The sequence below is a fragment of the Aeromonas sp. WP2-W18-CRE-05 genome (genome assembly GCF_014168615.1).
Classification (GTDB): domain Bacteria; phylum Pseudomonadota; class Gammaproteobacteria; order Enterobacterales; family Aeromonadaceae; genus Aeromonas; species Aeromonas caviae.
The window spans coordinates 617,501-675,171 of sequence record NZ_AP021917.1 but is presented as its reverse complement, the minus strand read 5'-3'; the positions used below and the strand labels follow the sequence as shown (position 1 = coordinate 675,171).

Below are 57,671 nucleotides of genomic sequence, written 5' to 3'. Positions count from 1 at the left end.
GCAGGGGGCTGGTGAGGGAGCCGGCCCGGGTGGTGGCACCGATCAGGGTGAAGGGAGGGAGATCGAGCTTGATGGAGCGGGCCGCCGGCCCCTCCCCTATCATGATGTCGAGCTGATAATCCTCCATGGCCGGGTAGAGCACCTCCTCCACCACCGGGCTGAGACGGTGGATCTCGTCGATGAAGAGCACATCGTTCGGTTCCAGGTTGGTGAGGAGCGCCGCCAGATCGCCGGCCTTCTCCAGCACGGGGCCCGAGGTGGTCTTGATGTTGACCCCCATCTCGTTGGCGACGATGTTGGCCAGCGTGGTCTTGCCAAGGCCGGGAGGCCCGAAGATCAGCAGATGATCGAGGGCCTCCCCGCGCTGGCGGGCGGCCTCGATGAAGATCTCCATCTGATCGCAGACATGATCCTGTCCGGTGTAATCGGCCAGCTTTCTGGGCCGGATGGCCCGATCGATGATCTCGTCCTCACGGGCGGCACCGGCCGAGATGAGGCGATCCGCTTCAATCATTGTCTACCTCACACCAGGCTGCGCAGGGATTCACGAATGATCTCCTCTACCGACATGCCGTCGGCGGCCACCTTGCTGACGATCTGGCTGGCCTGCTGCGGCTTGTAGCCGAGGGCCACCAGTGCACTGGCCGCCTCCTCGCTCGCATCCGGGGCACGCAGCGGGCTCTCTTTCGCGGGCAGGGTGATTTCGGCCGGGGAGAAGAGATCGTGGCTGACCCAGCCCTTGAGGCGGTCTTTCATCTCCACCACCAGGCGCTCGGCGGTCTTCTTGCCCACGCCGGGCAACTTGACCAGGGAGCTTATCTCCTCGCGCTCGACGCTCATCACAAACTGGGTGGCCGTCATGCCGGAGAGAATGGCCAGTGCCAGCTTGGGGCCGACCCCGTTGGTCTTGATCAGCTCGCGAAACAGCGCCCGCTCCTGCTTGTGGTTGAAGCCGTAGAGCAGCTGGGCATCTTCACGCACCACGAAGTGGGTGTGAATGACGGCCTCTTTCCCGAGTTCGGGCAGATCATAGAAGCAGCTCATGGGCATATGAACCTCATATCCCACCCCTCCGACTTCCAGCAACACCTCGGGGGGTTGCTTCTCGATGATGACGCCTCTCAAGCGACCGATCATGTTCTTTTCCTCGCCACGCAGACTCTCGCAAATTGGGTCATAGCATAAAGAATAACTGGATAAGTATCCAGCATAGGTCCATGCAGATCATGGGATGACCCGCTCTTCATACCCGGCCATTTCCCTCGTTCAGAACACTGTCTGTCACTTTATTTTCCATCGGGGATGGCACATCTTCATCATTGATTGAACACTGAAATGGTCTTGTTCGGCACCAGGGAAGGCTTGAGTCATGAAAATCGTCACCACATCCAACCTCGGACTCACCATTCTACTCGGCTGCACCCTGGGCATGGGGGCGATCGGCTGGTATGGCAGCCAGCGGCTGGCTGATCTGCTCTCCTACGTCCTGGGTGCCGCCTGGCAGACGGCAGATGGTGCCATGGAGGGCTCCATCGAACTCGGCAACCAGTCGCTCTATATCCAGAAAATGCTCTCGGGGATCCCCCTCGACGCACCGGAACTGCAACGGGCAAAAGAAGCGGCCAGCGACGCCTTGCGCCGGGTGGAGCAAGGCGGGCTCATCGATGGGGCGGCCATTACCACACTGAAGCAGCATGAGCAGACCTATCAGCAAGAGCAGGCACAGCTGCTGACTCTCTATCGCACCTTCACGAGCGCCGATGAGGCGCTGCGTGCCAGTTCTGAACGCATGTCACGCCTCTCGACCAGGCTGGAGGTGATCGGTGACGAGGCCGTCGAGAGCCTCACCCGCTCACCGGATCAGGCCATCAGCTGGAACGGCGGCCTTGCGACCCGCTGGCAGGCGGCCGATGGCGGCATGGAGGCCAACATCGGATTCTTGCGCCAGCTCTATGCGCTGGAGAAGATGCAGAGCGAAGGCCCTACTCCTGCCATCCAGGCCGAGCTGGCACAAGCCACCCGCTTCTATCAGGACGCGGTTGACGGCATGCTGGCAACCGGCCAGTTCGATGTGCCCGGTGACGGGGAGTTTGCAGGCCAAATGCTCTCCACCCAGTATCGTGCCCTGCAAGCCGACAATACCCGCCTGATCCGTGAATGGACAACAGCCCTGAGCGCTTATCAGAACCAGCTGGCCCGTTACGAACACAGTGCCGACCAGCTCAGGCTGGCGCTGGTCGAGGTCGAGGCCCAGGGGGACGCCACCGTCGAGGATCAGGTTCACCAGCTCAACGCCATCATCGACTACACCAAGGGACTCATCCTGGGGGGCTTGCTGCTCAGCCTGCTGATCGTCACCGGCTGCGGCTTCTGGCTGGTTCGCACCATTGTTCGCCCGCTACTCCAGGTCGACAAGCGCATGCAGGACATCGCCGCCGGGGAAGGAGATCTCAATGCCCGCATCAACCTCTCACGCGACGACGAGATTGGCTCCCTGGCCGGCAGCGTGGATCGCTTCATCGAGAAGCTGCAGAAGATGATCAGCGCCACCATGGACAACAACCAGCACATCAACCAGCACGTGCACACCTCGGTCAACCGGGTCCAGGCCATCAGCCAGAGCAGCCGCCAGACCGCTGCGCATGCCCAGGCGCTGCACCACGACAGCGAGCAGATGGTGCAGGTGGCCACCACCATCTCGGACAACTGCAACCTGGCGGCACACAACGCCAACGAGGTACGCCAGCTCACCACGCAAAGCAGCCAGTATGTCTCCTCCGCCACCGCCGGCATGCAGCGGGTGGTCATGGAGGTGGGTGAATGTGCCACCGCCATCAATGCCCTCAAGGAGCAGGCAGGGCAGATTGGCCAGATCATCTCCACCATCAGCAATATCTCGGAGCAGACCAACCTGCTGGCACTCAATGCCGCCATCGAAGCCGCCCGGGCGGGCGAGATGGGGCGCGGTTTTGCCGTGGTGGCCGACGAGGTGCGCACCCTGGCCAATCGCACCGCCACCTCCAGCGCCGAGATAACGGACGTGATCAACAGCATCCAGCAGCAGACAGAGCAGGCCTATCTGATGATGCAACGCAACCTGAAAACCGTGGAATCGGGTATGGCGGACTCCGACAACACCAAACAGATCCTGTTCAAGGTAGAAGAGGCCATCGATCAACTCGCCGACATGGTGCAACAGGTAGCAGAGGCGACCAGCCAGCTCTCCCACACCCTGGGACACACCACGGGCAAGGTTTCGGATATCAGCCTGCAGGCCCAGACGGGCGAACAGGAAGCCCAGGAGTGCCTGCAACTGGCCTCCTCCCTCCATCAGGCCAGCCAGCAGCAACAGCAGTTGCTGTCGCAATTTCGGGTCTAGTGCGGGCGGGGCAAGGCCCCCGCCCTACCCCCAGCGCCGCTGAATTTAGCCCTTGGGCCGGGGGACTTCGCCTGTTAAAATTCCGCACTTGAAATTTTCCAGGGCCAAGCCGCCCGAACTAGCGAAGGTCTACCGCGATGCGTACCAGCCAATATCTGCTTTCCACTCTCAAGGAAACCCCCTCCGACGCTGAAGTTGTCAGCCACCAGCTGATGCTGCGCGCCGGGATGATCCGCAAACTCGCTTCCGGCATGTACGCCTGGCTGCCGACCGGCCTGCGGGTCCTGAAGAAGATTGAAAACATCGTCCGCGAAGAGATGAACAATGCGGGTGCCGTCGAAGTGTCCATGCCGGTGGTACAGCCCGCCGAGCTGTGGCAGGAGTCCGGCCGTTGGGATGACTACGGCCCCGAGCTGTGCCGCCTGACCGACCGTCACAACCGCCCCTTCGTGCTGGGTCCGACCCACGAAGAGGTGATCACCGCGCTGGTCCGTTACGAAGTGAACAGCTACAAGCAACTGCCGCTGAATCTGTACCAGATCCAGACCAAGTTCCGCGACGAAGTGCGCCCCCGTTTCGGCGTGATGCGTGGCCGCGAATTCCTGATGAAGGATGCCTACTCCTTCCACATCGACAAGGCCTCCCTGGTCGATACCTATGAGAAGATGCACGCGGCCTACTGCACCGCCTTCACTCGCATGGGTCTGAACTTCCGCCCGGTGCAGGCCGATACCGGCTCCATCGGGGGCACCGGCTCCCACGAATTCCAGGTGCTGGCCGAGAGCGGTGAAGACTTGATCGCCTTCTCCGATACATCCGATTACGCCGCCAACATCGAGATGGCCGAAGCCCTGGCACCGGCTGGCGAGCGCGCTGCCGCAACCAAAGCCCTGACCAAGGTGGCCACCCCGGCTGTCCACACCATCGATGAAGTGGCCGCTTTCCTGAACGTGGCGCCGACCGCCATCGCCAAGACCCTGCTGGTACTGGCCGAGGAAGACGAGCACGGCAAACAGGCCGTCATCGCCCTGGTACTGCGTGGCGACCACGAGCTGAACGAAATCAAGGCTGAGAAGCTTTCTGGCGTGGCTAACCCGCTGACCTTCGCCAACGACGATCAGATCAAGGCTGCCGCCGGTTGCGACGCAGGCTCCATCGGCCCGGTCGGCTTTGCCGGTCGCATCATCGTCGATCGCAGCGCCGCCCATCTGAGCGATTTTGTTTGCGGCGCCAACGAGACCGGTTTCCACCTGACCGGTGCCAACTGGGATCGCGACATCACCTCTTTTGAGGTTGCCGACCTGCGCAACGTGGTAGAAGGCGACCCCAGCCCGTGCGGCCAGGGCAAGCTGCTGCTCAAGCGCGGTATCGAAGTGGGCCACATCTTCCAGTTGGGCACCAAGTACTCCGAAGCGATGAAGGCGAGCGTGCTGAACGAAGGCGGCAAGTCCGTCACCATGGAGATGGGTTGCTACGGTATCGGGGTTTCCCGCCTGGTGGCTGCCGCCATCGAGCAGAACAACGACCAGTACGGCATCATCTGGCCGGATGCCATCGCCCCGTTCGAAGTGGCCATCGTGCCGATGAACATGCACAAGTCCGAGCGCGTGGCCGAGCAGGCACAGCAGTTCTACGCCGAGCTGAAAGCCGCCGGTGTGGACGTGCTGTTCGACGACCGCAAGGAGCGCCCGGGTGTGATGTTCGCCGACATGGAGCTGATCGGTGTGCCCCACGCCATCGTCATCGGTGACCGTGGTCTCGACAACGGCGTGGTGGAGTACAAGTGCCGCCGCTCCGGCGAGAAGCAGGAAGTGGCCATCGGCGAGATCGTTGCCATGCTCAAGGCCAAGCTGGGTCGCTGATAACGCCGACACCGCCTTTCGCTTTTCATAGGAAAGCCCCGAGTGCCACGGCACTCGGGGCTTTTTATATGGCTCTCAGCCATGATGCACAAAAATGCGTCTCCAGCGTGAACCAATGAGATAACTGCATTGCCCTGTACACGGCACGGCTGATTTCCTAGACTGGCGCTCTTTACCCAGCTTGCCCGAGAAGTTATGTCCATCGCCTCAGCCAATACCGTTGTCGTGCTCGACTTCGAGACCACAGGGCTTTCACCCGGACAAGGGGATAGAGCCATCGAGATCGGTGCCGTCAGAATCAAGGATGGCCATATCAGTGAGCGTTTCTCGGCATTGATGAATCCGGGCTTCAACGTGAGCAGCTTCATCGAGCAATATACCGGGATCAGCAATGCCATGCTGAAACAGGCTCCCCCCTGTAACGAGGTGATGGCGGATTTCGTCGACTTTATCGGTGATGACAATCTGGTCGCCCACAACGCCTCCTTCGACAAGCGCTTTCTGGATGCGGAAATAGAGCGATTGCCGGCGCAATACCGCGGCCAGTTCGCCTGTTCCCTGCTGCTATCGAGGCGCCTGTTTCCCGATGCCCCGGATCACAAGCTGGGTACCCTGGTGCAATACCGGAGCCTGCCCAATGACGGGGTATTTCACCGTGCCCTGGCGGATGCCGAGGTGACGGCCCACCTCTGGCTTGCCTTGTTGGAAGAGCTGGCGTGTCGACATGGCATTATCGACCCGGACTTTGAATTGCTGCTGACCCTTGGCAAGAAGCCAAAACAGGTGATTCCATCCTTCCTGCGGGAATATGCGACTCGGAAATAATATGTGCCGACATGCATCATCAATCATCCATGCCATGTCGGCACTGAATTTACCCGCCTTCACATCCATGATGGCCCGGCGTAAAGAGAGGCAGGCAAGCAGATAATTTAGCACTGCACATCAATGAAAAAGCGCGCCAAATGGCGCGCCTTTTGTTTCTGCTCTTCTGGGCGGCAAGGGCCGGAGCCCACTATCTCAACTATTGCGACCGATAAAGAGATCGGTCACATGGCAGCTGCTTCTCGCGGCCAGCGCATCCAGCATGTAGGCTGCCGCGTCTTCCGGCGTCATGAAGCCGCTCGGGTCCACATGATCCGAATTCTCCCAGAACTCGCTGCGGATCCCGCTCGGATAGAGGTTCACCAGTCGCAGGGGAGCACTCTTCAGCTCGGCCCGCAAGGATTCGAGAAAGCCGCGCATGCCCCATTTGGAGGCGCAATAGAGGCTCTCGTTTGCCTTGCCGGTCTGGGCGGCAGAGGAGAGCACATTCGCCAGCACCCCGCCCTTGTCGCCGATGAGGCGTACCGTCTGCTGGGCCACCAGTATGGTGGAGATGAGATTGCTCTCCACCACCCGGCGGATCTGCTCGGCGGTGTAGACACCCACCGGGCCGAACTCGCCGACACCGGCACAATGGATCACCATGTCGGGCAGGCCGCCCCACTCCACCGCAGCGGCAAAGGCGACATCCACCTCTTCGTGGTGTGCGAGATCGGCGGCAATGCCGATCACCGCCTTGCCGAGCAGCTCTTCCTGCTCCTGCAGTTTCTGGTAACGGCGACCCATCATGGAAACCTGATGGCCGCGTTCAACCAGCCCTATGGTCAGGGCGCGGCCCAGTCCGGACCCCGCGCCAGTCACTATGATGTGGCCCATGTGTGCTCCTCAGGGAGATCAGAAGGTGAATTCACCACCGATGAACCAGCCGTCGATGGTCTGATCGACGCGATCGAAGTCCATCTCGGCCTCACGCCAGCCAGCGCGGATCTTGAGCGGCACAGAAGAGAACTTGTAGGAGCCGCCCAGACGGTAGTCGTAGTTGTCGGCATCCTGCACCCGCATATCGCCAAACGCGGCGAAGCCGGTCCCCGGGATGCGTACTTCACCCCCGGTGTAGGCCATCAGCACATCCTTGTCATAGGAGTAGTGCTGGGTGTTGAAATCACCGTCGTAGCGACGACCGGTCAGACCCAGATCGATCTGGAACAGGTCGTTGTTGAACAGGCGATAGTAGAGGCTCAGGTCGTAAGCCAGCAGATCGTTGTTGAAGCTGCCGCCGCTGCTGCTGAAGTCGGACATTTCAAACTTGGCGTTGGGCAGCAGCAGGATGCCGTGCTCCAGCTGCAGGTAGCCGCTCCAGTTGTAGTTCTCGTCGTAGCTGCCATCGGCACCCACGCTGCTGACCTGGCCACTTCCCTGGGCATTCCACAGATCGGCACCCGCCGCAAAACGCCAGTCATTGGCGGCCATGGCCCCATGGCTGAGCAGAGCCATCACAGTGCCGGCAATCAGGGTCTTCTTCATCACTTCGCTCCATTTTGGACTGGAAAGGCCATCATTTTACCCGCTGGGCAAGGAATACCTAGAGTAAAAAGCTGAACAAGCGTCCATAAATGTCAGTGCTTCATCCCTTTCATGGGTTCGACCGGCTTCACGGGCAGGCTCAGTGACAGCGTCTGCCCATCGTCCAGGGTCAGGGTCAGCGGGAAGGGCGTGCCCTGGGCCAGGGTATGGATGTCGAACAACATGATGTGCAGGCTGCCGGGCTTGAGCACGGCCTCCCCCTTGGCCGGGATCTCGATGCTCTCCACCTGGCGCATCTTCATGACGCCGTTCTCGTGCAAATGGGTGTGCAGCTCGACACGGCCCGCCTCAGGAGACGCTCCCGCCACCAGTTTCACCGGTTTGTCCCCATCGTTCCTGAGCACCATGAACGCCGCCGTGTTCGGCGAGCCAGGGGGCAGCAGACGCACATAACCATCGACTGCGTCGACCTTGGCCAGGGCCGGGGCGGCCAGAAGCAGTGCCATGGTGGAATAAAACGCACGTTTAAACATGGTTGAAATCCTTTTATGATGTTGTTAAACGAGACAAAGCTTACCCCTGTGGCAAGCTTTTGACAGCCCCCGACAACAAGGATTCAGACATGGCCCTCACAATTCTGGCCGAACAGCAGGACGGCTTGCTCACCCTGACCTTCAATCGACCGGAAAAGCGCAATGCCCTCAACACGGAAACATATCTGGCGCTGACCGATGCACTGCGCCAGGCCGCCCGGGACGAAGAGGTCCATGTGCTGCTGTTGCAGGGCCAGGCGGAGTGCTTCACCGCCGGCAACGATCTGGCCGACTTTGTTGGCAAGCTCGCCCTTGAGGCGGACGATCCCATCCTGCAATTTCTGCACACCCTGGCCGACTTCCCCAAACCGGTGATCGCCGCCGTGGGCGGCCCGGCAGTCGGTATAGGCACTACCCTGCTGCTGCACTGCGACCTGGTCTATCTGGGTGACAACGCCCGGCTGCAGCTGCCTTTCGTCGAGCTGGGACTGGTGCCGGAGTTTGCCGCCAGCCTGCTGCTGCCACGCGCCGTCGGTCACCTCAAGGCGGCGGAGCTGTTGCTGCTGGCAGAGGCCATCGATGGAGAAGAGGCGCTGCGTCTCGGGCTCGCCAACCGGGTGCTGGCCCCGGCGGACCTTCTCCCCTTCGCTCGGGAACAAGGGCTGAAACTGGCGGCCAAGCCGCCGATGGCGCTCCAGAAGAGCAAGGCGCTGCTCAAGCAGGAGCTCAAACAGGCGGTGCATTTCGTCATCGACCTGGAAGCGCGCGCCTTCGCCCAGGCCCTCCAAGGGGAAGAGGCGCAAAGCCGCATCGCCAGCAAGCTGCAAAAACGGCGCTGAACTCAGTTGAGACGGAACCGGCCTATCAACTCGCAGCCCTGCACCCTGTCCTGCACCTGGATAAGCCGGGCGATCTCCGGATTGGGGTGGCGCTTCAAGAAGGAGAGCAGGGCGGCGCGGCAGCAGCCCAGCTCGCTGATGAGGGATTCGCACGCCCGGTTGGGGCACTGGGGCACCAGGGCGGTGACCAGCTCGGAGGCGAGCTTGAGGTAGCGCAGTTCATAGGCTGGCTCTTCCATGGCACGCCAGAAGTCGGCCATGCGGTGACAGGTGGCGACCCGCATGCTGGCCAGTTCGTCCAGATCCCCGGAGGCCAGCTCATACACTTCCCCCAGGGCCTGCTGATAGAGGCAGATCGCCGTGCCCAGAGCCCCCATGCCAAGGGCGTTCTCCGCTTCCAGCATGTAACGTTGCCAGTTCTGATGTTCCATGTTCCTCTCCTTTGCCGACACGAGTGGAGTTTGTATCATGGCCAATCGAGAACAAATATCAACCAGACCCTTTGTGCAGGATCCCTCAACCCGCCGTTCTGGGCTGATTGACGCGACACTGCTTGCCGGGGTAACCAGGCAGATCCGACGCCTTGCTGCTGCACGCCAGCCGTTTGGCTTCGGCGAGGCGATCCGCGAGGTTGACCTCATCGATCGGCTGCCAGGCCATCTGCTGGCCGAGCCAGCTGGCCCAGGCAAACTCGACGAAGTAGACCTGATCCTTCTTGCTGAAGTAGCCCGCATCCTGCAGCAGCCCCGCCAGGGTGCGGTAGGGATAATCCGGCAACTCACCGATATGGCCGGGCAACTGCTCGGGAGTCAGGGGTTGACCCCGTTCATCCTTGAGCCAGGCCCAGTGGTTGTTCTGCATCTGGCTCCAGAAGTTGGCCCTGTCCTGCAACCGTGCAATCACCTTGACCCTGACCTGCTTCACCCCCTGCTGCCACAGCGCCTTGGTCAGGTGGTGCCTGTCCACCAGCCAGTAACCCCCATCCGGCGCGATGACGATGGGGATCTCTTTCTTTTTCATCAGCTTGTCGAGCTGCTTCTCGCTCTTGTCCGCCAGCTCCCGGGCTGTGGTATCCACCTGCAACTGACCGACGCCGCCCTGGGTGGGGTGCAGCGCCTCTATGTTCACTTCGCACCAGCTTCCCACCGAGCTGCTCTTCTCGCACGGGGACAACGCCCAGGCGCCCTGGCTCAGCACGCAGGCCAACAAGATCCATGCTCTCATCACTTTCTCCTTTTCCTGGCGCTCACGGCGCCCCCTCGTTGACAGCCGCATCGGATATCATGGGACTCATGCTGGCGGTCTGACCAGCAAAGGGGATATCATGATTTCCCATCTGCCGGCGATGCATTCTCGCCGAGTTTTCTCCCCGCTTCACACATTTTGAAGGATTCACCATGAAAGGATGGAGCCCCCTGCTGGCCCTGCTGGGCTGTGCCTGCGTCCAGGCCGCCGATGTGCCGCCCGGTACCCCACTCGCCGCTGAACAGGCCGTCGTCCGTCATCTCAAGGATGAACCGGCGAGCCTGAGCCCCCTCAATCTGGTGGGACTGCCGGAGCTGCAGGTCCTCAGAGACCTTTACGAGGGGCTGCTGACCCAGGGGCCGGACGGCAAGGTGCTGCCCGGGGTGGCATCCCGCTGGGACAACGAGGGGAACCAGACATTCACCTTCCACCTGAGGCCGGATGCCCGCTGGTCCAACGGCGACCCCGTGCGCGCCGCCGACTTCGTCTATGGCTGGCGCAAGCTGGTTGACCCCAGGGAAGCCGCCACTTTCGCCTGGTTCGCCCAGCTCGCTCGCTTCGACAAGGTGGACGACATAGTGGCAGGCAAGCTGGCCCCCGATGCGCTCGGGGTGGAGGCCGTCGATGACCATACCCTGAAGGTGACCCTCTCCCAGCCGGTGCCCTATTTCCTGAGCCTGCTGACCCATCCCAGCCTGTCGCCCCTGCACCGGGCTAGCATGGAACAATATGGCAACCAGTGGACCCAGCCCGGCAAGCTGGTGGGCAACGGCGCCTTCGTGCTGAGTCACCGGGTGGTGAACGAGAAACTGGAGCTGACGCCCAATCCCTACTACTGGGATCGCGCCCACACGGTGCTGACCCGCGTCACCTTCGTGCCCATCAACCAGGAGAGCGCGGCCACCCACCGCTATCTGGCCGGGGATCTGCACATCACCGAATCCTTCCCCAAGGAGCAGTACCAGAGCCTGATGGCCCAGATCCCGGGGGAAGTCTATACCCCGGAACAGCTTGGCACCTACTACTACGCCTTCAACACCCAGCGCCCGCCCCTCAATGATGTGCGGGTGCGCCAGGCGCTCTCCTACACCATCGACAGGGGCCTGATTGCCGACAAGGTGCTGGGCACCGGAGAGAAACCGGCCTACCACTTCACCCCGGACGTGACCGCCGGCTTCGACCCCAAGCCCAATCTGCTCTCCACCAGCAGTCAGCAGGCGCTGGACGAGCGTGCCAGAGCCCTGCTGAAAGAAGCGGGCTACGGCCCAAGCAATCCTCTCAAGCTGACCCTGCTCTACAACACGGCGGAAATTCACAAGAAGATGGCGCTGGCCATCGCCAACCTGTGGAAACAGAAGCTGGGGGCCCGGGTCGAGCTCACCAACCAGGAGTGGAAAACCTATCTCGACAGCCGTCAAAGCGGCCAGTTCGAGGTGATCCGCTCCTCCTGGGTCGCCGATTACAACGACCCCTCTGCCTTCCTCGGGCTCTGGGGATCGGGCCACAGCGGCAACATGGCCCGGTTCGCCAACCCGGCTTACGACAAGCTGCTGGCGCAGGCGGCCAACAGTCAGGATCCCGCAGAGCGGGCCCGCCTGTTTGATGAGGCCGAGGCCATCTTGCAGAAGGAGGCCCCCATCGCCCCCATCTACCAGTACACCAATGCCCGGCTCATCAAGCCCTGGCTCAAGGGGTATCCCATCAACAACCCGGAAGACGTGGCCTACAGCCGTCAGCTCTACCTCGTCAAACACTGAGTCCGGGGAGGGGTCGGGACATCTGACCCCTCCTGACACTGTTCCTGTTCAAGTTCCCGGCATAAAATGCCGCCTCTTTTCATTCATCAACCCCGTGATCCGATCCTGCCATGCGTGCTCTGCTCCTGATTGCCCTGTTTGTTGCCCTTCCCGCCAAGGCCGCCGATGAAACCGAATGCCGCCAGGCCTTCCTCGAATGGATGTTGAGCCAGCAGAAGCAGTTCAGCGACCGCAAGGCCAGCAAGATGGAGCGACGCAATGCCGAACGAGCCATCGATCAGGCCCGGGATGCCTTCGCCAAGCAGGAGAGTTTCTGCCAGGCCATGGCCTGGGTCGCCAGCGCAGAAGACAATGACCCCCGCTTCAAGCCGAGGACGGGGGAGATCCACGACTTCACTCCCCGCGGCTGAGCCGCCATCTACGACTTTTTTCAGCCTTTCCCGTGTTGATTTATTGACCCAAGCCAAGGTGGTGTAACAGTCCGCATCTACAATGACGCCGTAACAATCACAAAAATAAAAAATAGCTTTATCAGTTACTTGGCTCATTCAGGATGCGCACATGACCACAACCCGGCACGAAGGGGAGATCCGTTTCCCCGATCACATCTCACTGATCTCGACCACGGATCCCGCCAGTCACATCACTTATGCCAACCAGCACTTTTGCGATGTGGCGGGCTACAGCGCGACCGAAATGGAAGGGGAGCCCCACAATCTGGTCCGCCACCCCGACATGCCCAAGGCTGCGTTCGCCGACATGTGGCGTCGCCTGCAACAAGGCAAGAGCTGGATGGGGCTGGTAAAGAACCGCGCCAAGAGTGGTCAGTTCTACTGGGTCAACGCCTACGTCACGCCGATTCTCAACGATCAGCAGCAGATCATCGAATACCAGTCTGTCCGCACCCGTCCCCAGGATCACGACATCGCCTGGGCAGAGCAGCTCTATGCCCGGATCCGTGACGGCAAGGCACTGCCCTGGCTGGCCCGGCTGACCCTGGAGCCGGGGCAGCTGTGTCTGCTGCTCTCTGGCACCGCCCTGCTCGGCATGGGGGCCAGTCTGGTCACCGGCCAGCCGGGGTGGGGAGTCATCACTCTGCTCTGCTTGCTGGCCCAGATGGGACATGGCTGGCATCTGCAACGGCGGCTGGCCAGGCTGCTGGCCATGGCGGGCGAGGAGCAGGGCAGCGCCCTTTGCCAGGTACTCTATGCCAGGCGTCAGGACAGCCTGGCCGCCCTTGAACTGCTGCTGCGCATGAAGAAGGCGGAGCTGCGCGCCGTGGTGGGTCGCAGCGCGGACACCAACCAGCAGATCCTGCAGGCGGCGGAGGATGACAGGGGGCATATCCAGACCATAGACACTCACCTGCAACAGCAGCGGGCCCAGAGCGAGCAACTGGCGGCGGCCATCACCCAGATGAGCCAGTCCATCCGCGATGTGGCTGACAATGCCCACCAGGCCAATGCGCTGGTGGGCGAGGTCCAGCAGGTGTCCGCCAGTGGCCAGCAGGCGCTGGCCACCACCCGGGATTCGGTCGACAGGCTTCATCAGGAGCTGGACGCCAGCCAGGGCGTGCTGGCGCGCCTGACCCAGGACAGCCAGAAGATCAACGGCATTCTGGAGGTGATCGGGCAGATTGCGGATCAGACCAACCTGCTCTCCCTCAATGCGGCCATCGAGGCGGCACGGGCCGGTGAACAGGGGCGCGGCTTTGCGGTGGTGGCCGACGAGATACGGGCCCTGGCCCAGAAAACCCGCAGCTCCACCGGCGAGATAAGCGACATGATAGGGGCGCTGCAACAGAGTACCCGGCAACTGTCCGATGGAATGGAGCAGGGGGCCCAGACATCAGTGCTCTGCCAGCAGCACATGGGGGCCACCGCCGAGGTGCTCGACCAGATCAACCGGATGCTGGCCCGGGTGACCCACACCAGCGACGAGATAGCCCAGGCGGTGAGCCAGCAGGCGGATGTCACCAGCACCCTGGATCAGGGGATCCACCAGATCCACCAACTGGCGAGCCACACCGCGGACAACAGCCGTCAGGCCCTCGATGGCATCACCCTGCTGGTGGAGCGGCTGCAAAACCTCTCCCGCCTGATCAACCAGTTCCACGACTGACCCCCTTGCCGTGTAGTTTGGCGCGCCCCCGGGCGCGCTGCCGATCTCTCCTCTCCTTCACGACGACAGGCTCCCGCCGGGGGCAAGAAGTCCGTCTCAGGATTTGCCCTTGAACTGCTTGATGCTGCGCTTGCCCTGGGTGCGACGGTTCGCCTGCTTGTCTCTTGGCGCCCGTTTGCTCTCCCCGCTGGCGGGTTTGTCGGTCACCGGGAAACCTGCCAGCGCCGCCAGGGGCAGGGGCCGACCGGTCAGGGCCCGGATCCCCTCGAGCGCCTCCCCATCCCCGTGGCAGGTAAGGGAGATGGCCAGACCGCTCTGTCCGGCACGGGCGGTACGACCGATACGATGCACGTAGACGGGCGCATGGTCCGGCAGATCCAGATTGATCACCACGGGCAATGCCTCCACGTGGATGCCGCGCGCCATCAGGTCCGTGGCCACCAGCACCCGCACCCTGCCCTCCTTGAAATCCGCCAGTGCCTGCTCCCGCACGGCCTGATCCTTGTTTCCATGCAGGGCTGCCACCGTCATGCCAGTTCTGGCGAGTTTCTTGGCCACCCCGTCCGCGTCGTCCCTGGCACTGATGAAGACCAGCACCTGGGGCCACTCTCCAGCCTCCAGCAGGGCGATCAGCGCAGGCACCTTGCTGCTCCTGTTGACCAGATAGAGCCGCTCCTCGATGTCGCTCACCAGGCTGTTGAGCGGCTCGGCCTCGATGCGCACCGGATCCTGCAGCAGGCCCGAGGCCAGGCTCTCCAGTTCGACCGGCAAGGTGGCGGAGAAGAGCATCTGCTGCCGCGCCTCCGGCATTGCCTTCATCAGCCACAGGATATCGGGCCAGAACCCCATCTCCAGCAGGCGATCCGCTTCATCCAGCACCAGCATGCGCAGGGCACCCAGCCCCAGCGTCTGCTGGGCCAGCAAGTCCCGCAACCGTCCGGGGGTCGCCACCAGCAGTTGGGGGCCGAGAGCCAGTTCCTGCTCCTGCCACTCCTGGGCCACCCCGCCACACAGGGTCAGAAGGCGCACCCCCAACCCGTCGGCAATCTCCTGCAGGGCGGCGCTCACCTGGCTTGCCAGCTCCCGGGTGGGGACCAGTACCAATCCCTGTACCCGGTCACTGGCTGCGTCCAGCCTTTGCAGCAGCGGCAGGCCGAATGCCAGGGTCTTGCCACTGCCGGTCCTGGCCAGGGCAAGCAGATCCCGTCCTGACAAGGCAGCAGGAATGGCTAGCTGCTGAATGGGGGTCGGTTTTTCCAGCGCTGCGGGCAGCAGGGGCAACAGGGCGGGGGCAAGGGCGAGTTCGTCAAACGTCATGGGGATCGCAGATACAGGCTGAACGAGGATGTGGAGGCGAAGTCTAGCCAGACCCACCCCATAAGTAAAAGGTTCGGGAGCGCAATAAAAACGGCCTGCCCCGTGTGAACGGGGCAGGCCGTCAGGCAATCAGCCTGTGACGCGACTTACAGAACGGCCAGGGCGGCGGCGTAGTTCGGCTCGTCGGCGACTTCGGCCACCAGCTCGCTGTGCAGCACCTTGTCGTGCTCATCCAGTACCACGATGGCACGGGCAGCCAGACCCACCAGCGGGCCGGAGGAGAAGGCCACGCCGTAGTCCTGCAGGAAGGAGACACCCCGCAGGGTGGAGAGGTTCACCACCTTGTCCAGACCCTCGGCGCCGCAGAAACGGGCCTGGGCGAACGGCAGGTCGGCAGAGATGCACAGCACGACGGTGTTGTTCAGGGCGCTTGCCTGCTCGTTGAACTTGCGCACGGAAGTGGCGCAGGTCGGGGTGTCGACGCTCGGGAAGATGTTCAGGATCTTGCGCTTGCCGGCGAAGGTTGCCAGGGTCGCATCGGACAGATCGCCAGCAACCAGGGAGAAGGGCTTGGCCTGCTCACCGGCAACGGGGAAGTGGCCGGAGACGGAGACGGGGTTGCCTTGCAGGGTGACGGTATTGCTCATGTTAGGTCCTTGATGATTGATGTGGGATCCAGGGTCCCCAGTATAGGCCCGCCACGGGATGACAAACACCCGCTAATGAAAGGGATTTGGCATCCCTTTGCGTCCCCCCTGCTCCAGGGGCAGATCAGCGGTCACTGTCATGGCCCCGGACAAGGAGGAGAAGAGTGCTTGACCTTGGACTTTACACCAAGGTTTACACTCGGCTCAGTCATCCAGGATCCCGCAGGGGCGGGATCCCTCAAGAGGAACGCATCATGAGCAAATCCTGCTGCAGCCATCAACACGCCGCCGCCCCCATCAAGGCCGTCAGCAAGGCCGCCACCCCACAGGCCGGGCACAGCCACACCAGCCACTGCTGCGACAACGGGGCACAGGCCAGTGGTGTCGCCAACCCGACCCGCCACGATCATCAGGGGCAAAGTGGCGCAGACGGCCCGGGGGATGAAGAGCCCCCCAGAGGCGCTTGCGCCACCGACACAGCCCACGACCACGACCACGATCATCATGAGCAGGGGCACGCCCACACGGCCGCCGCGACCGAGCCGCCGCTGACGACCCCCGAGCAGAACAGCCGCCGCCACAGCTGGCAGGTGCTGGGCATGGATTGTCCCAGCTGTGCACGCAAGATAGAGACCGCCGTCAGCCGGGTGGAGGGCGTACAACAGGCTCGGGTGCTGTTTGCCACCGAGAAGCTGGTGGTGGATCTGGCCCCCGGCCTCTCCCCCGACCCCGTTACCGCCGCCGTGCTGGCCGCCGGCTTCCAGCTCAAAGGAGGCGCTCAGAACACGGCTCGCAGCGAACCGGGCCGCAGCCCGCTGATGCAGAGGGTCAGCAACCTGCTCACCAAGTATTGGCAGCCCCTGTCGCTCGCCGGCTTGATGGGGATGGCGGCCCTGCTGCCGAACCAGCTCGGTCAGCCGCTCTTTACCCTGGCCACCCTCTGGGGGCTGTGGCCCATCTCCCGCAAGGCGTGGGCACTGACCAGAAGCGGCTCCCCCTTCGCCATCGAGACCCTGATGACGGTCGCCGCCGTGGGGGCCCTGTTCCTCGGTGAAACCGCCGAAGCGGCCATGGTGCTGCTGCTGTTCATGCTGGGGGAACATCTGGAGGCCTACGCCGCCGGCCGCGCCCGCGCCGGGGTCACCGCCCTGATGGCGCTGGTGCCCGACAAGGCGCTGCGCATCCGCACCACTGCCGAGGGCGAGGTGCGCGAAGAGGTCGCTGCCGACCAGCTGCGCCCCGGCGACATCATCGAAATCGCCCCGGGCGCCCGCTTGGCCGCCGATGCCCGCCTGCTCGACCCCCTCGGCGCCTTTGACGAGAGCGCCCTGACCGGCGAATCCATCCCGGTGGAGCGCCGTCAGGGTGACAAGGTGCCCGCCGGCAGCCTGGCGGCGGATCGGGTGCTGCGCCTCGAGGTGGTGTCCGAGCCCGGCAACAACGCCATCGACCGCATTCTGCATCTCATCGAAGAGGCCGAGACCCAGCGCGCGCCCATCGAGCGCTTCATCGACCGCTTCAGCCGCTGGTATACCCCGGCCATGATGCTGGTTGCCCTGCTGGTGGTGCTGGTACCGCCGCTCGCCTTCGGCCAGAGCTGGGACGAGTGGGTCTATCGCGGGCTGGCGCTGCTGCTGATCGGCTGCCCCTGCGCCCTGGTCATCTCCACCCCGGCGGCGGTCACCTCGGCACTGGCGGCAGCCACCCGGCAGGGTGGCCTCATCAAGGGGGGCGCCGCGCTGGAGCGCCTCGCCCACATCGATATCCTGGCCTTTGACAAGACCGGCACCCTGACCCTGGGCAAGCCGCAGCTGACTGAACTGGTGAGCCTCAATGGCCAGCCTGAGGCCGACCTGCTGGCGCTGGCGGCAGCCATCGAGCAGGGCTCCCACCACCCGCTGGCCCGCGCCGTGGTGACCGCGGCCAGTGAGCGGGGCCTCAGCCTCGCCGCCGCCCAGGAGCTGCGCGCCCTGCCCGGCATGGGCGTGGAAGGTCGCATCGACGGCACCCTCTGGCAGTTGCTGGCACCGAGCCGGGTCGCCACCCTGGATGCGGCGATGCAGACCCGGGTCGCCACCCTGGAGCAGCAAGGCAAGACAGTGGTGATGCTCGGTCAACCTGACGCCGCCCCGGCCGCCCTGCTGGCCCTGCGCGACCAGATCCGGCCGGAAGCGGCTGCGGCGCTGCAAGAGCTCAACCAGCTCGGTCTCAAGAGCATCATGCTGACCGGTGACAACCCCCGCGCCGCCGAGGCCATCGCCGGTGAGCTCGGCATGGGCTGGCGCGCCGGCCTGCTGCCGGAGGGCAAGGTCGATGAAATCGCCAAGCTCGGCCTCAGCCAGAAAGTCGCGATGATTGGCGATGGCATCAACGACGCGCCGGCCATGAAGCGGGCCAGCATCGGCATCGCCATGGGAGGCGGTACCGACGTGGCGCTGGAAACCGCCGATGCGGCGCTGACCCACAACCAGCTCGGCGGGGTCGCCGCCATGATCCGGCTCTCCCGTGCGGCACTGGCCAACATCCACCAGAACATAGCGCTGGCGCTGGGGCTCAAGGCCATCTTCCTGGTCACCAGCCTGCTCGGCATCACCGGCCTGTGGATTGCGGTGCTGGCCGACACCGGCGCCACCGCCCTGGTCACCGCCAACGCCCTGCGCCTGCTGCGAAAACGCTAGGCCGGCCGTTAACGGTACAACCAACAGCCGCCCCAACGGGGCGGTTTTTTTATTGCCTCGCCCACGAGCAAAGAAAAAGCGCGGCTGCCGGTCGGCAGTCGCGCTTTGCTTACTCTCTCGGTGTTATCCCGCCCTTGGCGAGGCGGAATTCAACCCGGGGCTGCCGAGCCAGCCCCGGGCTCGATGGGAAAGACTTACTTGGCGCTGCACTCCTGGATGATGACGCTGCCCACCTCGCCGGAAGTCTGGGTCGGGTCAACCTTCACCAGGAAGCTCCACAGACCCTGTTCCAGCGTGATGCTGTTGTTGCCCATGCCACCATCGCCGTGCTGGAGCGGGTAAACCTGCTCGGGCTCCAGTGCGATCAGGGTGCCACCGGCATCCTTCACGAAGAACTGCTTGCTCCAGTTGCCATCGTCGTTGGCAAACTTGAAGTCAAAGCTGCCCGCGTAGTTGAAGGCGGCCTGATAGATGGCGAGGTTACCTTCCATCCCCTTGTAGCTCAGCTGGTAGGCCGGCTGGGCGTTCCAGTCGCTCAGACTGCCGCGCACATAGAGCGGGAAGCCGAGCGGATTGCCCGCGACGGTATCCAGCACCTTGCAGCTCTGCGCCGGTTCGGTGTAGCTGACACTCAGGGTGGGCTTGTCCTTGTTCATGGCGGTGAAGACAAACTTGTAGGTGCCAGCCTTCTCCACGTTGAACGGCAGATCCCCGCCATTGGCACAGAGCGTATTGACCTGGCCGGTCGCAAGCTGGTCGGTATCGCTGCACTTGCCGTAATTGACGGGGCCGCTCCACTCGTTGCCAGCGATCTTCACCTGGGTCGACCCCAGCTGATCCGCCGTCACCTCGGTGGTGAACTCATAGATGAAGTTGCCACTGAAGTTCATCTTGTTGACCGGATCCCACTGATTCAGGAAACCGCGCACGAACACCTCGGTGTCACCGAAGGGAGGCAAGGTGCTCAGATCCGTCTTCTTGCTCACCGGCAGCCCCGCGCCCTGGGCACCGCTCTGCGGCTTGACGAACACCGCCGCCGACCAGGCGCCAAGGGTCAGCTGACCGCTGTCATTGGCCGCACCGCTGGCGATGCTGTCGGAGTCACGGTGGGCACCGCTCAGGACCATGCCGGTCAGATCGATGGGCTGATCCTTGCCGTCACGGAAATCGCCGATGCTCTGGGGCTGATTGGTGGCGTTGATCATCACCACCAGGCCGTCGATGGCCGGATCCAGATCCGCACCGGCGCCCACCCCGTCATCCACGCTCATCACGATGAGACCCGGGATCTGCTCAGGGCCGGTGTTGCGGAAGTCGACCCGCTTGATCACCTCGGCGCCGCTGCCAAGACGCAGCAGACGAGAGGATTGACGCAGTTCGGAGAGCTCCTGGTAGAAGTTCACCATCTGATGCATCTCGGCCGAACCCGGCTTGGCGTGCTGGCCGAGCACCTGCTCGATCAGCTCGTAGTTGGCCTCGTCCTTGTCCTTGCGCGGCAGCCCTTTGTCAAAATTATTGTCACTTAAGCCGTAGTCGACCCGGTTGTACCAGTCACCGGAGTCATAGCTGTCCCGCTCCATGGACTTGGAACGCAGCAGCTCGACACCCGCGTGGGTGAAGGGAATGCCCTGACCCAGCATGGCGGTCGCCAGAGAGACCCCCTGCATCCGCACCAGGTCGGCCCCGGCGGGTGCCTTGTACACCAGGTTGTCGAACAGAGTCTGGTTGTCATGCTTGTCGACATAGTTCTGGATTTCGGTCGGATCCTGGGCATAGCCCGCCGGTTGACCGTTGTAGTCGATGTCGGAGCCTTTCTTCGGTATGCCGTCCTTGTCGGTCAGCACGAACTCCTTGAGGTTGCCCGCCATGCCGAGGCGCACCAGATCGGACTGATGCAGGGCGGTGGCGAGATCGACGCCGTCCAGCTCGTTGGCATCCACCAGGGCGCCGTTGCCAAAGCCCTGGGTCTTGCGAATGGCTTCGCCGCCGTCGAACGGGCTGCCGCCGCGCACCGCATCACGCAGCCGGTCGGAGAAGGAGCCGATGCCGGTACCGGCCAGGTGCTTCTGGGTCGCCTGCACGAAGCGCTTGTCATCCTGTACCTCGCCGAAGTTCCACCCCTCGCCGTAGAAGTACATGTCCGGATTGACCTTCTTCACCTCGGCCAGGGCCTGCACCATCTGATCTTTCGGGTGATGGCCCATGAGGTCGAAGCGGAAGGCATCGATCTTGTAGTCCCGCGCCCAGGTGACCAGAGAGTCATCCATCAGCTTGGCGAACATGGCGTGTTCCGGCGCCGTGTTGGAGCAGCAGGTGGAGTTTTCCACCGAACCGGTCTCCGGATTGAGGCGCTGGTAGTACCAGGGCACAATCTTGTCGAGCACGGATTTGGAACCGAGACCCGCTTCGTTGGTGTGGTTGTAGACCACGTCCATCACCACGTTCATGCCGATGTTCTGCTTGATGGCCTGCACCATCTCGCGGAACTCCTTGATCCGGGTCGTCCCCTCCGCATTGGTGGCGTAGGAGCCTTCCGGGGTGGTGTAGTGGTAGGGGTCATAGCCCCAGTTGAAGGAGTCCACCCCACGCAGGTAGCCGTACAGCTCCTGCACCACGGGGTTTTCCTTGCTGTCGCTGGCTTGCAGATCACCGAGCACGGCTTCGATGGTCTCGCCGCCACCACAGTGGCTGGCAAACCTGGAGTTCTTGACCTCGGGATTGACCTCGCACAGCTTGCTGAAGTCATCACCGATGTTGGCCACCTTGGCCGGATCCTCGTTGACGGTGGCGATGTCGAACACCGGCAGCAGGTGCAGGTGGCTGACGCCGCTCTTGGCCAGGGATTTCAGGTGGGTGACGGGCACGCTGTCGCTGTCGGTCAGCCCGAGGAACTTGCCGCGGTGATCCACCGGCGTCGACTCGTCGTTGCCGGTCAGATCCCGGACGTGGGCCTCATAGATGGTGATGTCGGCGGGGTTCTTCTGGCTGTGGGGCGCCTTGAGGCTGTCCCAGCCTTCCGGCTTGAGGGCCGGATCGTCGAGATCCACCACCTGGCTGAACTCGGAGTTCATCGCCAGGCTCAGGGAGTAGGGGTCGGTCACCTGATAGGATTCCAGCTTGCGGCTGACCGGGTGATAGACCTGGATATCGTAGCGGTAGTATTTGCCGACAAGATCGCTGCCCCCCTGCACGCTCCAGCTGCCGCTGGCCTCGTCCAGGGTCATGGCGCGCTCCCCAAGCGACTTGTGCTGCTCGTCGAACAGCGCCAGCTTGACCGACTTGGCGGTCGGCGCCCAGAGCCGGAAGGTGACATTGCCCCCCCTCCACCACGGCGCCGTAGGCCAGCTTGGTGGCCGCTTCGCTGTAAAGGGCATCGAGGGCACCGGCACTCTGCACCAGGGTCGCCCCCTGCAGGATGCCGTCCGCATCGGTCCCGATGGCGACCAGCTCACCCTTGAGCAGGGGCTTGAGATCTTTCCCCGCAGGCAGGGCGAAGGCGGCGGCATCCTTGAGATGCGGGTATTTGGCCTGCTGCTCTTCGGTCAGGCTGGTCGGGGTCAGCTTGAGGTAGGGAAAATCGAATACACCCTCGCTGTTTGCGGTGATGGTGCCTGACTCTGTGTAGTAGAGGCGCACATAGGGCTTGTCCTTGCCCCCTTGCCAAATCAGGGTGTTGTCGTCGATGAGATGGGCACTGGCCCCCGCCACGCCGAAGGCGGCGGTGAAGGCTTCCGCCCGGCTGCCGAAGATCTCGTTCTTGCCGGCGACGATGGCCACGGTGCGATCCGGGTGATCACTGAAGACCACCTTCATGTCGCTGCCGGTCAGGTTCGCGAGATCGCCGTTGCGGGCGATGAAGTTGATGCAGCCTTCCATCTTGGAGAGCGGCACGACCCAGGCCGGACCAAAACTGTCCGCCGCGGACGGCGTCTTGCTCTTGTCATCCCAACCGGTGTTGAGGCCGCCCTCCGAGGTCGAGTTGCAGGCGTCGTTGTTCCACAGGTGCAGGCTGTGGCTGGCGAACGGGCCGGTGACACCGCGCGCCGCGCTGGTCTGGGTATCCACCAGGGCGATGACCGCTTCGTCGGGGCCGGCCGTCAGCAGTTCGGCCGGGGGCTGGACGTTGGGAAGACGAGCGACGGGCTCATCCTGAGGGGCAGAAGCAGAAGAACTGTTGTCGTTACAGCCTGACAAAAGCGCGAGCAGTGAGGCTGTTACCAGCGCCACTTTGGTCTTTTTCATATCCATTTTTTTATAATTCCCGCTGTAGTTAGTCTCGATATCCGAGTACCCGGTCATTGCCGAGCGGTGTCATATTAATCAGCGGGAATTGCCGTAAATGTGAGCGGATGGGCAAAAAAAACCAATCCGCATCAACAAGATAACGTTTTCATAACGAAAACTCGATCGCGCTCACAGACCTGGCACCGCTTTCGGCCCATACCAGCGGAAAGAGGGGAGCGAGTGACGAAATCAATGTCCAATCAAATGGATAGAGGGGGCTGGGTGATGAAACGGATTGAGGAGCAGGCCAGGCGGCTGGACCAGGAGTATCAGGGCATTGCCCAGTTGTTCGATCAGTTCTGCCAGCAGGCCGGCGTGCTCGCCGAACGCTATCACTTCTTCAACTGGCCGGATTATGAAGAGAGCCCGCCCCTCGCCCGCGCCTTCACCCTGCTGGGGGAACCACGGGAGCTGCGGCTGCGCTGTCAACCCGGCGAGGGAGGTTCCCTGAACGGCCTCCTCCAGGTGTGTGGCGAGGAAGGCAAGGTCCACGCCAGCCTGGGCTTTCGTGCCGACGGCCACCTGCTGCTGGAGCCGGGCCGCCTGCTCGACGACCCGCCGGGACTGCTGCTGAGGCTGATGCTGGGCTCCCTCTGGCAGGATCAGGGGAGCGAGCCTCCCCGCTGACACCCGCCAGGGGCGTCAGTCGGCAGACACTTCGATGGTCAGGTGCACCAGCTCCTCATGGATGGCAAGGCGCTCACGGATCGCCTGTGCCGGGACCGGGGTCGCCATCTGCAACGACATCGCGGCGGCATACTGCATCTGCCCCACCCGCCAGACGTGCAGATCGCGGATCTCGGCGCCAGGCAGCTCGGCGATCACCTCGCGGATCTCGTCCACCAGGGGCGCATCCATCTCCGCATCCAGCAAGACGCGCCCGGTATCACGCAGCAGCCCCCTGGCCCACACCGCCACCAGCACGGCCCCGGCGATGCCCATCAGGGGATCCAGCCAGTCCGCCCCCCACAACATGCCTCCCACCAGCGCCAGAATCGCCAGCACCGAGGTGGCCGCGTCCGCCAGCACGTGGAGATAGGCGGCGCGCAGGTTGAGATCCTGATGGCCGTGGTGGTGATCGTGCGAGTGGTCGTGATGACCGTGATGGTGGTCGTGACCATGGTGATGGCCGTGATCGTCCCTGAGCAGCCAAGCACAGGCCAGATTCACCAGCAGGCCCAGCAGGGCAATGCCGATCGCCTGCTGATAATAGATGGGGCTGGGGTCCAGCAACCTGGCCACCGACTCGAACAGCATCAATCCCGCCACCCCCACCAGCAGCAGGGCGCTGCTGAAGCCCCCCAGCACCTCTATCTTCCAGGTACCGAAGCTGAACCTGTGATCCCGCGCGAAGTGGCGGGCAGCGCGATAGGCCAGCACCGAGAGGCCGAGGGCCAGGGCATGGGAGCTCATGTGCCAGCCGTCGGCCAGCAGCGCCATGGAGTTGTAGAACCAGCCGCCACCGATCTCCGCCACCATCATGACGACAGTGAGCAGCACGGCCCAGCGGGTCTTCTGTTCGGCCAGGGGATTCCCTTCGTGGACGACGGGGTGGTGACAGTGGGATGAGGCGAGGGATGGCATGGATTTCTCCTGAAAACGAGGATGCCATATACTATACCCCAGTATAGTTTTATTGATCGAGAGGATCCTGCATGTCACACACGGTTCACGACAAGAAGAAGTTGCTGGCACGGGTCAGGCGCATCAAGGGGCAGACCGGCGCCCTGGAGAGCGCCCTGGAACAGGAAACAGACTGCGCCGCCATCCTGCAGCAGATCGCCGCCATCCGCGGCGCCGTCAACGGCCTGATGCTGGAGGTGCTGGAGGGGCACATGCGCGAGCATCTTGGCGCCGAGGAGGCGACCCATGCCGAGCGGCTGGACGATCTGGATCAGGTGGTGAGGGTACTGCGTTCCTATCTGAAATAAGGGCGCCCGGTGATGACGGGCGCCTCTGTCAGTCGAAGTCCGCGTAGGGAGTGAGAGGCCTTGGCGGCATGTCGAGATCCCCTTGCCAGGGCTTGAAGGTGTAGCGCAGGAACAGGGTGACATGGCTGGGGGCATAGTCATCCGCCTGCTGGATGTCCACCCGGCCACCGATGCGCCAGTGTTCCGTCAGCCTGTGTTCCACCACGCCATTCAGGGTGTAGCCGAATCCACTGCTACTGCCCCCTTTCACAGGCGCATTTCTGTCTGGCAAACCGGCGGGCAGCAGGCCTTCCAGCGGGTAGCGACGGCTGTCGTCGGTTCGGGCGTAGGACCAGGATCCCGATCCCCCCAGCTCCCATGACCAGTCCGGGGTACGCTGCCGGTAGCTGACCGGCACCGAGAGCGAGAAGTACCCCTGCGGGCTGTAATAACCCCCCTGCCCCAGGGTATAGCCCCCCAGATCCTGCTGGTAGTGCCACAGCATGGTGCTGAGCCCCACGCTGGCACGGCGATGGGTCTCGTTGACCAGCTTGTAGTAGCCGCCTCCCATGAGCCGGGTGCGCCAGTTGTCGGGCACGTTCTTGCCGGTCAGCAGGTGCTGCTGGGCGCTGCCCCAGAACCCGACGGCCCCTCCCAGATCCCGGCTGAGATCGAGGCGCATCCCGTTCGCCCGCACCCCGCCCCAGCTGATGCCCGTGCCCGGATCCACCGTTCCCCCATAGGAGAGCAGCGAGCTGCTGACGGGCCGACGCGAGAGGGTCATCCCCCACCCCAGCGTGTGCCAGTCACCGGTCAAGGTGGCGCCACCAACCCAGTCCACCACCTCGAAACCGAGGGGCGTGGTCCCCAGATCGAACGCCCAGGCCCCCCGCTGCCAGCCTGCCGCCAGGGTGGTCCCCCGGCTCTGCTGGTGCGCGTCCCCGCGACAGTCCCTGGCCACACAGGTACCGAACTGCGCCCGGTAAGGGGAGTCCGGCAGATCTCCGGCATCCATGTCGACCAGTTCAAGGCGGCCGAAGGCGGTACCACCGGCCAGCGGCGTATCCAGTTGCGCCATCTGGGTCAGCGCCCGCAGATCCGAGTAGCCCCCGGTACCGCTGGAGCCCCAGTAATCGCTGTCGAGGGAGAAGGTGGTCTGGCTCTGCCGGTAGTGCCTGTCGAGATCGCTGCGCAGGCCGGATGCCAGCCACCCCTCCCCATCCTGACTGCGTGCCAGCCGGGTCAGCTCGCCCCCCTCCAGATCCTCGCGGGGGGCCAGACCTGCGGCCACCAGCCCCTTGCGATCCCGCACCAGAGCCCCTTCCACATCATGCTCGGCAACGCGCTGGCGGGCGGCATCGCGCCAGAACAGCGCCGTCTGCTGGGAGGCCGGTTGCATCGCCACCAGGGGTTCGTAGTCGGTGAAGATGGCGCGGGCTGTCTCGCCCTCTCCCAGCGCCTGATAGAGATTGGCTACCCGGCGGTAGTAGTTGGCCCCCTCCGGGGGCAGCGGGCTGACCGGCCAGGCGGGCAGCCAGTGACGGGCCTTTGCCAGATCGCCCCTGGCCCTGGCCAGTTCGGCCATGCCGAGCCTGGCCTCGGGCTGTTGCGGCGTGCGGGCAAGCACCTCCTGATAGCGCTGCTCCGCCAGTGCATAGGCCCCCCGATCCGTGGCCCACTCCGCCAGCATCAGGCTCGCCTCTTCATCCGGCTGCAACGGCTGAAGCAGGCGTTCGGCCCCCTCATCATCCCCGGCCTCGTGACTCGCCCTCGCCCTGGCGAGCACCTCGCCGCGGGCGAGGCGCCGATCCAGCGCATCCATGTCCTGTGTCCAGCCGGACCTAGGGATGGCGGCCAGCACCCCTCTCGCCTCCACCGTCTTGTCCTGCCCCGAGAGATAGAGGGCGGTGGCGTAGCGCAGGGTGGCGTCCTGGGGCCGCGCCGCCAGCCGTTCCCGCAAGAGCCGCTCCCCGCTCCCGGCTTCCCCGAGGCGGGCCCGGGTATCGGCCACTCGATAGGCCAGCCACACCTCTTCCGGGGTCAGCGCGAGTGCCTGCTCGCGAAGGCGCAGCGCCGCCGCCACCTTGCCGGCCCGATCGAGCTGATCGGCCTCCTCCTGCAACAGCCCGGCCTTGAGCCGCCGCCCTTCGGCCTGCATCCCGGGGGGGCCCTGCTGCTCCAGCAGGGCCAGGGCCCGCGCCGGATCCTGCTCCTTGTAGAGATCGAACAGGCGGGCCAGTGCCCGCTCCCGCGCGCTCCCCATGGCGAGCGCCTTGCGGTAGGCGGACTCCGCGTCGGCATCGCGATGGCGGCCACGCTCGCTGTCTCCGAGCCCCAGCCAGGCTTCGGGCTCACGCCCATCCTGGGCGATGGCACGGCGATACAGGGTCGCCGCCTCATCCCACTGCTCCCGTTCCAGGGCGCTGCGCCCCTGGCTCACCAGCAGCCAGTAGCGGTTGGTGGCCAGCAGGCTGCGCCATTTGTCCTTGTCGGTCACCTCGGGGTGTGCCAGCACCCATTCAAACTGGGCGATGGCCAGCGCTCGTTGATCGTTGCGGGAGTAGGCCTGCCCGAGGGCCCCCATGAGTTCGGGATCCCCCGGGTTGGCAGCCAGGGCACGCTGCAAGCGGGAGATGGAGGCACCACCTCCCGCCGTGCTTGCGAGCGCCGACTGGCGTGCACGATAGGCGGGCGAGGCCCACTTCTCCTCCTGGGCCGCGAGCAGCTGTTCCGCCTTGGTGGTATCCCCTTCGCCAAAGAGCACCATGTACTCCTGCAAGGCAGCGATGCTCCCGGGACCGATGGGCAGGGATTCGATGTCCGCGAGCCAGATCTCGGCGGCCTCGTCCCGCTGATAGGGATCTCGCGCCATCTCGCGCAACAGGTTCTGCGCCCCCTGGCGCCGACCCTCCGCCAGATAGAGGCGAGCCAGCCCGCCCCGCACTCTGGGCTCACCCGGATATTGCCGGTTGAGTGCCTCCAGGGCCGCCAGCCCCTTCGCCTTCATGGCCGGGATCCGTGTCTGCAACAGGGCATAATCCACCGCCACGTCGAGATTGGGGGGCAAGTCACCGGAGAACAGGGAGCGATAGAGACGCTCGGCCTCCTCCAGCCTGCCGGCGCTGGTCAGCAGCCTGGCTTGTTGCAGTTGCTGGCGCCTGGCCGGTTCGTTCAGGGCCAGGTTGGCCATGCCCTGACGATAGAGCGCAGAGTCGGGGTCTTGCTTGCCAAGGCGGGCCAGCAGTGCCCCGGCCTCCTTGACCTTGCCCTGGCGCAGGGCCTGACGGGCCTGGGCTGCCAGCAGCTCCGGATGATCGGGCTCCACCAGGGAGAGGGAATAGAGGCTGTTGCTGACGAGATCTTCCCGCCCACGGGCCTCGCCAATCCTGACCTGCTCCAGCAGCCAGGCCACCGGCTGTACCGTCCCTTGCGCCAGGGCTCCGCTCATCAGGCAGGCGAACAGGCACCCCAGGGTCACTCTGCCTGACATGATTCGCTCCAATCCGGCTGCAGGGTACCGTCGGCGGCAAAGCGATAACGCCCCTGATCCCAGCCTGCGCCGAACAGGGTCAGCACGCTGCCGTAGTAGGCATCCGCATCCAGCCCGTGATCGGAGACCTGCTTGCGCAAGGTGACCTGCGCCGGCAAGCCCCGTGACAGGGGCAGGAGGGCGGCGGCAAAGCCGCTCGGCCCCTTGCCCTGAACCTGACCACTTTGGCTGGAGACCCGCTCGGGAAGATGACCCGATTCGGTCAGCTGCGCCAGCATGGGGGCAAAATGGGCCACCAGGGAAGCCCTGGCGGGATCCTCCTCGCTCAACATGCCGAGCCAGAGATAGACGCGGATGGCGTCATAGCCACCGATGTCGCCCTTGTCCGCCGTCACCTGCCATCCCTTGTCGGCCTGCCAGTCCACCCAGTCCGGGGCAAAGCCACGGGGCGCACTCTCCTGCAACAGCTTGGGCAAGAGGGCCCGCATCTCGCCCCAGGGCCCCTGGAAGGAGGCGAATCTGGCCAGCAGTTGTGGAGGCAGATAGCTGGGATTGAGGGTCCAGCGTCCCTCCCCCTCATAGCCTTTCGCCCCGGGCAGCAACACGGGGCCGAGACCCGGCAGCGTGGCGACCTCTTCCCGGGCGATGCGGCGCAGCAACAGGGTGCCGAGGGCAGAGTAGCTGTGGTTGTCCCACAGGCGACCCGCCTCCAGCAGGCTGTAGGCTATCCAAAGATCCGAATCCGACGCGCTGTTCGCGTCCAGCACGCCCCAGTTGTCGTCCTGCTGCCTGCCCCAGAGCCAGGATGGCAGGAAGCCGGTCAGATCCCCGCGGGCGAGCTGCCGCTCCGTCCAGTCGAGCAGGCGGGCAAAGGTCTCCCTGTCATCGTTGACCAGGGCGAAGAAGAGGGCATAGCTCTGGCCTTCCGAGGTGGTGATGCGGCGCCCGTCGGCAGGGTCGATGACCCTGCCCTCTTCGCTGATGTAGTGCTGGCGAAAGTGATCCCACTCCGGCCAGTGGCAGACGGCCTCCGCCGGGAGGGAACAAAGGGCCCAGAGGAGCAGGGCACCACAGACATTTTTCATCTGAGTCATCTCTTAATCTTCCTTCAGACGGCGGCGGCTGGCACTGGCAAGCAGCACCCGCAGGCCCCAGCCCAGTACCAGCATGCAGAGCAGGGTCAGCCCGGCAAGACGCACCGGATAACGGGCAAACAGTTGCCAGAGACGCTCCCACCACGGCAGGTAACCCACCTCGTAGCGATCCCCCACCACCAGGCTCTTCACCCCGGATTCCCGGATGATGGCCACCGAGCCTGCCACCTGATCGCGCAGGGTCCGGGTCTGCAGGGCCTCATTGAGCAATGTGACCCCCGCCGGCCCATCCGCCAGCAAGGCCACCAGGCTGCGCTGATCATGGGTCGGCGATTGCAGCCCCAGGATGACGGCGATGGCCCGATTGCCCGTCATGCCCACCCGGGCCTGGGGCTGGCGATCGGCCATGGTGTGCAGCAGATCCCCCTTGTGCTGGCGGGTTGGCTCGTTGACCCAGCTGCGCGTGGATTGCAGCAGGGCGTCGGGAGCCAGATCCCCTCGAAACTCCTCCGGCAGGGTGCCGATGAGCAGGGTATCCCGATCCGCGGTGCGCGCCCGCTCCCAGTCGTCCAGAACCTGCAGGGAGAGTGCCGGATAGCCGGTCTCGGCCCCGATGGCACCGACGGCATCGAGCAAGGTGGTGATCTGCCCGGGATGGGGTCTGGCCGGCATGACAATCTGGGTGTCGGCGAGATCCGCCATCCGGCTGAACGGGAAGCCGGCATAGGCGAACGCCTTGAGGTCGGGCATCTCGATGAAGTGGCGATAGCCGGTGAAGTCGATGGTGGAGCCCTCGTCGATGCGCACCTGATGGGCAGGCGGCATCACCAGGTCGCAACGGCCATCCTCCGTTCCTCCCATGTATTGCTGGGCATACTCGAACGAGAAGCTCAGGCTGTTGGCCTGGGTGGTCTTGAGCCCGGGCATGCGCAGCGCCATGGTGTCGCCGTCGTCGGCAAACCAGAGCGGCAGGGTCAGCAACCGCTCACTCTTGACCTCGCCGGGCTCGAGCGTGAACGACTTCATGAGCTGGCCGTTTACCCCCACATCCAGCCGGGAACCGTCGCGCAGGGTGGGCGAGGTGTGGTGATACTTCAGCTCCGTCCTGATGCCGTTCTCCCCCAGCAGGTAGAGATCCGGCGGCAGGCGCAGCGTCAGGCTCATGGGCCACAGCGTGCGCCCCGTTGCCTGCAACTGGCCCGGGTACTCCGTGAGCTCATCAAAGCGCATCTTGCGATCCAGTCGCACCCAGTTCGGGGCATCGTAGGGCTGACGCGGGGAGAGCGGCTTCACCTCGTCCACCATGACGCTCTGGCCACGCAGCATGACATCGCCTCGCACCAGCCCCTGCACCGCCGTCAGCAGGTCCTGCTGATCCCGCCCCAGGATCAGCAGCAGCTTCACATAGGGATTGTCGGGGGAGCTGATCATGTCGATGGTGGGCCCCTTCACCTCGGGATAGTCCACCAGGAAATCGGGGCGCGCGTCATTGGTGGCAAAGATCACGGCGTTGCGATCCGGCAACTGGTTGATGAGCACCGGGAAGTGCTGGCCCCGCCACTGGGCCTTGGTGCCGAACCAGGAGGCCAGCACCGCCGCCGCCTGCTGCTGCTCCAGGGGTACTGAGCCCGTGAACACCATGGGCAGAGTCAGCTTGCCATTGTCCCGCACGTCGAGGAACGGCATGGGGAAGAAGGAGAGCTCGTTGCGCACCGGCAGGGTCTGCAACTGCAGGGTCAGCTTGCTGTCCCGGTTGACGTTGAGCCAGAGGGTGTCGCTCGCCGGGTTCTCGCACACTTTCTGATAGTGGCCGACGAAGCTCACCTTGAGGCGGTTGAAATCCTTGGCATAGCGGGGATCCAGCTCGATGCTGGCATGGGTCATCGTCCCCATCTGATCCTGGTTGAGGGCCGTCACCCCCATCAGCTCGTCATTGAGATAGACCTTGACCTGAGAGATGAGCGGCAGCAGGGAGGGCGATGGCGTGAAGTTCAGGTCCAGGGTGGCCCGGGTCACCACCTCGTCCCGCCGCACGGTGAAGTCGGCCAGTCCGTCTGGCGCATTGCCGCGCAGGGAGAGGGTGCCTGGCGATGATGCCATCTGTTCGAAGCTCATCCCCTGGGTGCGCACCGGAGCGGGAACGGGCGGCAGGGGGCCGACGGCCTCGGCGGCGGTCGCACCCTGCGCCATCAGCAGGAGAGGAATAAGGTAGCGTTGTGGTTTCATCATCCTTTCACTGTCTGTGAGGTCGGAGTCCCGGCCCGGAAATCTGGGGAGACGCGACGGGGAACGAAGGAGAGGAGCCAGCGAGCCAGCTTCTCGAGGAGGATACAAACAAAGCCGATGGGTGAGGTACGGGCCAGACGCCAGTAAGCCCCCCAGCCGAGCAGGGTAATGTCGAGCAGGCTGTGGAGGGGGCGATCCTTGCCCAGACGCTGCTGCCACAGGGACCAGGTATCGGCCCGGGCGAAGGTGCACTGGATGAACTCGACATGCTGCGCCTGCGCCATGGGCTCCAGCTCCAGTCCCAGCTTGCAGCCGAACACCCGCTGCACCTTGGCGGCGAACGCCTGCTCCCGCTGGTCATGGCGCAGCAGCAACCAGACCCTCTCCTTGTCGGCCAGGGGCAGGGGCGCCTCGAGCAGCACCCCGACCCCCCCGTTGGAGTAATCCCTGACGGTACAGGGGTAGAGGTGACCGTTCGCCAGCCTGATGGCCGCCGGCATCACCATCTCCACCCTGGGATTGGCACGGACCTGCCGCGACTCGAAGGCCACCGCCAGGGCGCCGCCCAGTATGGTCATGTTGTAGAGGGTCCAGATCATGCTGAGGATCAGGGTCGGCACCTCGTCGGCAGGGCCGGTGCCGATGCGCCAGAGACCGAAGCCCAGCCCGCACAGATTGAGCAGGATCAGCAGCAGATAGGGGCGGGAGACCGACAGATCGAGGAACACCTCCTCCGTCATCCCCCCCTTGGCGGTCACGTTGAACGTCCCCTTGTGAGGTGCAAAGAGCGCCACCGTGGTCGGCCTGGCGATGTACCAGGCCAGCACCGTCTCATAGACCTCGCCCCAGAAGGAGTGGCGCACCTTGCCCTGCAACCGGGAGTTGGTCAGGGCGCTGTGGAAGATGTGCGGCAACATGTAGAGGGCGATGGCCGCCGCCGGGGCATAGATGATGTAGGCGTGCAGGATAAGGAAGGCGAGCGGCGCCGTCAGGAAGATGAGCCTCGGTATGCCCGAGAGGAAATGCAGCATGGCATTGAAGTAGCACAGCCGCTGCCCCAGCTTGAGCCCCTTGCCGAAGAGGGGGTTGTCCAGACGCAGGATCTGCACCATGCCGCGCGCCCACCGGATGCGCTGACCGATGTGGGCAGAGAGGCTTTCGGTGGCCAGCCCCGCCGCCAGCGGGATCCGGATATAGGCCGAGGTGTAGCCGAGGCGGTGCAGCCGCAGGGAGGTGTGGGCATCCTCGGTGACCGTCTCCACCGCGATGCCACCGATCTCGTCAAGGGCAGTGCGCTTGATGACGGCGCAAGAGCCGCAGAAGAAGCTGGCGTCCCACATGTCGTTGCCATCCTGCACCAGGCCGTAGAAGAGAGCCCCCTCGTTCGGCATCTTGCGAAACCGTTGCAGGTTGTGTTCGAACGGATCGGCGGAGAAGAAGTGGTGGGGGGTCTGGACCACGCCCAGACGGGGATCCCGGTAGAACCAGCCCACCGTCATCTGCAGGAAGGAGCGGGTCGGCAGGTGGTCACAGTCGAAGATGGCGACCAGATCCCCGGTGGCCATCTTGAGGGCGTGATTGATGTTGCCCGCCTTGGCGTGCTCATGGGTCGACCGGGCCACATAGCGGATCCCGGCCTCCTCGGCGAAGTCGCGAAACGCCGCCCGCCCCCCGTCGTCAAGCAGCCAGATGGTCAGCTTGTCGGCGGGCCAGTCGAGCCCCATGGCGGCGTAAACAGTCCCCTTCACGATGGCGAGATCCTCGTTGTAGGTGGGGATCATCAGATCCACGCTGGGCCACTGGGCCGGATCCGTCGGCAGTTGTGCCGGAGGGCGGTGCAGGGGCCATGCGGTCTGCCAGTAGCCGAGCAGCAGCACCAGCCAGGCATAGGTCTCGGCGGCCAGCAGCAGCAGGCCGCAGGCCAGGCTGACGGGGTCGAACCAGTCGAGGGTCGAGGTGTAGCGCCACCAGATGTAGCGGCAGGAGATGGTGAGGGAGAGCACCATCATCATCAGCATGGGATAACGGCCCGGCACGGCGCGCAGGATGAAGGCCATGGCCGCCAGCAAGAGGACGAACACCAGCTGCGCCTGCAGGGTGAACGGCTGGGTGACGCAGAGCAGGGAGAGGCTCCCGGCCACCACGCAGAGCAGCACGCTCTTCCAGCGTGCCTCGCGGGGCGTGGCCCTGGCGGCGGCCAGCCCTTTCTCCTCCTGACGGGCCAGGAAGGCACCGAGAGTCTGAGTGCCCCGGTGCCAGAGCCGTTGCCAGGAGGCAGGCCAGCGCAGAGGGATGGGCTGTGGGCGACGCACTATCATCCAGAGGCTCTGCAACAGAACGCGCAGGGGATCCCCCACCCGGGGGTGCGTCAGCTGGGGATAGAGCCCCCGGGCATGGCCCAGCACCCATTGCCAACCATGACGCTCGAGGGGGAAGATAACCCAGGCCAGCAGCCAGCCCAGGGTCAATGCGGCCGCCCCCGGGCGGGAAGCCCCCCGCTCGCGCAGTGCGCGATAGCGCTGCGAGCACCAGAGGCCCGCAGCCGGCGTCAGCAGCCGCACTCTCATCGGGGCGCCTCCCCCTCTGCCAGACACCAGGTCGCCAGGGCGGCCAGCTCGTGGGCAACCAGACTGGTGGGCGCATAGCGGCCGACCGGCAGCTTGGCGGCCATGGCCTCCGCCATGGCTTCGTCCCTGTGCAGATGAAGATTGAGCAGAGGGAGCCCCCCTGCCAGCCAGAGATCCAGCAACCCCTGCTGCAGGGCCCGCTGGCTGGAGAACTGGGTCACCAGAAGACGCTCATCGGCCGCCCAGAGGTGGCGGTGAAGCCGCACATGGCAGTTGGCATCCGCATTGACCACCAGCAAGCGCCTGCAGGGAATGACGGGGGCCATGCCCAGGGGCAGATCCAGCAGCACCAGATCATAGCCATCGATCCCCGCCAGCCACTCGGCCGACGTCCCCTCCCCCCCGCCATGGGAGAGCAGATCCAGTCCCTCCTCCCGGCGGTGAAGCGCTCCTCGCCACTCCCGCGCCGGCTGGGTCAGCCGGCTCCAGCCTCCCGGATCGTCATGGGGCAGGCCAAGGTGGATGCCAAGCTGGTTGTCCGGACAGAGATCCACCGCCAGCACCCTTGCCCCCTGCTCATGGGCAGCCTGGGCCAGTCCGGCCACGATGGCGGTGGTCCCCACACCTCCCCGGATCCCCTGCAGGGCGATCACCTTCATGCAGACCTCCCCTCGCCAGTCCCCTCGGGCCCTTTCACTGCCACCTCCGCCAGCAGGGGGAAGCGTGCGCACAAGGCGGCGAGCCGCTCCCTGGCGGCAATATCCTGATAGGAGAGGCTGACACCAAAGGCCTGCTGGACCATGGCCACGTCATTGATCACCGTGCCCTCCACCGGGACGCCGAAGGGGGTCTGCATGTCTGATTGCCGTTCGCTGCGCATCGTCACTTCCGGTCTCATTGGGGATAGGGTACCCAGTCCCCCTGCCCCAGCTTGATGTGGTACTTGCCCTGATATTCGATCACCACCGAGCCCTGGTTCTCGGACACCGACGGGGTCTGCGGCAGATCGCCCAGCAGGGCATCCCAATCAATGGTCTCGCTCCCGAACACATCCTTCCCCACCAGCCTGGAGACCAGTTCTGATACCGCCAGGAAGCTGCTGGGGGTGTCCACATTGCGGGTCGCCTCGTGGGGCGCCTTGGTACCGAGCAGGGCCACCCCCACCGGCACCTGGGTGATGCTCGGGCTGGGAATGTCCCGCAGCCCGGCCATCTGCATTTTGTCGCCGGTGAGAGCGGCGCCGTGCTCAGGCACCATCACCACGGCCACCTTGCGGCCGGATTGCTCCAACGTCGTCATGAAGTCGTCCAGCTGATCCAGCAGGGTCTTGAGCCTCGCCTTGTAGGGCGCTATCTGGCGGCTCGCCACATAGCGGTTGCCATCGTGCAGGGCGATGAGGTTGAAGAAGGTGACGTTGCGTGCCGCCTGACTCTGTGTCCGCTCGTTCAGCCAGCGGCCGAACAGGGCATCCCCGCGATAGATGGGCTCCCCATCGAAGGAGGCGAGATCATGGGCCAGCCCCTTCTTGTCCATGGGGGTCACATCCAGCCCGGCATACTGCTGCAGGTCGGTCAGGTAGTTGCCAAAATCCCCCGAGTGATCCATGGCCACCTGCTTGGCAAAGCCGAGCTGGGCCAGGTTCTCGAACAGCAGGCATTGCTTCGGCGCCGTCACATAGAGCCCCTGGTGGCTGGTCTGCCCGCAACTGGCCCGCAGCAGGCGAATGGAGCTCGGGCCGCTGTAGGAGGTGGCGGAGTTGAAGCGGTTGAAGCGAATGTCGAAGTGGGACCAGACCGGATGCCCGGTCAGGCCGCTCGCCTCCACGTCATGCCAGGCCAGGGAGCAGACATTGATGATGAGCACATCGAAGGGGGTCGCCTGGGCTGGCAGGCTCTCCGGGAAGTGCACCAGTCTCTCCTGCTCCTCCCGATAGAAGTCATCGAGATAGGCGTTGAGGTTCTCGTTGGTCGGCGGGGCACTCTGGTCAAGCTGCTCCTCCATGGGCAGCACTGAAGAGCGGGTCTCCTCCCGGGACGTGTTCAGGGCGTGCTCGCTCGCCCCCTTGCTGCTCGCGAAGGGATTGCTCACCTGGGGCGAGACCCAGAGCCAGAGCAGCGCCAGCAGGATCCAGGGGGTGAAGCGCAGCCACTGGGCGATGAACAGATAGAGCGTCAGCAGCACGAACCCCGCGCCGACCATCTCCCAATTGATGAAACGCCCGAGCAACTCCGTCCAGTAATCCAGGGTGAAGGAGAAGACCTGGCTGCCCTGGGAACGAATGCTCTCTATCCCCGGCAACCAGGTATCGTGATAGAAGATCCCCGCTCCCACCGGCAACGCCAGCCAGTGCCGCGCACGGCGCCACCCGGCCCTTGGCAGGGGAAAGATCAGGAAGGCGGCAAACACCAGGTTGATCAGGGGATGGAAGTTGAGATATCCCCCCCAGAGCAGGGCGAACTTGGCAAGAAAATAGACATTCCAGCCACCCAGGCCGTGCCAGTCCAGCCAGGGAGAATCGGCATCAGAAACGTGTCGGGTCATCGGCGATGAGTCACCTGTTATCGTGGGCCCCCCGAAGGGGCCGGGCACACTGCAATGGTTGTCAAAAGAATAGCCTGACTATTATGCAACTATTAATTTGTCTCAGGTGGCGCTGAACCTGACTCCCCCGGATGGGTGTAAGGGGAATGAGAGGGGCCGTATGTATCCATATATTATCCAAACGATCCCGATAAGGCAGCCTTCTCTGACAAAATGGGGGGAACGTGCAGACGGGATGCAGGATCCTGACAAGGGCCCCGCGCTTACCACTGCGACAGACTTTGTCAGCCCTGTCGCCATCTCGAACAACTTGAGGCCACCTCTGGATTGCGCCATCATATCGGCCCGGCTGATGGCCGGCCGAATTGGACAGTCAACTTCAAGGACCCCCCATGTTTGAACACGTCGATGCCTATGCTGGCGACCCCATACTGACGCTAGTCGAAACCTTCCACAAAGATACCCGCGAACAGAAGGTGAACCTGGGGATCGGCCTCTATTACGACGAGCAGGGCCGCATTCCGCTGCTGCCGTCGGTGCAGCAGGCCGAAGCCCAGCGCGCCGCCGCCCCGGCCCCGCGCCCCTACCAGCCGATGGAAGGCGCCGCCAACTACCGTACCGCGGTGCAGCACCTGCTGTTCGGTGCCGACCACGAAGCGGTCAAGGCGGGTCGCATCGCCACCATCCAGACCATCGGCGGCTCCGGCGCGCTGAAGATCGGCGCCGATCTGCTCAAGCGCTACTTCCCGACCTCCGAGGTGTGGGTCAGCAATCCCACCTGGGACAACCACAAGGCGATGTTCGAGGGGGCCGGCATCAAGGTGCACGACTACCCCTATTACGATGCGGCCACCGGCGGCGTGCAGTTCGACGCCATGATCGACTGCCTGAGCAGCCTGCCTGCGAAAAGCATCGTGCTGCTGCACCCCTGCTGCCACAACCCGACCGGGGTGGATCTCTCCCGTGCCCAGTGGGACCAGGTGATCGCCCTGGTGGTCGAGAAGAACCTGATCCCCTTCATGGACATCGCCTATCAGGGCTTCGGTGACGGGCTGGAAGAGGACGCCTATGCCATCCGCGCCATGGTGGCCGCCGGTGTCAGCTTCTTCGTCAGCAACTCCTTCTCCAAGAACCTCTCCTTCTACGGCGAGCGCTGCGGCGGCCTGTCGGTCATCTGCCAGGATGCCGAAGAGGCGAGCCGGGTGCTCGGCCAGATGAAGGCCACCGTGCGCCGCAACTACTCCAGCCCCCCCACCCACGGCGGCCAGATCACCGCGGCGGTGATGAGCCAGCCCAAACTGCACGCCATGTGGGTCGGTGAGGTGACCGAGATGCGCACCCGCATCAAGGCCATGCGCCAGAAGCTGTTCGAGGTGCTGAGTGCCAAGGTGCCGGGCCGCGATTTTGGCTACTTCATCAACCAACGCGGCATGTTCAGCTACACCGGCTTCACGCCGGAGCAGGTGGACCGCCTTCGGGAAGAGTTCGCCGTCTACCTGGTGCGCTCCGGTCGCATGTGCGTGGCGGGCCTCAACAGCCGCAACGTCGACTACGTGGCCGACGCCATGGCCGCCGTGCTCAAGGGCTAAACCCGCAAGCCCCGCTCAGGCGGGGCTTTTCATTTGTCCCCTTGCCCGTGGAACCGTGATGGATCTCATTGCCCTCTCCCGCCTCGGCGGTCGCCACCTGGTGACCCTGCATCTGCTGCTCGACACCCGCAGTGTCACCCGCAGCGCCGAGCGCCTCTGCACCACCCCCTCCACTGTCAGCAAGACCCTCAACCAGTTGCGCGAACTGCTGGGGGATCAACTGCTCTACCGCCAGGGCAACCAGTTGCTGCTGACCCCGTTTGCCGAACGCCTCGGCCCGACGCTGCGCCGCCTGCTGGGGGAGCTCAACGGCCTCACCAGCCAGGAAGGATTTGCCCCTGCCAACTGGCAGGGGGAGCTGAACCTGGCGATGCGGGAGAGCAGCATGATCTGGCCCATGGGAGCCGTACTGGGTCAGTTGATGCAGGAGGTGCCGGGGCTGATGCCCGTCGTGCGTAACAAGGACGAGCAGGGACTGGCTGCTCTGGCGGCGGGCAAGCTCGACTTCGTGATCCTGCCCCACGATCAGAGCCAGCCCGGGGTCAATCAGCCCGGCCTCGTCTGGGAAACCTTGCGGGAGGACGAGCTGGTCTGCCTGATGCGCGCGGATCATCCGGCGTTGACGCGCCCCTGGGATCTCGATGCCTACCTGAGCTGGCGCCATATCGCCATTCGCGATCAGGAGCTGGCCGACCCCTTCTTCGAGCAGAGTCTGGCCCAGCGCCAGGTGCAGCGCAGACTGGGGGCCACCCTGCCGGATTTTGGCAGTGCCGCCGCCCTGCTGCGCCAGAGCGATCTCATTCTCACGGCCGTGAAGGGCTGGGCTACCCGGGCTTGTACCCAGGGGCTGGTGAGCCGCCCCGTTCCCTTCGATTACGGCGCCGTGACCCACAGCCTGGTGTGGTATGGCCCCCTGGGGGAAGATCCCGCCCTGCGCTGGTTCCGTCAGCGCATCCTGCAACTGGCCCGGGAGCTGGACGCCCCACAATGATGCCTGGTGGCAGAAATCAGGGTTTCTTGGTGTAGATGGGGCCTGGGAAAGAGGTGACGTTGTTGCCCAGTTCGGTGATGCGGGCGGCCCCCTGCTTGCGCACCTGATCGACCCGCAGTACGTGGTGCATGGGAATAAGGGTGCGGGTGACGTCGGCAAATTCGCTCTTCAGCTTCTCGTGGCTGGGGTCGACGATGAGCGCCGTGTGGGTGTCCCACACGAAGTGGGCGATCTCGATGAAGCCGAACAGCTGGCCCTGATTCACCTCTCTTACATAGACTTCGTAACGCTCGCTGTGACAAATGAACTGCACTCGATAAAGGGCGTTGGATTCACTCATGGGTATCTGTTGGTGATGGACGGTTTGCCCATTCTAGCCGTCCCCTCGGACAGCCCCTATAGACAGAGTTCACAGTTGCGTCATATCGGGTCACAGCATCCCTACGTGCCGCAGAGCTCAGATCGCAGGCAGCATCACCGACCCAAACCCCTTGGCCTTCAATGCGTTGGCAAGCACTGTCAGATCAGCCGACCCGGCTTCTGACCATGACAGCGCCTCCCCTCGCACCCCGTGGTGGCGAAAGCCGTTGAGGCGGATGGGCACGGGCCCCAGCGACAGCAAAAAGGTCGTCAACGCCTCCTCCAGCGCGCCAGTGGCATCGAGAAAATCGCTCCGCCCCGGCACCATCAGCAGCCGCACCTCCGCCAGCTTGCCCGCCTGCGCCAGCAGTTGCAGCGATACCAGCACCCGCTCGCGGCCCCGCCCGGTCAGGGCCAGATGCACGGGCTCGTGCCACCCCTTGAGGTCTATCATGGCGCCGTCCAGCACCGGCAACAGCCGCTGCCAACCCGTTTCACCCAGGGATCCGTTGCTGTCGAGCAGGCAGGTGAGACGGGCCAGATCCGGCGCAGCCTTGATGGCCGTGAACAGGGCGATCACGAAGGGCAACTGGGTGGTCGCCTCCCCGCCGGAGACGGTGATGCCGGTGAGCAGCGGGCCATAACGGCGCAGCAGGGCCAGCACCTCGGCCACCGACATCTGGCGCGTCTTGGGGCTGGCGTGGCGAGGGCAGGCCTCCAGACAGGCGTCACAATCGGTGCAGAGCGCCTCCTGCCAATGAACCTTGCCCTCGCTCATGGCGAGGGCGCCACTCGGGCAGACCGCAAGGCAGTCGCCGCAATCGTCGCACAGCCCGATAGTGTGGGGATTGTGACAACCGGGGCAGCTGAAGTTGCACCCTTGCAGAAACAAGACCAGCCGGTTGCCCGGCCCGTCTACGCAGGAAAAAGGCAGCACCCTGCTCACCAGGGCGCTGCGCGTCAGCAGAGCTTCATCCATCGGACTTGGCTCAGTACTGACTGATGGTCGACTCATTGGCGACCACTCGCGGCGTCCGCTGGCGAATGGCGGTCACTTCACTCGCCTCGGCACCAAGACAGGTGGTCTGCAGCCGCGACCCCTCCTCTGCGAAGCGTGCCACGTCGCGCTTGCGGATCATATAGCCGGTCACCCGCACCAGATCGCTGTCGGCCACGTTGGCGGTGAACTCGCGCATGCCGATGGCGAGCGCCCCCTTGCAGAGCTGCAGCAGTGCCTGCGGATTCTGGCGGATGGTGAGATCCAGGGTCAGGATCTCGCTGATCCCCGAGTGGTAGTAGCCGTGGTGCGGCGCCAGCGCCAGCACATGGCTGGCCGGATCCGGCTCCTGCCCGTAGGGAATCCGCACCCCCGGGGTCACCGCCACATCGATGCTGAGGCCGCCCTGTGAGTGCAGCAGAGCGTGCCCACCCCAGGCATGGGCCTGCGGCGTCGTAGTGACATATTCCGAAAGCTGGGCCGAGATGCGATAGCCAAGCTGATTTGCCTCTTCGTCGTGACCATAGCGGCCCGGCAGATTCTCTTTATCCACCAAGATGTTGACCGCTTCCGCCATGCCGTAGATGCCGAACATGGGGACGAAGCGATCCTCATCCAGCAGCCCCTCCTTGACCAGGAAGCTGTCGAAGAAACCGGACTCCTCGTGCAGGAAGGCGGCGCGCACCGCGATCAGCTGGGACGTGAGACGGCAGTAGTGGGGCAGCAGACAGCCGAGGAAATCATCGATCCCCTGTGCCTGCTCGGCGACTCGCTTGAGGGAGATCCGCACCAGGGTGTTGGCGCCACCGGCCTGCGGCAGGGAGTTGTAGCAGCTGACGATGCCAAAACCACGCTGGTCGAAGGTATCGCGATGGACCGGGTAGTTGGCGATATGCGGCTTGCTGCACTCGGCGATATTCTTCACCGCCAGCAGCAGCAGATCGTCGGGAGTCTGCTCCGGATCGTGGAAGAAGGTGAGGTTGGGGGCCACCTGCTTGAGCTCGTTGTCGATGCGCAGGATCAGGCGGCAGATCCGGTTGTCGTCGGGACCAATGTTGACGTGCATAAAGGCATCCGGCAGCACCCGATCCAGGTAGATCCAGAAGGCCTTCAGCTTGCGATGGAGCGTTTCATCATCCAGCTCACCGACGAAGGGCAGCAGCAGGTGATCGAGGCGTCCCAGCCAGACCGGCATCCCGGTGACGGAGGGCACGTGGTGGTAGAGGATGCGCAGGGCATCGAGGGCATCGTCGAAGTCCCGCGGCGGCGCCAGCTCCAGCCAGGCTGAGCCCTGGCGCAAAAACCGCGCGTAATCCGGCAGCACGTAGCGCGGCTTGTAGGGGGCGTGGCCCTCGAACATGTCGCACAGCACCCCTTGCGTCATCGCCTCGGCGACGTCGGCGGGCAACTCGGGATAGGGCAGCGCGTTTTCGGCGGCGAGCGCCAGGGCGTGGCTCTTCTGGGCCGGTGAGAGCAGAGGGTCGCGCACGATGCGCTGGCAGGTTTCGGTGAAGGACATGGTTCACTCCGTGGCGGGTGGAGCCAAAATCCTCACACTTGAGAGGCCTTTTTTGAAGTGACATTCCCAACAGGGCGGATATCCCATCAAGACATCCGCCATGCCGGATCACGACACATCCTTCACCAGGGCCAGAACAGGGCCACGCCCCCCAGCCAGCGCAGCAGGAAGAAGCCCCCCATGCCGACGACCACCACCACCAGGGTAGGCAGGCGCAGCAGGGTCAGCACCGTCACCAGCAGGGTGGCTGCCAGGTAGTCCGGATCCCAGTCCAGCCCGTCGCCGGGCTCATAGCTGAAGACGATGGGCAGCCAGATGGCGGTCAGCACCGACTGGGCCGAGAAGCTGAGGAAAGCCCCCATCTCGGCTCCCGGCTGATAGCGGGTCAACCGCGAGAAGAAGGCAAAACGGTTGAAGAAAGTGATCAGGGCCAGCAGCCCTATCATCAGCCAGCCCATGATCACCTCCTCATCCGGTGCAGCACATAGCCCACCACCATGCCGGCCAGGGCCGAGACGATGATGTGGATCTCCGCCAGCAGCGGCTTGGTGACGAGCGCCGTCCCGCCGCTCACCAGGGTGGCCGCCACCATGGGCAGGTTCTTCATGGCGGGGAGCGTCATGGCGATAAAGGTGGCGGCGATGGCAAAATCCAGCCCCATCTTGTCCAGCCCGTCAATGTACTGGCCGGCGGCGATGCCGAGCAGGGTCGCCAGGTTCCAGAACAGATAGAAGACAAAGCCCGCGATGAGCGCATAGGCGGGATTGAAGGCGCCGCTGCGCTCCCTCTCTTTCAGCGCCACCGCAAACATCTCGTCGGTCAGGAAGAAGGCGAGACTGGCCCGCCAGCGCAGGGAGAGCGGCAGCACGTCGCGCCGGAAGGTGAAGCCATAGAGCAGATGCTGGGAGGTGATCACCATGGTGGAGCCCATGATGGGCAGCAGCGGTGTCCCCGCCCCGAACAAGGTGGTGGCCGAGAGCTGGGCCGCCCCCGCATAGACCAGCAGCGACATCAGCTGTGCCTGGAGCGGGCTCATACCCGCCTGAAGCGCCAGGGCGCCACACAGTATCCCCCAGGGGATGACGGAAATGGAGAGCGGGAGCATATCCAGAGTGGCGCGCCACCAGAGTGCCCCCGTGCGCTCGGGCGCAGGGAGGCGGGTTTCCGACATCATGGGATCATCCTTGTCACAGCCAATGCGAACCGGGAAAACTAGCACGGCGCAGGAGGCAGTGTCACGCCATGGTCTGCAACAAATGCAACGCCCGCATGAGAGCGGGCGTTGGCAGGCGGGATCAGGGCTCGATGATGATGGGGGTGCCTGGCTCGATGGCGTTCCAGATCTCGTCCATCTCGTGGTTCAGCACCGCGATGCAGCCATTGGTCCAGTTGGACGGCTGCACCCTGCGATCCCCCAGGCTGTTGCGCTGGCCGTGGATCATGATCATGCCGCCCGGGTTCACACCCAGCTCGTTGGCGCGCTTGATGTCGTCCAGATTCGGGTAGTTGATGTGAATGGCCTTGTAGAAACCGGAGTTGCTCTTCTTGTAGTCCAGGGTATAGCGACCTTCCGGGGTACGCTGATCCCCCTCACGCTGCTTGTGTCCTTTGGGAGCCGGGCCCAGGGCAATCCAGTAGCGCTTCACTTCCTTGCCATCCTTCATCAGGGTCAGGCTGTAACTCGACTTCTTCACCACCACCATATCGGCGGACAGAGTGGCAAAACTCAACGCGGGCCACAGCCCCAGCAAACACAGCAATACGGCTCTCACTATCCATCCCTCTGCGAGCCTTCTGGGCTCTCTTGTTAGCAAATCATCTGAATGTCGCCACTCTCTGGTGGCGAGCGAGCGCCATGATATGGGATCGCCGTGAATACTCAATATATCGGGAGAAACATATCTGTGGCCAGCAGGGGGAAATGGCCGTCAACCCGCCATGCAGAGGCCCTGCCAAGGGCTGGGCGTCGTCTCTTGCCTGCAACCGGGCACCTCAGCGCAGGTCATCGAGGCCTGGAAGATGGCGCAGGAAGAAAAACCAGCGGGCTGCGCCGCCAGGGACACTTGAGCCTGTCCACCAGCCAATCCCCGGCTGGCACCATGGGGTCAGGCCATCTCAACGCACAAGAAAAGAGCCCCTGATGGGGCTCTTTTGACGGTGCAACACCGGGCTCAGGTCAGGGTCACTGGTTCGGCGGCCTCAAGGCGCCGGATCCAGGCCTCGAACTCTGCCAGCATGCGCGCCTCGGACTCGCTGTTGTCGGCGATGAGCTCGGCCCCGTGCACCACCCGGATATGGGCGTCGAGGGGCGTCCCCTCCCCTGCCGGTGGGCGCTGCCGCGCCGCCGCCATGCACGTCTGTGCCTGTTGCCACGCCTCGGCGGCACTCCGGTTGCACGCCTCTGCCAGCGGCACCGCACTGAAACCCTCGCCGGTGAGGCTCTGCAGCGTCTCGTCATGGGTCATGCCGTTGCCCGGTCCCCAGTAGTGGGCGGCCAGATCCGGTCCGATGCGCGGGTTGTCGGTGAGGTAGCCGTCGCGTTTCAGGAAGTAGGCGCGGGTCTGCTCCACCGCCATCAGTGCCAGCAGATAGCCGTGATAGGCGCAGGCCGACTCCTGGTTCAGAAGGTGCGGGATCGCCAGCAGCGGGCGCGGGCTCTCCACCCCCAGGATCTTGCGCTCCCACTTGCGGGCCAGGGCCAGCACGGCGGCCGGGGTGCGCTCGCTCTCTGCCATGGCGTAGAGATCCCGCTCGAAGTAGGCCACCAGCGCAATCTGGCGCTCGTTGAAGGCGCGAAATGGCTGGCGCGCTTCAATCATGGCCTGGATAAGCGCATCGGGGATGGGTTCTCCCGCCGCGTTTCTGGCGTAGCGCTTGAGCCAGTCCGCGTCGTCCAGCAGGCTGTCGCAGAACATGGACTGGGTCTCGGCATAGGCCATGGAGGTGGGCGGAAACTCCTGGGAGAAGCAGGGGGCGTTGCCGGTGACGTTGGCAAAGTGCGCCGCGTGGCCGCCCTCGTGGAACAAGGTGTTGAGCCCGCTCCAGCCGCTGCCCACCTGGGCCGGATTGGCCAGGCTGGTGAAATTGACCACCGCCGGCACCCACTCCCCTTCCTGCCAGAAGCTCGGCACCGGGCCATGACAGAAGCCGTTCTCGTATTTTCCCTCCCGGGTCAGCAGATCCAGGGTGAGGGTGGCACCGCGATACTGGATGCCGAGGCGGCGGAAGCTCTCGACCCAATCCTTCAGCGCCCGGGAGAAAGGCACGTAAGGGTCGAGCTGGCGGGTCACGTCACCACTCACGCTGTAGCGCAGGTTGTGGGGCAGCAGGGCTGCGTCCCCCTTGGCCGCTTTCAGCTCCGCCAGACTCTGGTGCAAGCGAGCATCGGTGCGGGCGATGAAGTCGTCAAGAATGGCAAACAGCTGCTCCGGGCTCATCTGCTCGTTCTTGTGCACCTTGTAATCGAAGTAGTCGCGATAGCCCATGGCACGGGCGAAGCGGTTGCGCAGCGCGACGATGGCCAGATAGCCGTTGTCGACCACCCACTGCTCCAGGGTGTGGAACATGGCGAGCGCGCTCTGGCGCACCGGCTCGTCGCGACTTGCGGCCAGCGCTGTGCTGGCGGCGGGCAGACTGCCGGGGACCTGGCGGCCCTGCTCGTCCAGCAAGGTCAGCTTCAACCCCTTGCGACGGGCGAAGAGATCCGCCTCGGCGGCCACCAGCTCGTCCATCAGGGCGGAGGCACCGGGATCTTCGATGACGTTGCACTCGAAGAAGGCGATCCAGCCCCCCAGGCCGCGCCTGAGATCCGCCTCTTCGGCCTGGGCATGCATCTCCCGCAGCACCGGCAGGCGGGCAGGATCGGCACAGAACGCCTTGTAGGCCTGTTCGGCCGCGGTGAAGCCTGCCTGATCGTCGCTGGTGCCCATGTAGGTGGACCAGAACAGGTCCTCCTTGCGTCTGTGCACCTGCAGGTAATCGGCATTGAGCTGGTTGAGATAATTCCTGGCAATGGAACTCATAACTTCCCTCTTGTTATGGGGCGACCACGGGGGCGCCCACTCCTTTTTGGTGAAATGCCAACCCATTCACACTTCTTGCGAATGGAGCAGACAAATTGTGCGCCGGGATGCGCGCCATCACGCTATCAAAAGCGAGGGTTTCTGTCTGCTGGCTATACTGGTTGTCAAACTGCTCAATTGGCTGTTTTTCATCGCAACCCATTGAAAGTTAATGGCATGTTAAAAACAACAATAATCAGGTCCGGCCGCTAGAACGGCCACAATCAGACCCGCATGGGAAAGTAAGGATAAGACTATGTTCAAGCTCGGTGATATTGCCGTGAGTCGCAAACTGATGCTGCTGCTCTCACTGGCCCTGGTCGGCTTCATCGCACTGCTGCTCATCTCGGCCAGTGCCCTGCACCGCAATCTGATGAGTGAACGGGAAGCCAGGCTGCAGGCGGTGCTGGACCTGGCCATGAGCCGGATCCAGGCCCTGGCCGCCACCCTCCCCCCGGAGCAGGCCAAGGCACAGGCCAAGGCCATGCTCGACAGCATGCGCTTTGACGGGGACAACTACCTGTTCGTGCTGGATGAAGATCGTCGGGTGGTGGTGCATCCCGCCAAACCCGAGCTGGTCGGCCAGCAGATGGGCAACAACCCTGCCGAGTCCCACTGGCAGCACATGGTGGATCTCGGCAAGGGCGGCCACCAGGGCAGGCTGGAGTATCAGTGGGTCTCCCCGTCCGGCGAGGCGGCCCAGAAGATGTCGCTGGTGACGGGCTACCAGCCCTGGGGCTGGATCCTGGGCTCCGGTGTGTTGTTGCAGGACATTGAGGCCACCATGTGGTCCCAATATGAGTGGATGGGTGGCGCCACCTTGCTGGTGATCCTGTTGATGGGGCTGCTGGGACTCGCCATCAGCCGCTCCATCGTCAATCCCCTGGCCGAGATCAACAAGGCCATGGCCCGGGTCGCAGCTGGCGATCTGGTGGTCAGCATCCCGGTGCTGGGCAGGGATGAGCTCGGCGCCGTCGCCAGCTCCACCAACCAGGGGCTGGATGCCATCCGCCGCGCCCTGCTGGAAGCGAGCCTGGGGGCCCGCAACGTGGCGGATGCCGCCCTGCGCATCGCCGCCTCCGCCGAACAGACCAACCAGGCGGTCAACAGTCAGCGGGATCAGCTCGCCCAGCTCGCCACCGCCATGAACGAGATGAGCGCCACCATCGCCGACGTGGCGGGTCACGCCGAGAATACGGCCCGCGACACCCAGGATGCCACCAGCGAGGCCGGGCTCGGCAACCAGGATGTCCATGCCAGCGTGCACGGCATCCAGGCGCTGGCCACCGAGGTGGATCAGGCCACCTCGCAGGTCAACCAGCTCAAGGAGGGGGTGATGCAGATAAGCGAGGTGACGGCGGTCATCAGCGCCATCTCGGAGCAGACCAACCTGCTGGCCCTCAACGCCGCCATCGAGGCGGCCCGGGCCGGCGAGCAGGGCCGTGGCTTCGCCGTGGTGGCCGACGAGGTGCGCCAGCTGGCCAGTCGCACCCGCCACTCCACCGAGGAGATCCAGAGTACCATCACCCAGTTGCAGCAACGGGCTGTCACCGCCGCCAACGCCATGGACGCCAGCCGCAAGCTGGCGGAGAGCAGCGTCAACCAGTCCGAGAAGGCGGGGCAGGATCTCTCCCTCATCGTCAATCACATCCAGCACGTGAGCGACATGGCGACCCAGATCGCCACGGCGGCGGAGCAGCAGAGCATGGTGGCGGAAGACATGAACCGCAACGTCAGCGGCATCAACGACTCGGCACTCGAGATGTCCCAGGCGGCCTCCCAGTTGGCCCAGGAGAGCGAACTGCTGGCCGGTCTCTCCCGAAGCCTCGACGAGCGACTGGCGGTGTTCAAGCTGGACAACGCCCAAGCCCAGGACAGGATGATGCGACCGACCCAGGCGTCCTCTTCCCGAGCAGGCATGCAACCCCGCCACTGAGTGGCCCCGTGAACCCCTGCCAGGCTGGCAGGGGCTCCCTTCCTGTCATGGCCACGGGAGCCTCTCCCGGGCCACCCTCTCGCACTGAACCAGCGCGCAGATCCCGATGGAGCCATCTGCTGCTGATGCGCTGCTCCGATGAGATGGCACTGTCAATTTTTACACTTATTTTTTTAACAAAATATAGTCATGATGAGTGGTCGCCACAGGCGGCACCATGATCCTTTCTGTAGTCATTTGGCAAACTGGTTGAAAGGCCAGGACGCAAAGCCTCCGGTCTAAAGACAAGCTGTCCAGGATAGCGGGGTTGCAGCACCGTGTTTCGGGGAACTCCCCTGCCAACGTGACTGCCCACATCACCGAACAGAGGAATGTATGGCAGCAAATATCCGACTCACCCATCTCGCGGCAGCGCTGGCGCTGCTGGCCAGTGGCGGCGTGCTCGCTCACGGCTACATCAGCCAGCCCGAAGGGCGCAACTACCTGTGCAAGACAGGGGGCAACAGCCAGTGTGGCGCCATCCAGTGGGAACCCCAGAGCCTGGAAGCCCCCTCCGGCTTCCCCGATGGCGGCCCCGCCGACGGCCAGATAGCCTCGGCCGGTCACCCCCAATTCGGCGAGCTCAACACCCAGACCCTCGATCGCTGGACCAAGCGTGAAGTGCAGGCCGGTCTCTTCGCCATCAGCTGGACCTTCACCGCCAACCACGTGACCCGCAACTGGCGCTACTACCTCACCAAGCAGGACTGGAACCCGAACCAGCCCCTCACCCGGGATGCGTTCGATCTCAATCCCTTCTGCGTCATCGACGGCAACATGGTGCAGCCCCCCAAACAGGTGACCCATCAGTGCACCCTGCCCCCGCGTACCGGTTATCAGGTCATTCTCGGGGTGTGGGAGGTAGGGGATACCGCCAACAGCTTCTACAACCTGATCGACGCCCGGTTCAAGGATGGCACCCAGCCCCCGCTGACCTGGAGCCAGGGAGGGACCATCTATCCCTCCATCGACCTGGTGGCGGGTGACAAAGCCAGAACCCGGGTGTTCGATGCCAATGGCGAGCGCACCGATCTCCAGACCGAGCTGACCATCGCCAGCGCCGGGCAGGGCCAGAAGAACAACTGGGCCCACGCCCTGGCGAGCAAGATCAACGCCGAGCAGAGCCAGATCCGTGCGGGCCAGCAAGGTACGGACGGCCAGTTCAACCCCGTCTATGGCCAGAACCCGGTCTACCTCAAGGCTGGCAGCAACCTGCAACGGGTCGAGATCCAGCTTGAGCAACAGCAGCCCCCGGTGGAGAACGGGATCAGCGTGAGCGGTCTGGCGAGCGACTACACGCTCGACAACGGCAAGCTCACCCTGATGTTCACCGTCACGGCCCAGGGGGATCTCGCCATCACCAACACCCTCTATGACCACGGCGGTGTCGCCAGAGGGCAGAGCAGTGCCGACATCAAGGACGGCAGCCAGAGTTTCTCCATGGCGCTGACCGGCTTGAGTGCGGGCCACCATCAGCTGGTGATCGAGGGCAAACCCAAGGCCGGTGGTGACGCGGTGCAGCAGACCCTGGATCTCATGTTCAAGGATCCGGCAAGCGGGGGCGATTACCAGTTCACTTTCCCGGACGGCCTTAAGTCCTACACCGCCGGAACCCGGGTGCTGCAGCCGAAAAACGGCAAGGTCTATCAGTGCAAACCCTTCCCCTACAGCGGCTGGTGCAGCCAGTGGGCGAGCACGGCCACCCAGTATGAACCGGGCGTAGGCTCCCACTGGCAGGAGGCCTGGACAGCGCAGTGATGGGACGTATCCGACCTGGCGAGAACCCGCTCGGCGTTTCCCGTGCTAGATCAGGTCAACATCAAACAAACGGGGAGCCCATGGCTCCCCGTTTTTCATCCCCCCCTCGGTTCAGATCTGATAGTCGAGCAGGGGCTCGTTGCTCATGGCGCGGGCCTGGATCTCCGCCAGCGCCAGCTCGGGGTTGCAGAGCTGGATGAACTGCCAGGCAAAGTTGTGCTGGAACTGCCCCTGCTTGAGGCCGATCCAGGCGGTGTGCGGCGCAAACAACCGACTGCCGTCTAGCTGTACCAATCCCTTGTCCCGCTGGGAATCGAACGCCATGTCCGCCAGTATGCCCACCCCCATCTCCAGCTCGACATAGGTCTTGATGACGTCTGAGTCCTGGGCGGTCAGCAGGATCTGCGGCACTATGCCCGCCTCGGCAAAGGCATCATCCACCCGTGCCCGACCGGTGAGGCCGGCCTGATAGGTGACGATGGGCCAGTGGGCCAGAGCGGCCAGGGTCAGCTCCCGCTCGGCGGTGAGGGGGTGCTGCTCCGGCACGACGATATTGTGGTGCCAGCGGTAGTAGGGAAAGGCCACCACCCCTTCGCTCTTGTCGAGCTGCTCGCTGCTGATGCCGATGTCCACCTCGCCGGTCTGCACCAGCCGCACTATCTCCTCCGGGCTCCCCTGACGCAGCTCCAGCTGTACCAGGGGAAATTGCTCCCGAAACGCCTTCACTACCCTCGGCAGGGCATAACGGGCCTGGGTATGAGTGGTCGCGATGAGCAGCCGGCCCGAGTCGCGATTGGCAAAGGTGCTCGCCAGTTTGCGGATGTTGTCGGCATCCCCCAGGATACGCTCGGCGATCACCAGCAACTCCTTGCCCGGCTCTGTCATACCGAGCAGACGCTTGCCATAGCGAATGAAAAGGGCGAGCCCCAGCTCCTCCTCCAACTCGCGAATGTGGCGGCTGACCCCGGACTGGGAAGTAAAGAGGGCATTGGCCACGTCGGTCAGGTTGTAATCCCGCCGTGCCGCCTCCCGAATGATTCGCAATTGCTGAAAGTTCACCCCATCGCCTCCTGCGCTGAGTGGCGGTGGCTCGTGCCACCGTCCTCTTGTTATGGATTGCCGGGATCATAGCCCGGCAGCAAGCCTGACAGAGGGCCGCACCTCGCGGCTTGCCCTCAGATCTGGTAGTCGGGATAGAGCTGTGCCTGCCTGGCCACCAGACGCACCCCCTGGCCGGGGGCAAAGGCCCGGGCGGCCTCCTTGCTCAGTTCGGCCTCGTAGTGGGCGCCTCCCGTCTCCCCATCGCCACGCAGTTCCACCCGGATGCGCGGCCCCATGGGCAGCAGGCGGGTAATGGTGGCGCGAATGCCACCGGGGGCATCCGAGGGCAGGATCTCCAGCTCGTGGGGGCGCACATAGGCGATGGCCGCACTCCCTTCTGCCAGATGGGAAGGGATGGGGCCACCCAGTTGCTGTTCACCGATGCCGAGCCCCTGCCCGGCCACCCTGCCACGAAACAGATTCACGCTGCCAAGGAAGCTGTGCACGAAGGCACTGGCGGGCTGATCATACACTTCGGCAGGGGTGCCAATCTGCTCTACCTTGCCGGCGTTCATCAGCACCACCCGATCCGCCACCTCCAGGGCCTCTTCCTGATCGTGGGTCACGAACAGACTGGTGACATGCAGCTCGTCGTGAAGCTCACGCAGCCAGCGGCGCAGCTCCTTGCGCACCTGGGCATCGAGGGCGCCGAAAGGCTCGTCCAGCAGCAGCACCTTGGGCTGCACCGCCAGGGCCCGGGCCAGGGCGACCCGCTGGCGTTGACCACCGGAGAGCTGGGTCGGGTAGCGTGCCGCGACGTGGCTGAGCTGCACCAGATCCAGCAGCTCCTTGACCCGGGTGCGGATGGCCGCCTCGTCCGGGCGTTCGCTGCGCGGCTTGACCCTCAGGCCAAAGGCCACGTTCTCGAATACCGTCATGTGGCGAAACAGGGCGTAGTGCTGGAACACGAAGCCAACGTTGCGCTCGCGCACATGGAGATCCGAGGCATCCTCGCCGCGGATGATGACGCTGCCACTGTCCGCCTGCTCCAGCCCGGCGATGATCCGCAGCAAGGTGGTCTTGCCGCAGCCGGAGGGGCCGAGCAGGGCGACCAGCTCACCGTCGTGAAAATCGAGGTTGATGTCGGCCAGCGCCGCGTACTGATTGAAATGCTTGTTGAGCCCTTGAACCTGAATGCTCATGAATGCCTCTCCTATAACCGTTAATTCGGGATCAATGGGACTGGGTCGGTTGGCCGCGCAGCCTGGCCAGCAGGGTCTCACCCAGCAGGGTGAAGATCCCGAACAGCGCCAGCAGGCTGGCCACCGCGAAGGCGGCACCGGTCTGGTACTCGTTGTAAAGGATCTCGATGTGCAGCGGCAGCGTGTTGGTCTGGCCGCGAATGTGGCCGGAAACCACGGAGACAGCGCCAAACTCCCCCACCGCCCGGGCGGTACAGAGCAGCAGGCCATACATCAGACTCCAGCGGATGCCGGGCAGGGTCACCCGCCAGAACATCTGCAACCCACTCGCCCCCAGCATGATGGCGGCCTCCTCTTCCTCCGGGCCCCGCGCCTCCATCTGGGGCAGCAGCTCGCGTACCACGAAGGGCACAGTGATGAAGGTGGTCGCCAGGATGATCCCCGGGGTAGCGAAAATGATCTTGATGTCGTGCTCGCTGAGCCACTCGCCAAACCAGCCGCGACTGCCGAACAGCAGCACGAACATCAAGCCCGCGATGACCGGCGAGACCGAGAACGGCAGATCGATGAGGGTGATAAGCAGTTGCCGGCCAGGGAAGCGGAACCGGGCGATGGCCCAGGCGGCGGCCAGCCCGAACAGCAGGTTCAGGGGCACCGAGCAGAGCGTCACCAGGGCGGTCAGCCCCAGGGCGCTCAGGGCATCCGGCTCGCTGATGGCGTGCCAGAAGAAGGCCAGACCCGGGCTCAGCGCCTGGATGAAAACGGTGGCCAGCGGCAACAGCAGCAAGGCGGCAAACCAGCCCAGACCGACGGTGACCAGCAGCCATTTGACCCAGACCGGTTCATGGGTCACCGGGGGATGACGCGCCGGGGTGGCCGGAGCGGACTCCTGGGCCTGATCGAGATGTGCAGTAGAGGCGTTCATATACGGCTTCCTCCGATGCGAGCCCAGCTCCAGGCTTGCAACTTGTTGATGAGCAACAGCAGCACAAAGGAAATGAGCAGCATGACGGACGCAATGGCCGATGCACCGGCGTAGTCATACTCCTCCAGGTGACTCATGATCATCAGGGGGGCAATCTCGGACACCATGGGGAGGTTGCCGGCAATGAAGATGACAGAGCCGTACTCCCCCACGCCGCGAGCAAACGCCAGGGCAAAACCGGTGAGCAGCGCAGGTACCAGGGTCGGCCACAGTACCCGGATGAAGGTCTGCCAGCGGTTGGCACCCAGGCTCGCGGCCGCCTCCTCTTGCTCGCTCTCCGCTTCCCGCAGCACCGGCTGCAGGGTACGCACCACAAAGGGCAGCCCGATAAAGGTCAGGGCAATGACCACCCCTATGGGGTTGTAGGCAAGCTCGATGCCCAGCGGAGCGACCCATTGGCCAATCCAGCCGTTGGGGGCAAAGATGGCGCACAGGGCGATGCCGGAGACGGCAGTCGGCATGGCAAAGGGCAGGTCGATCAGCGCATCCACCAGTCTGCGGCCGGGGAAGGTATAGCGCACCAGTACCCAGGCCAGTATCAGACCGAACAGACTGTTGAGCAGGGCGGCAATGAAGGCGGCGCCAAAGCTCAGGCGAAAGGAGGCGAGCACCCGGGGGGAGCCGATCACCTGCCAGAACTCGGCGGCGCTCAGGTTGTTCACCGCAAACAGCACCAGTGCCGAGAGCGGCAGCAGCACCAGTATGCCCAGATAGAGCAGACTGAAGCCCAGCGTTGGCCCCAAGCCTGGCAGGACGGAATAAGAACTTAATCGCATAACACATCCGTTTGTTATAAATACTTTGGATGTGACGATTTTGCTCACGGCGGCCAGGGACAACAAACACCAATAATGCCTTTGCTAAGCACTTTTTTATCTAACAATGGTGGAACAAGGCTTTTAGAGCGATAAGCATAAAAAAAGGTCTTTTATATAAATAAAAGACCTAAAAGACGGAGCGGTAAAACCGGGAACATGCAAAGTCAGTCACGCTGGCCAAGTTGCCAGCCTGTCTGGAAATCGTGCCGAGACAATCCGAGGCGCCCTCATCGAAAACTGAGTGCAGCCTGCTTGCCCCACTCGGCAGGAGCAGGCTCCACCACCATTTCGGCACGGCGGTATAGGGTGCCGAGCAAAGCGAGCCCCTGGTGCCACTCCCCATGGCCGGACTGGGCATTGATATGGCCCACCTCCCCCGCATCGAACAACGGCACCTGCCACTGCCGGCTCCAGAACTCTGCCCGCTCGAAACTCATCCAGGGGTCATTGCGGCTGGCGATCAACTGGGCAGAGACCTTGATGGACCCCGCCAACACCTCATCCGGGATACCGAAACGGGCAGGATCGGCAGGGGCAACGATGAAGATGGAGGAGACCTTGTCTGGTTGCAGTCTGGCGGCAGCGATGGCCGTCAGAGCGCCGAAGGAGTGGGCGACCAGGTGGACCCGGCTGCGCCGGCTCCTGAGCTTGCTCGCCAGCTTGGCGCTCCAGACCGTGAGATCCGGCTTGTCCCAGGGCAGACCCATCATTCTCTGCCACTGGGGAAATTGCTGGTGCCAGCGGCTCTGCCAGTGATCCGGCCCACTGTTGTGCAGACCGGGAACCAGAAGGATCTTGTTCATCGTGGTACTCCTATCTGTTGTCACAGGGGCCTGTGTCTCTTAGCGGCCCGGTTGGTAAATCTGGTCAAACGATCCGCCCTGGGCAAAGTGCTTCTTCTGTGCCTTGTCCCAATCTCCTTCCAGATCCTTGACAGTAAAGAGCGTCAGGTTGGGGAACTGGGCCGCTGTCTCCTTCAGGATCGCCGGATTGCTCGGACGATAGTGGTATTTGGCGATGATGCGCTGCCCTTCGTCGGAGTAGAGATACTCGAGGTAAGCCTTGGAGACGGCCTCGGTACCATGCTTCTTGGCTACCTTGTCCACCACGGCTACCGGCGGCTCTGCCAGGATGGAGACCGAGGGCACCACCAGTTCGAATTTGTCGCTGGTGCCCGGCTGATTGAGCACCAGCAACGCTTCATTTTCCCAGGCCAGCAACACATCCCCGAGCCCGCGTTCGATGAAGCTGGTGGTGGCGCCACGTGCCCCGGAGTCCAGCACCTTCACATTCTTGAACAGATCGCTGACAAACTGTTTGGCGCCCTCTTCAGTGCCGCTTTTCTTCAGGGCATAGCCCCAGGCAGCCAGATAATTCCAGCGCGCACCGCCGGAGGTCTTGGGGTTGGGGGTGATGATGGCGACATCCTTGCGCACCAGGTCGCCCCAATCCTTGATCTGCTTGGGATTCCCCTTGCGCACCAGGAAGACGATGGTGGAGGTATAGGGAGAGGCATTGTTGGCCAAACGCCCTTCCCAGTCGCTGGCGGTGAGACCTGCCTTGGCCACCGCATCGACGTCATAGGCCAGCGCTAGGGAGACCACGTCAGCCTCCAGTCCGTCCACCACGGCACGAGCCTGTTTGCCTGAGCCACCGTGTGACTGGCTCACCACCACATCGTCGCCGGTTTTGGCCTTCCACTCCTTGGCAAAGGCACTGTTGTACTCCTGGAACAGCTCCCGCGTCGGGTCATAGGAGACATTCAGCAGCCGCACCTCGGCGGCTTGGACCTGACCGAGAGCCAGCAGGGAGAGAACGGTGAGAGCGGTCATTCGCAGTTTCATGGTGATACTCCATATCGTTGGGTTGAGTACAGCATGCCCGCTTATGCATATTCCATGAAGAAAGAAAAAGCGCTTTGCTTATCTCTTATCCGCATATGAGCTCCCGATGGTCCTCTGGCACTCTCGGCCAGAGCGTATTTTCGCGCTTGCGGTGCTCATCTCCAGACACGACAAAGCCCGGCCGATTGGCAGGGTTGGGAAAAGATGGGGGAACGAAGGCAAACCAGAGCGAAGGGTAAGCCCTGGGTAAAGGGACAATGCCAGACACGCAATCACCACAAGGGGGGAAGAGGCGGGTTGTCCGTGACAAGTGGCGATTCAGACCCGCCGGTTGCCTCTTGTTCCCTGAGCTCTTATCCAGACGCCAGAAAGCAAAAAGGCCTTCCCGTCAGGGAAGGCCTTTCAATTTAGTGGCGGAGCGGACGGGACTCGAACCCGCGACCCCCGGCGTGACAGGCCGGTATTCTAACCGACTGAACTACCGCTCCGCATTCGGTTAGCTTTCGCTAAATCTTTTGCTGCTTGTTTGTGAGGTGTCATCCTCGCAGCCAGTAACGTGATTTTTCACGTCACCGTTTAATTGGGTGCCTGGCAGTGTCCTACTCTCGCATGGCGAATGCCACACTACCATCGGCGCTACAGCGTTTCACTTCTGAGTTCGGCATGGGGTCAGGTGGTTCCACTGCGCTATTGCCGCCAGGCAAATTCTTAATCCAGAAAGCTGATGTGTATAACGACTTCGCTAGTTTGCGTTGTCATTACCACTGAATTCGTAAGTAGTTCGCTCATTCGCTACAAGGCCAGAAACACTTCTTGGGTGTTGTATGGTTAAGCCTCACGGGTAATTAGTATGGGTTAGCTCAACGTATCGCTACGCTTACACACCCCACCTATCAACGTTGTGGTCTCCAACGGCCCTTTAGGACCCTCAAGGGGTCAGGGATGACTCATCTCAGGGCTCGCTTCCCGCTTAGATGCTTTCAGCGGTTATCGATTCCGAACTTAGCTACCGGGCAGTGCCACTGGCGTGACAACCCGAACACCAGAGGTTCGTTCACTCCGGTCCTCTCGTACTAGGAGCAACTCCCTTCAATCATCCAACGCCCACGGCAGATAGGGACCGAACTGTCTCACGACGTTCTGAACCCAGCTCGCGTACCACTTTAAATGGCGAACAGCCATACCCTTGGGACCGACTTCAGCCCCAGGATGTGATGAGCCGACATCGAGGTGCCAAACACCGCCGTCGATATGAACTCTTGGGCGGTATCAGCCTGTTATCCCCGGAGTACCTTTTATCCGTTGAGCGATGGCCCTTCCATTCAGAACCACCGGATCACTATGACCTACTTTCGTACCTGCTCGACCTGTCCGTCTCGCAGTTAAGCTGGCTTATGCCATTGCACTAACCTCCTGATGTCCGACCAGGATTAGCCAACCTTCGTGCTCCTCCGTTACTCTTTGGGAGGAGACCGCCCCAGTCAAACTACCCACCAGGCACTGTCCGCGGCCCAGATTCATGGGCCTGCGTTAGAACATCAAACATACAAGGGTGGTATTTCAAGGACGGCTCCAGCGCAACTGGCGTCACGCCTTCAAAGCCTCCCACCTATCCTACACATGTAGGTTCAATGTTCAGTGCCAAGCTGTAGTAAAGGTTCACGGGGTCTTTCCGTCTAGCCGCGGGTACAC

44 protein-coding genes, 1 tRNA gene, 2 rRNA genes, 1 pseudogene and 1 riboswitch (2 of these 49 running past the window's edge) are annotated in these 57,671 nt (G+C 63.6%); of the genes and pseudogenes, 14 read left to right on the top strand and 34 right to left on the bottom strand.

Translation table 11 applies throughout. The features are described 5' to 3' along the window. Positions 1 to 514, bottom strand: partial view of a Holliday junction branch migration DNA helicase RuvB gene (ruvB, locus tag H7R73_RS03285; RefSeq protein ID WP_041214526.1) — the 5' portion only. The gene continues 497 nt to the left of window position 1, outside the view; 514 of the gene's 1,011 nt are visible here — the first part of the coding sequence; it begins with the start codon at positions 512 to 514; its stop codon lies beyond the left edge, outside the window. 8 nt (positions 515 to 522) lie between these two features. Beyond that, a complete protein-coding gene (gene ruvA / locus H7R73_RS03280) occupies positions 523 to 1,137 on the bottom strand; it encodes a Holliday junction branch migration protein RuvA (RefSeq protein WP_010672867.1) in 615 nt (204 codons plus the stop codon). A 232-nt stretch (positions 1,138 to 1,369) separates the two neighbouring features. On the opposite strand from ruvA, the gene H7R73_RS03275 reads away from it, so the two are divergent. The 3 genes from H7R73_RS03275 to H7R73_RS03265 all read left to right on the top strand — a co-directional run bounded on the left by H7R73_RS03275 (position 1,370) and on the right by H7R73_RS03265 (position 6,066). Continuing rightward, positions 1,370 to 3,379, top strand: a complete 2,010-nt coding sequence (locus tag H7R73_RS03275; protein WP_103260811.1) for a methyl-accepting chemotaxis protein — start codon at positions 1,370 to 1,372, stop codon at positions 3,377 to 3,379. A gap of 137 nt (positions 3,380 to 3,516) precedes the next feature. Continuing rightward, entirely contained in the window at positions 3,517 to 5,241 is a 1,725-nt protein-coding gene (locus H7R73_RS03270; protein ID WP_103260812.1) for a proline--tRNA ligase, read from the top strand. Between the two features lie 195 nt (positions 5,242 to 5,436). Further along, positions 5,437 to 6,066: a 3'-5' exonuclease gene (locus H7R73_RS03265; protein ID WP_039039479.1), complete on the top strand. Its 630-nt coding sequence runs from the start codon at positions 5,437 to 5,439 to the stop codon at positions 6,064 to 6,066. Positions 6,067 to 6,261: 195 nt separating this feature from the next. On the opposite strand, the gene H7R73_RS03260 is transcribed toward H7R73_RS03265, so the two are convergent. The 3 genes from H7R73_RS03260 to H7R73_RS03250 all read right to left on the bottom strand — a co-directional run bounded on the left by H7R73_RS03260 (position 6,262) and on the right by H7R73_RS03250 (position 8,123). Further along, positions 6,262 to 6,942, bottom strand: coding sequence for an SDR family oxidoreductase (locus tag H7R73_RS03260; RefSeq protein ID WP_010672863.1), 681 nt, complete (start codon positions 6,940 to 6,942; stop codon positions 6,262 to 6,264). A gap of 18 nt (positions 6,943 to 6,960) precedes the next feature. Further along, complete coding sequence (locus H7R73_RS03255) at positions 6,961 to 7,590, bottom strand: TIGR04219 family outer membrane beta-barrel protein (RefSeq protein WP_010672862.1); 630 nt, start codon at positions 7,588 to 7,590, stop codon at positions 6,961 to 6,963. 92 nt (positions 7,591 to 7,682) lie between these two features. Next, positions 7,683 to 8,123 (bottom strand): copper chaperone PCu(A)C, encoded by a 441-nt coding sequence (locus tag H7R73_RS03250; RefSeq protein WP_039039478.1) that lies wholly within the window; start codon positions 8,121 to 8,123, stop codon positions 7,683 to 7,685. Positions 8,124 to 8,212: 89 nt separating this feature from the next. Here H7R73_RS03250 and H7R73_RS03245 point away from each other — a divergent pair, with 89 nt between their 5' ends. Continuing rightward, the gene (locus H7R73_RS03245) at positions 8,213 to 8,962 is read left to right on the top strand and encodes an enoyl-CoA hydratase-related protein (protein WP_182951470.1); all 750 of its coding nucleotides are present in this window, start codon (positions 8,213 to 8,215) and stop codon (positions 8,960 to 8,962) included. A gap of 2 nt (positions 8,963 to 8,964) precedes the next feature. Here H7R73_RS03245 and H7R73_RS03240 read toward each other — a convergent pair whose 3' ends face one another. Next, positions 8,965 to 9,393 (bottom strand): DUF2753 family protein, encoded by a 429-nt coding sequence (locus H7R73_RS03240; protein ID WP_039039476.1) that lies wholly within the window; start codon positions 9,391 to 9,393, stop codon positions 8,965 to 8,967. An 85-nt stretch (positions 9,394 to 9,478) separates the two neighbouring features. Beyond that, positions 9,479 to 10,186 carry a ParB-like protein gene (locus H7R73_RS03235; RefSeq protein ID WP_041214520.1) on the bottom strand — a complete coding sequence of 236 codons (708 nt, stop codon included), beginning with the start codon at positions 10,184 to 10,186 and terminating at the stop codon, positions 9,479 to 9,481. 173 nt (positions 10,187 to 10,359) lie between these two features. On the opposite strand from H7R73_RS03235, the gene H7R73_RS03230 reads away from it, so the two are divergent. From H7R73_RS03230 to H7R73_RS03220, 3 genes are all read left to right on the top strand, one after another. Next, a complete protein-coding gene (locus H7R73_RS03230; protein ID WP_103260814.1) occupies positions 10,360 to 11,964 on the top strand; it encodes a peptide ABC transporter substrate-binding protein in 1,605 nt (534 codons plus the stop codon). A 110-nt stretch (positions 11,965 to 12,074) separates the two neighbouring features. After that, entirely contained in the window at positions 12,075 to 12,374 is a 300-nt protein-coding gene (locus H7R73_RS03225) for a hypothetical protein (RefSeq protein ID WP_010672856.1), read from the top strand. A gap of 151 nt (positions 12,375 to 12,525) precedes the next feature. Then, entirely contained in the window at positions 12,526 to 14,085 is a 1,560-nt protein-coding gene (locus H7R73_RS03220) for a methyl-accepting chemotaxis protein (RefSeq protein WP_069784888.1), read from the top strand. Positions 14,086 to 14,181: 96 nt separating this feature from the next. Here the strand turns inward: H7R73_RS03220 and H7R73_RS03215 are convergent, their stop codons facing one another. Both H7R73_RS03215 and tpx read right to left on the bottom strand, forming a co-directional pair. Next, positions 14,182 to 15,402 (bottom strand): DEAD/DEAH box helicase, encoded by a 1,221-nt coding sequence (locus H7R73_RS03215; protein ID WP_103260815.1) that lies wholly within the window; start codon positions 15,400 to 15,402, stop codon positions 14,182 to 14,184. 146 nt (positions 15,403 to 15,548) lie between these two features. Continuing rightward, a complete protein-coding gene (tpx, locus tag H7R73_RS03210) occupies positions 15,549 to 16,049 on the bottom strand; it encodes a thiol peroxidase (RefSeq protein ID WP_010672853.1) in 501 nt (166 codons plus the stop codon). Positions 16,050 to 16,303: 254 nt separating this feature from the next. On the opposite strand from tpx, the gene H7R73_RS03205 reads away from it, so the two are divergent. Further along, positions 16,304 to 18,727, top strand: coding sequence for a zinc/cadmium/mercury/lead-transporting ATPase (locus H7R73_RS03205; RefSeq protein WP_103260816.1), 2,424 nt, complete (start codon positions 16,304 to 16,306; stop codon positions 18,725 to 18,727). A 194-nt stretch (positions 18,728 to 18,921) separates the two neighbouring features. Here the strand turns inward: H7R73_RS03205 and pulA are convergent. After that, positions 18,922 to 22,975, bottom strand: a pseudogene (gene pulA, locus H7R73_RS03200) (pullulanase-type alpha-1,6-glucosidase). A gap of 261 nt (positions 22,976 to 23,236) precedes the next feature. On the opposite strand from pulA, the gene H7R73_RS03195 reads away from it, so the two are divergent. Next, positions 23,237 to 23,638, top strand: a complete 402-nt coding sequence (locus tag H7R73_RS03195; RefSeq protein WP_042014589.1) for a hypothetical protein — start codon at positions 23,237 to 23,239, stop codon at positions 23,636 to 23,638. A gap of 15 nt (positions 23,639 to 23,653) precedes the next feature. Here the strand turns inward: H7R73_RS03195 and dmeF are convergent, their stop codons facing one another. Then, entirely contained in the window at positions 23,654 to 24,595 is a 942-nt protein-coding gene (gene dmeF / locus H7R73_RS03190) for a CDF family Co(II)/Ni(II) efflux transporter DmeF (RefSeq protein WP_182951469.1), read from the bottom strand. Between the two features lie 71 nt (positions 24,596 to 24,666). Between dmeF and H7R73_RS03185 the strand changes: the two genes are divergently transcribed. Beyond that, entirely contained in the window at positions 24,667 to 24,942 is a 276-nt protein-coding gene (locus H7R73_RS03185; RefSeq protein WP_052814969.1) for a metal/formaldehyde-sensitive transcriptional repressor, read from the top strand. Positions 24,943 to 24,970: 28 nt separating this feature from the next. Here the strand turns inward: H7R73_RS03185 and bcsC are convergent, their stop codons facing one another. Genes bcsC through bcsG form a run of 7 tightly spaced genes read right to left on the bottom strand, consistent with a single transcriptional unit; the run spans position 24,971 to position 36,839 of the window. Then, on the bottom strand, positions 24,971 to 28,411 hold the full coding sequence (gene bcsC, locus H7R73_RS03180; RefSeq protein WP_103260818.1) for a cellulose synthase complex outer membrane protein BcsC: 3,441 nt from the start codon (positions 28,409 to 28,411) through the stop codon (positions 24,971 to 24,973). After that, positions 28,396 to 29,505, bottom strand: a complete 1,110-nt coding sequence (gene bcsZ, locus H7R73_RS03175) for a cellulose synthase complex periplasmic endoglucanase BcsZ (RefSeq protein ID WP_232092733.1) — start codon at positions 29,503 to 29,505, stop codon at positions 28,396 to 28,398. Before bcsZ ends, bcsC begins: the two co-directional genes overlap by 16 nt. A gap of 3 nt (positions 29,506 to 29,508) precedes the next feature. Continuing rightward, positions 29,509 to 31,734: a cellulose biosynthesis cyclic di-GMP-binding regulatory protein BcsB gene (gene bcsB / locus H7R73_RS03170; RefSeq protein WP_103260819.1), complete on the bottom strand. Its 2,226-nt coding sequence runs from the start codon at positions 31,732 to 31,734 to the stop codon at positions 29,509 to 29,511. After that, complete coding sequence (gene bcsA, locus H7R73_RS03165) at positions 31,731 to 34,298, bottom strand: UDP-forming cellulose synthase catalytic subunit (RefSeq protein ID WP_053288127.1); 2,568 nt, start codon at positions 34,296 to 34,298, stop codon at positions 31,731 to 31,733. Before bcsA ends, bcsB begins: the two co-directional genes overlap by 4 nt. Next, a complete protein-coding gene (gene bcsQ, locus H7R73_RS03160; RefSeq protein ID WP_045523340.1) occupies positions 34,295 to 34,957 on the bottom strand; it encodes a cellulose biosynthesis protein BcsQ in 663 nt (220 codons plus the stop codon). The genes bcsA and bcsQ overlap by 4 nt, the downstream gene beginning before the upstream one ends. After that, entirely contained in the window at positions 34,954 to 35,178 is a 225-nt protein-coding gene (gene bcsR / locus H7R73_RS03155) for a cellulose biosynthesis protein BcsR (RefSeq protein ID WP_010672842.1), read from the bottom strand. Before bcsR ends, bcsQ begins: the two co-directional genes overlap by 4 nt. A gap of 14 nt (positions 35,179 to 35,192) precedes the next feature. After that, positions 35,193 to 36,839 carry a cellulose biosynthesis protein BcsG gene (bcsG, locus tag H7R73_RS03150; RefSeq protein ID WP_103260820.1) on the bottom strand — a complete coding sequence of 549 codons (1,647 nt, stop codon included), beginning with the start codon at positions 36,837 to 36,839 and terminating at the stop codon, positions 35,193 to 35,195. 392 nt (positions 36,840 to 37,231) lie between these two features. On the opposite strand from bcsG, the gene H7R73_RS03145 reads away from it, so the two are divergent. Then, on the top strand, positions 37,232 to 38,428 hold the full coding sequence (locus tag H7R73_RS03145; RefSeq protein WP_103260821.1) for an amino acid aminotransferase: 1,197 nt from the start codon (positions 37,232 to 37,234) through the stop codon (positions 38,426 to 38,428). 58 nt (positions 38,429 to 38,486) lie between these two features. Then, positions 38,487 to 39,419 carry a LysR family transcriptional regulator gene (locus H7R73_RS03140; protein WP_103260822.1) on the top strand — a complete coding sequence of 311 codons (933 nt, stop codon included), beginning with the start codon at positions 38,487 to 38,489 and terminating at the stop codon, positions 39,417 to 39,419. 16 nt (positions 39,420 to 39,435) lie between these two features. On the opposite strand, the gene H7R73_RS03135 is transcribed toward H7R73_RS03140, so the two are convergent. The 7 genes from H7R73_RS03135 to H7R73_RS03105 form a co-directional block, all read right to left on the bottom strand. Further along, complete coding sequence (locus H7R73_RS03135; RefSeq protein ID WP_039039461.1) at positions 39,436 to 39,759, bottom strand: DUF1820 family protein; 324 nt, start codon at positions 39,757 to 39,759, stop codon at positions 39,436 to 39,438. A 117-nt stretch (positions 39,760 to 39,876) separates the two neighbouring features. Continuing rightward, positions 39,877 to 40,758, bottom strand: coding sequence for a YjjW family glycine radical enzyme activase (locus H7R73_RS03130; protein ID WP_182951468.1), 882 nt, complete (start codon positions 40,756 to 40,758; stop codon positions 39,877 to 39,879). A 10-nt stretch (positions 40,759 to 40,768) separates the two neighbouring features. Continuing rightward, positions 40,769 to 42,295 carry a YjjI family glycine radical enzyme gene (locus tag H7R73_RS03125; protein WP_103260823.1) on the bottom strand — a complete coding sequence of 509 codons (1,527 nt, stop codon included), beginning with the start codon at positions 42,293 to 42,295 and terminating at the stop codon, positions 40,769 to 40,771. Positions 42,296 to 42,417: 122 nt separating this feature from the next. Continuing rightward, on the bottom strand, positions 42,418 to 42,753 hold the full coding sequence (locus H7R73_RS03120) for an AzlD domain-containing protein (RefSeq protein ID WP_103260824.1): 336 nt from the start codon (positions 42,751 to 42,753) through the stop codon (positions 42,418 to 42,420). A gap of 2 nt (positions 42,754 to 42,755) precedes the next feature. Beyond that, positions 42,756 to 43,469: an AzlC family ABC transporter permease gene (locus H7R73_RS03115; protein WP_039039458.1), complete on the bottom strand. Its 714-nt coding sequence runs from the start codon at positions 43,467 to 43,469 to the stop codon at positions 42,756 to 42,758. A 121-nt stretch (positions 43,470 to 43,590) separates the two neighbouring features. Beyond that, positions 43,591 to 44,067: a L,D-transpeptidase family protein gene (locus tag H7R73_RS03110; protein ID WP_029313677.1), complete on the bottom strand. Its 477-nt coding sequence runs from the start codon at positions 44,065 to 44,067 to the stop codon at positions 43,591 to 43,593. A 399-nt stretch (positions 44,068 to 44,466) separates the two neighbouring features. Then, the gene (locus tag H7R73_RS03105) at positions 44,467 to 46,317 is read right to left on the bottom strand and encodes a M3 family metallopeptidase (RefSeq protein ID WP_103260825.1); all 1,851 of its coding nucleotides are present in this window, start codon (positions 46,315 to 46,317) and stop codon (positions 44,467 to 44,469) included. Between the two features lie 295 nt (positions 46,318 to 46,612). Between H7R73_RS03105 and H7R73_RS03100 the strand changes: the two genes are divergently transcribed. Together H7R73_RS03100 and gbpA are read left to right on the top strand one after the other, a co-directional pair. Then, the gene (locus tag H7R73_RS03100; RefSeq protein ID WP_103260826.1) at positions 46,613 to 48,292 is read left to right on the top strand and encodes a methyl-accepting chemotaxis protein; all 1,680 of its coding nucleotides are present in this window, start codon (positions 46,613 to 46,615) and stop codon (positions 48,290 to 48,292) included. Between the two features lie 229 nt (positions 48,293 to 48,521). Continuing rightward, positions 48,522 to 48,607, top strand: a riboswitch (cyclic di-GMP riboswitch). 60 nt (positions 48,608 to 48,667) lie between these two features. Beyond that, positions 48,668 to 50,089, top strand: a complete 1,422-nt coding sequence (gene gbpA / locus H7R73_RS03095) for an N-acetylglucosamine-binding protein GbpA (protein ID WP_103260827.1) — start codon at positions 48,668 to 48,670, stop codon at positions 50,087 to 50,089. 111 nt (positions 50,090 to 50,200) lie between these two features. Here gbpA and cbl read toward each other — a convergent pair whose 3' ends face one another. The 9 genes from cbl to H7R73_RS03050 all read right to left on the bottom strand — a co-directional run. Next, positions 50,201 to 51,148, bottom strand: coding sequence for an HTH-type transcriptional regulator Cbl (cbl, locus tag H7R73_RS03090; protein WP_010672828.1), 948 nt, complete (start codon positions 51,146 to 51,148; stop codon positions 50,201 to 50,203). 116 nt (positions 51,149 to 51,264) lie between these two features. Beyond that, positions 51,265 to 52,332 carry a sulfate/molybdate ABC transporter ATP-binding protein gene (locus H7R73_RS03085; protein ID WP_010672827.1) on the bottom strand — a complete coding sequence of 356 codons (1,068 nt, stop codon included), beginning with the start codon at positions 52,330 to 52,332 and terminating at the stop codon, positions 51,265 to 51,267. A gap of 31 nt (positions 52,333 to 52,363) precedes the next feature. After that, entirely contained in the window at positions 52,364 to 53,257 is an 894-nt protein-coding gene (cysW, locus tag H7R73_RS03080; protein WP_010672826.1) for a sulfate ABC transporter permease subunit CysW, read from the bottom strand. After that, positions 53,254 to 54,093, bottom strand: a complete 840-nt coding sequence (cysT, locus tag H7R73_RS03075) for a sulfate ABC transporter permease subunit CysT (protein ID WP_039039454.1) — start codon at positions 54,091 to 54,093, stop codon at positions 53,254 to 53,256. Before cysT ends, cysW begins: the two co-directional genes overlap by 4 nt. Before the next feature lie 269 nt (positions 54,094 to 54,362). After that, entirely contained in the window at positions 54,363 to 54,938 is a 576-nt protein-coding gene (locus H7R73_RS03070) for an RBBP9/YdeN family alpha/beta hydrolase (protein WP_039039453.1), read from the bottom strand. 39 nt (positions 54,939 to 54,977) lie between these two features. Beyond that, positions 54,978 to 55,979, bottom strand: a complete 1,002-nt coding sequence (locus tag H7R73_RS03065; RefSeq protein WP_042864432.1) for a sulfate ABC transporter substrate-binding protein — start codon at positions 55,977 to 55,979, stop codon at positions 54,978 to 54,980. Positions 55,980 to 56,390: 411 nt separating this feature from the next. After that, positions 56,391 to 56,467 (bottom strand) — tRNA-Asp (locus H7R73_RS03060). Between the two features lie 98 nt (positions 56,468 to 56,565). Further along, positions 56,566 to 56,680 (bottom strand): 5S ribosomal RNA (gene rrf, locus H7R73_RS03055). A 123-nt stretch (positions 56,681 to 56,803) separates the two neighbouring features. Then, positions 56,804 to 57,671 (bottom strand): 23S ribosomal RNA (locus H7R73_RS03050) (it continues 2,021 nt past the right edge of the window).

Excerpts from the sequence above, each read along its gene's own strand:
- H7R73_RS03145 (WP_103260821.1), top strand. The coding sequence starts at position 37,232 with ATGTTTGAACACGTCGATGCCTATGCTGGCGACCCCATACTGACGCTA.
- ruvA (WP_010672867.1), bottom strand. The coding sequence starts at position 1,137 with ATGATCGGTCGCTTGAGAGGCGTCATCATCGAGAAGCAACCCCCCGAG.
- H7R73_RS03065 (WP_042864432.1), bottom strand. The coding sequence starts at position 55,979 with ATGAAACTGCGAATGACCGCTCTCACCGTTCTCTCCCTGCTGGCTCTC.
- cysT (WP_039039454.1), bottom strand. The coding sequence starts at position 54,093 with ATGCGATTAAGTTCTTATTCCGTCCTGCCAGGCTTGGGGCCAACGCTG.
- H7R73_RS03260 (WP_010672863.1), bottom strand. The coding sequence starts at position 6,942 with ATGGGCCACATCATAGTGACTGGCGCGGGGTCCGGACTGGGCCGCGCC.
- bcsB (WP_103260819.1), bottom strand. The coding sequence starts at position 31,734 with ATGATGAAACCACAACGCTACCTTATTCCTCTCCTGCTGATGGCGCAG.
- H7R73_RS03100 (WP_103260826.1), top strand. The coding sequence starts at position 46,613 with ATGTTCAAGCTCGGTGATATTGCCGTGAGTCGCAAACTGATGCTGCTG.
- bcsC (WP_103260818.1), bottom strand. The coding sequence starts at position 28,411 with ATGTCAGGCAGAGTGACCCTGGGGTGCCTGTTCGCCTGCCTGATGAGC.
- H7R73_RS03115 (WP_039039458.1), bottom strand. The coding sequence starts at position 43,469 with ATGATGTCGGAAACCCGCCTCCCTGCGCCCGAGCGCACGGGGGCACTC.
- H7R73_RS03215 (WP_103260815.1), bottom strand. The coding sequence starts at position 15,402 with ATGACGTTTGACGAACTCGCCCTTGCCCCCGCCCTGTTGCCCCTGCTG.
- H7R73_RS03105 (WP_103260825.1), bottom strand. The coding sequence starts at position 46,317 with ATGAGTTCCATTGCCAGGAATTATCTCAACCAGCTCAATGCCGATTAC.
- H7R73_RS03220 (WP_069784888.1), top strand. The coding sequence starts at position 12,526 with ATGACCACAACCCGGCACGAAGGGGAGATCCGTTTCCCCGATCACATC.
- H7R73_RS03125 (WP_103260823.1), bottom strand. The coding sequence starts at position 42,295 with ATGTCCTTCACCGAAACCTGCCAGCGCATCGTGCGCGACCCTCTGCTC.
- H7R73_RS03255 (WP_010672862.1), bottom strand. The coding sequence starts at position 7,590 with ATGAAGAAGACCCTGATTGCCGGCACTGTGATGGCTCTGCTCAGCCAT.
- cysW (WP_010672826.1), bottom strand. The coding sequence starts at position 53,257 with ATGAACGCCTCTACTGCACATCTCGATCAGGCCCAGGAGTCCGCTCCG.
- H7R73_RS03070 (WP_039039453.1), bottom strand. The coding sequence starts at position 54,938 with ATGAACAAGATCCTTCTGGTTCCCGGTCTGCACAACAGTGGGCCGGAT.
- H7R73_RS03250 (WP_039039478.1), bottom strand. The coding sequence starts at position 8,123 with ATGTTTAAACGTGCGTTTTATTCCACCATGGCACTGCTTCTGGCCGCC.
- H7R73_RS03240 (WP_039039476.1), bottom strand. The coding sequence starts at position 9,393 with ATGGAACATCAGAACTGGCAACGTTACATGCTGGAAGCGGAGAACGCC.
- H7R73_RS03185 (WP_052814969.1), top strand. The coding sequence starts at position 24,667 with ATGTCACACACGGTTCACGACAAGAAGAAGTTGCTGGCACGGGTCAGG.
- bcsQ (WP_045523340.1), bottom strand. The coding sequence starts at position 34,957 with ATGAAGGTGATCGCCCTGCAGGGGATCCGGGGAGGTGTGGGGACCACC.
- H7R73_RS03270 (WP_103260812.1), top strand. The coding sequence starts at position 3,517 with ATGCGTACCAGCCAATATCTGCTTTCCACTCTCAAGGAAACCCCCTCC.
- H7R73_RS03205 (WP_103260816.1), top strand. The coding sequence starts at position 16,304 with ATGAGCAAATCCTGCTGCAGCCATCAACACGCCGCCGCCCCCATCAAG.
- bcsG (WP_103260820.1), bottom strand. The coding sequence starts at position 36,839 with ATGACCCGACACGTTTCTGATGCCGATTCTCCCTGGCTGGACTGGCAC.
- bcsA (WP_053288127.1), bottom strand. The coding sequence starts at position 34,298 with ATGAGAGTGCGGCTGCTGACGCCGGCTGCGGGCCTCTGGTGCTCGCAG.
- H7R73_RS03120 (WP_103260824.1), bottom strand. The coding sequence starts at position 42,753 with ATGGGCTGGCTGATGATAGGGCTGCTGGCCCTGATCACTTTCTTCAAC.
- bcsR (WP_010672842.1), bottom strand. The coding sequence starts at position 35,178 with ATGCGCAGCGAACGGCAATCAGACATGCAGACCCCCTTCGGCGTCCCG.
- H7R73_RS03225 (WP_010672856.1), top strand. The coding sequence starts at position 12,075 with ATGCGTGCTCTGCTCCTGATTGCCCTGTTTGTTGCCCTTCCCGCCAAG.
- H7R73_RS03085 (WP_010672827.1), bottom strand. The coding sequence starts at position 52,332 with ATGAGCATTCAGGTTCAAGGGCTCAACAAGCATTTCAATCAGTACGCG.
- tpx (WP_010672853.1), bottom strand. The coding sequence starts at position 16,049 with ATGAGCAATACCGTCACCCTGCAAGGCAACCCCGTCTCCGTCTCCGGC.
- H7R73_RS03275 (WP_103260811.1), top strand. The coding sequence starts at position 1,370 with ATGAAAATCGTCACCACATCCAACCTCGGACTCACCATTCTACTCGGC.
- H7R73_RS03245 (WP_182951470.1), top strand. The coding sequence starts at position 8,213 with ATGGCCCTCACAATTCTGGCCGAACAGCAGGACGGCTTGCTCACCCTG.
- dmeF (WP_182951469.1), bottom strand. The coding sequence starts at position 24,595 with ATGCCATCCCTCGCCTCATCCCACTGTCACCACCCCGTCGTCCACGAA.
- H7R73_RS03230 (WP_103260814.1), top strand. The coding sequence starts at position 10,360 with ATGAAAGGATGGAGCCCCCTGCTGGCCCTGCTGGGCTGTGCCTGCGTC.
- H7R73_RS03135 (WP_039039461.1), bottom strand. The coding sequence starts at position 39,759 with ATGAGTGAATCCAACGCCCTTTATCGAGTGCAGTTCATTTGTCACAGC.
- H7R73_RS03140 (WP_103260822.1), top strand. The coding sequence starts at position 38,487 with ATGGATCTCATTGCCCTCTCCCGCCTCGGCGGTCGCCACCTGGTGACC.
- H7R73_RS03195 (WP_042014589.1), top strand. The coding sequence starts at position 23,237 with ATGAAACGGATTGAGGAGCAGGCCAGGCGGCTGGACCAGGAGTATCAG.
- H7R73_RS03265 (WP_039039479.1), top strand. The coding sequence starts at position 5,437 with ATGTCCATCGCCTCAGCCAATACCGTTGTCGTGCTCGACTTCGAGACC.
- bcsZ (WP_232092733.1), bottom strand. The coding sequence starts at position 29,505 with ATGACTCAGATGAAAAATGTCTGTGGTGCCCTGCTCCTCTGGGCCCTT.
- H7R73_RS03235 (WP_041214520.1), bottom strand. The coding sequence starts at position 10,186 with ATGAGAGCATGGATCTTGTTGGCCTGCGTGCTGAGCCAGGGCGCCTGG.
- H7R73_RS03130 (WP_182951468.1), bottom strand. The coding sequence starts at position 40,758 with ATGGATGAAGCTCTGCTGACGCGCAGCGCCCTGGTGAGCAGGGTGCTG.
- gbpA (WP_103260827.1), top strand. The coding sequence starts at position 48,668 with ATGGCAGCAAATATCCGACTCACCCATCTCGCGGCAGCGCTGGCGCTG.